This is a genomic window from Aurantimonas sp. E1-2-R+4, from assembly GCF_036549515.1.
GTDB lineage: Bacteria > Pseudomonadota > Alphaproteobacteria > Rhizobiales > Rhizobiaceae > Aurantimonas > Aurantimonas coralicida_A.
This window is the reverse complement of record NZ_JAZHLK010000001.1, coordinates 227,537-285,017: the sequence shown is the minus strand read 5'-3', so window position 1 is coordinate 285,017 and position 57,481 is coordinate 227,537. Positions and strand designations below refer to the sequence as shown.

Genomic DNA, 57,481 nt, shown 5'->3' with positions numbered 1-57,481 from the left:
TCTACGTGATCTGCGTCGTGCTGACCTGGTTTTACTACACCCGGCGGGGCGGCCTCCTGGCCGCAACCGAGCGCGCCGGCCGTTCCTCGCCCGCCATCTCCGCAGTCTGACCTGAAAGGAGAGCAAGATGAGCCATCTTCTCGACCGACTGAATTTCCTCAAGTCCACGCGACAGGACACCTTCGCCGATGGTCACGGCCAGACCACGGTGGAAAGCCGGGACTGGGAGGAAACCTACCGCAACCGTTGGCGGCACGACAAGATCGTGCGCTCGACCCACGGGGTGAACTGCACCGGGTCCTGTTCGTGGAAGATCTACGTCAAGTCCGGGATCGTGACTTGGGAGACCCAGCAGACCGATTATCCGCGGACCCGGCCCGACATGCCCAACCACGAGCCGCGCGGCTGCGCGCGGGGGGCCAGCTACAGCTGGTATCTGTATTCGGCCAATCGGGTGAAGACGCCCTTGGTGCGGGGGCGGCTGATGCGGCTGTGGCGCGAATTGCGCGCCACGATGAGCCCGATCGAGGCGTGGAAGGCGATCCAGGCCGATCCGGCCAAGCGGGGCAGCTACACCAAGACCCGCGGCAAGGGCGGATTCGTTCGCGCCAGCTGGGACGAGGTCACCGAGATCGTCGCGGCGGCCAATGCCTACACCACCAAGATCTACGGACCCGACCGCGTCTTCGGTTTCTCGCCGATCCCCGCGATGTCGATGGTCAGCTACGCGGCGGGCTCGCGCTACCTCAGCCTGATGGGTGGCACCTGCATGTCGTTCTACGACTGGTATTGCGACCTGCCGCCCGCCAGCCCGCAGACCTGGGGTGAGCAGACTGACGTGCCGGAAAGCGCCGACTGGTACAATTCCGGCTTCCTGATCCTTTGGGGATCGAACGTGCCGCAAACCCGCACGCCGGACGCGCATTTCTATACCGAGGCGCGCTATCGGGGCACCAAATCCGCCGTGGTCAGCCCGGATTACAGCGAGGCCGCCAAGTTCGGCGACATCTGGCTAAACCCGCAGGCTGGCACCGACGCCGCGCTGGCAATGGCGTTTGGCCACGTCATCCTGCGTGAATATCATCTCGACCGGCAAGTGCCGTATTTCGAGGATTACACCCGCAAATATTCCGATTTCCCGCTGCTGGTACGGCTGGACAAGAAGGACGGAGGCTACGTTGCGGGCCGGATGCTGCGCGCCGCCGATTTCACCGATGCGCTGGGCGAATCCAACAACCCCGACTGGAAGACGGTCGGGATCGACAGCAACACTGGCGCTGTCGTCGTCCCCAATGGCTCGATCGGCTTCCGCTGGGGGCAAAGCGGGCATTGGAACCTTGAGGAGAACGCGGGCGGAAAGGCGATCGACCTGAAGACGACGTTGGTCCTCGAGGAGGATCGCGACGATGTGGTCGGTGTCGATTTTCCCTATTTCGGCGGCGAGGCAACCGAGCATTTCACCAAATGCGATCACCCCGAGGTGCTGACCCGCAACGTTCCAGTCCGCCGCCTGAAGCTGAAGGATGGCGAGGCGCTGGTGACGACGGTGTTCGACCTGTTCTGCGCCAATTACAGCCTCGACCGTGGGCTGGGCGGCAAACATGTCGCCACTTCTTTCGACGCCGATGTGCCGTTTACGCCGGCCTGGGCCGAGAAGATTACCGGGGTCAAGCGCGACCGGATCGTCGCCGTGGCGCGTGAATTCGCCACCAATGCCGAAAAGACCAACGGCAAGTCGATGGTCATTCTGGGCGCTGGCCTGAACCACTGGTACCATATGGACATGGCCTATCGCGGCATCATCAACATGTTGGTGATGTGTGGTTGCGTCGGTCAGTCGGGTGGCGGCTGGTCGCACTATGTGGGCCAGGAAAAGCTCCGTCCGCAAACCGGCTGGACAGCGCTCGCCTTCGCGCTGGACTGGGCACGCCCACCCCGGCACATGAACTCGACATCGGCCTGGTACGCGCACACCGACCAGTGGCGCTACGAAACCGTCACGGCGGGGGAGATTCTGTCGCCGACCGCACCGGCGGGCAATTGGGCCGAGCGCAGCCTGATCGACTACAACATCCAGGCCGAACGCATGGGCTGGCTGCCCTCTGCGCCGCAACTGAAGACCAACCCGCTGGAGGTTGGCCGCGCCGCCAAGGCATCGGGCAAGACGGCGCCGGAATACGTGGCCGAAGGGCTGAAGTCAGGCGCGCTGGAAATGTCCTGCGAAGACCCGGATGCACCGGAAAACTGGCCGCGCAACCTGTTTGTCTGGCGCTCGAACCTTTTGGGGTCGTCGGGCAAGGGACATGAATATTTCCTGCGCCATCTTCTGGGCACCGATCACGGCGTCCTCGGCAAGGATCTGGGCGAGGAAGGCAGGGTCAAGCCGATCGAGGCCAAGTGGCACGATCAGGCGCCCGAAGGAAAACTCGATCTTCTGGTGACGCTGGATTTCCGCATGTCGACCACATGCGTCTATTCCGACATCGTCCTGCCCACAGCCAGTTGGTACGAAAAGGACGACCTCAACACGTCCGACATGCACCCCTTCATCCACCCGCTGCAGGCGGCCGTGGACCCGGCTTACGAATCGAAATCGGACTGGGAGATCTTCAAGGCCTTGGCCAGGAAGTTCTCCGAAATCGCGCCCGAGGTGTTGGGAGTGGAAACCGACGTGGTCGCGCTGCCGATGCAGCACGACAGCCCCGGCGAGCTGGCCCAATCGGTCGTGGCCGACTGGAAGGCCGGCGAATGCGAGCTGATTCCCGGCAAGACCGCGCCGAACTACATCGCGGTGGAGCGGGATTATCCCAACCTCTACAAGCGCTTTACCGCGGTTGGGCCGTTGATGGAGAAGGTCGGCAACGGCGGCAAGGGCATCGCCTGGGACACCAAGACCGAGGTGCATCACCTTCGCGATCTCAATGGCCGCGTTACCGACGAGGGCGTGACCATGGGCATGGCCAGGATCGACACCGCGATCGATGCTTGCGAGGTCATCCTGATGCTGGCGCCGGAAACCAACGGCGAGGTGGCGGTCAAGGCCTGGGAGGCGCTGGAGAAGATCACCGGGCGCGAACACACCCATCTGGCAAGGCCCAAGCAGGACGAGAAAATCCGCTTCCGAGACATCGCCGCGCAGCCGCGCAAGATCATCTCGTCGCCCACATGGTCCGGGATCGAAAGCGAGGACGTCTGCTACAACGCCGGCTACACCAACGTCCACGAACTGATCCCTTGGCGCACGCTGTCTGGCCGCCAGCAGCTTTACCAGGACCACGAGTGGATGCGCGCCTTTGGCGAAGCCTTCGTGACCTGGCGGCCGCCGGTGGATCTGAAGACCATCGCGCCGGCGATAGGGCAGGCGGGCAACGACAAGCATGTCGTTTTGAACTTCATCACCCCGCACCAGAAATGGGGCATCCATTCGACCTACACCGACAATCTCCTGATGCTGACGCTGAACCGCGGCGGCCCGGTGGTGTGGATATCGGAGGTGGACGCGGCGAAGGCAGGGCTGGTCGACAACGACTGGGTCGAAGTCTTCAACGCGAACGGCGTGCTGACGGCGCGGGCGGTTGTTTCGCAGCGCATCAAGGAAGGCACGCTGTTCATGTATCACGCGCAGGAAAAGATCGTGAATACCCCCGGCAGCCAGATCACCGGCAAGCGCGGCGGTATCCATAACTCGGTCACGCGGACGGTTCTGAAGCCGACGCACATGATCGGCGGCTATGCCCAGTTGAGCTACGGCTTCAACTACTACGGCACCGTCGGGTCGAACCGAGACGAGTTCGTGATCGTGCGCAAGATGGAAAAGGTCGATTGGCTGGATACGCCGGTCGCGTCAGCGGAGGCAGCGGAATGAAAGTTCGCGCGCAAATCGGCATGGTGCTGAATCTCGATAAATGCATCGGGTGTCACACCTGCTCTGTCACTTGCAAGAACGTCTGGACCAGCCGCGACGGCGTCGAATACGCCTGGTTCAACAATGTCGAGACCAAGCCCGGGATCGGCTATCCGAAGGATTGGGAGAACCAGAAACGCTGGAACGGCGGCTGGGAACGCACCAAGGGCGGCAAGCTGCGGCCCAAGCAAGGCGCCAAGTGGCGCATCCTCGCCAATATTTTCGCCAATCCGGACCTGCCCGAGATCGACGATTACTACGAGCCCTTCGATTTCGACTATGACCATTTGAAGTCGGCGCCCGAGATGGAGGCGTTCCCGACCGCGCGGCCGCGCTCGAAGCTGACCGGCGAGCGGATGGAGAAGATCGAATGGGGTCCGAACTGGGAGGAGATCCTCGGCGGCGAGTTCGCCAAGCGATCGAAGGATTACAACTTCGAGGGCATCCAGAAGGAAATCTACGGCCAGTACGAAAATACCTTCATGATGTACCTGCCGCGGCTGTGCGAGCATTGCCTCAACCCGGCTTGTGCCTCGGCCTGCCCCTCGGGCGCGATCTACAAGCGCGAGGAAGACGGCGTGGTGCTGATCGACCAGGAGAAGTGCCGCGGTTGGCGGATGTGCGTGTCGGCCTGTCCCTACAAGAAGATCTATTACAACTGGTCGACGGGGAAGTCGGAGAAGTGCACGCTGTGCTATCCGCGTCTGGAATCCGGCCTTCCAACGGTCTGCTCGGAAACCTGCGTGGGGCGCATCCGCTACATCGGCGTGATGCTCTATGACGCCGACAAGATCGCCGAGGCCGCCTCGGTCGAGAGCGACCAGGATCTTTACGATGCGCAGCTCGGCGTGTTCCTGGACCCGAACGACCCCGAGGTGATCGCCGCGGCAAGGGCCGAGGGCGTGCCCGAGGACTGGATCGTGGCGGCCCGCAAATCGCCGATCTGGAAGATGGCGATGGAATGGAAGATCGCCTTTCCGCTGCACCCCGAATACCGGACCTTGCCGATGGTCTGGTACATTCCGCCGCTCAGCCCGATTCAGAACGCCGCCGAGGCCGGCCAGATCGCCGCGGACGGTGACATGCCCGACGTGAAGTCGCTGCGTATCCCGGTGAAATACCTCGCCAACATGCTGACGGCGGGCGACGAGGCGCCGGTCGTTTCGGCACTGGAGCGCATGCTCGCGATGCGGTCCTACATGCGTTCGAAAACGGTCGACGGCGTGATCAACCTCGGCGTTGCCAAGCGCGTCGGCCTGACCCCGCATCAGATCGACGAGATGTATCAGATCATGGCGATCGCCAATTACGAGGATCGCTTCGTCATTCCCACAACCCACCGCGAGGTGGTCGAGGATGCCTATGATTTGCGTGGCGGCTGCGGCTTTACCGATGGCAACGGCTGCTCGTCGGGGGTGTCGAAGGGCACTCTGTTCGGCGGCCGCAAGCACATAACCCCGGCGGAGGGCTGGTCATGACCCGGACGTTCAAAGCGCTTTCCGCGCTGCTGACGTATCCCTCGAGCGAGCTGCAGGCGGCGATCCCGGACATCCGCGCCGTCCTGACCGAGGAGGCGGTGCTGCCGCCGCCTCGGATCGAGGCCCTGAAGCCCCTGCTGCAGCGTCTCGCCGAGGGCGACATCATCGAATTGCAGGAGGCTTATGTCCTGCTGTTCGACCGCTCGCGAACCCTGTCGCTCAATCTGTTCGAGCATGTCCACGGGGAAAGCCGCGATCGCGGCGGCGCGATGGTGGATCTCCTGGAAACCTACCGGGCAGGGGGCTTTGACCTGGTCGGGCCGGAACTGCCGGATCACCTGCCGGTGCTGCTGGAATTCCTCTCGACCCGGCTCCTGGCGGAGGCGCGCGAGATCCTGGCCGACGCCGGACCGATCCTGGCGGCGCTCGCCGAACGCCTGACCCGGCGCGAGACGCCCTATGCCGCGATATTGGTCGCGCTGGCCGATATGGGCCAGGCAGGGGCCGACACCGGGGTCGCGGCGGCGCTCTTGTCGCAAAAGGACGACGACCCCGAGGATCTGGCGGCGCTCGACGCGGTCTGGGAAGAGGCGCAGGTCACCTTCGCGCCCGATCCCAACGCGGGCTGCCCCGTATCGCGCGACATTCTGGCCGCGATGGACACACCCCTCAACCCGGCGCGAGCCGGGGCAGGCAACTGACGGAGGTCGGAATGAACAACTTCCTGTTTGGAATTTACCCCTACATCGCACTATCGGTCCTGCTGATCGGATCGGTGGTCCGTTACGAGCGTGACCCGTTCACCTGGAAATCGTCGTCCTCGCAGTTGCTGCGACGGCATCAGTTCATCATCGGGTCCGTACTGTTCCATGTCGGCGTCCTGGTCATTTTCGCGGGCCATTTCGTGGGCCTTCTGACCCCGATCTGGATCTTCGACGCGCTCGGCGTCAGCCACGGCGCCAAACAGTTGCTGGCGATCATCTTCGGCGGCATCGCCGGAATCATGGCGCTGGTGGGCGGGACGATCCTTCTGATGCGGCGGCTGAACGACCCGCGTATCCGCGCCAGCTCGACCTTTGCCGACACCGGTATTCTGGTGTTGCTGATGGCGCAGCTGGTGTTGGGGATCGCCACCATATTAGTCTCGCTCCAGCATCTCGACGGCGAGGAGATGACCCGGTTCATGGCCTGGGCCCAGGGCATCTTCACCTTCCGCGCGGGCGCCGCCGATCTCATCGCCGACAGCAGCCTGATCTTCAAGCTGCATATCGTGCTCGGCCTGACGATCTTCCTGCTGTTCCCGTTCACGCGGCTCGTGCACATGCTGTCAGCTCCGGTCCGGTATCTCTGGCGGCCCGGTTATCAGATCGTGCGGACCAGAAAGCGGGCCGTCAATCATCCGGTGGAGCGGACATCATGACATCTCTCTTCAGCGAAGTGGTCGTGAACGGCGAGACGATCCCGACCAAGGTGATCGCGTCCGAGGCGCAGAATCATCCGACGCCCAAATCGAAGCCCGGACAGGCCTGGACCGCCGCCGCGCGGGCCTTGGCGATCCGCGCGCTCCTGCTGCAGGAGGCACGGCGACGCGGGCTTGCCCCCGACCCGCAAGAAGTGGCCGAGGGTCGGGTGGAGACCGACGACGAGGCCCTGATCCGGCAGGTGCTGGACGCCGCGGTCGATCCGGCCGCGCCGCGGGAAGCCGATCTGCGTGCCGCCTATGACGCTTCGCCGGAACGCTGGCGCGCGCCGACGCTCTATGAGGCGGCGCACATCCTGTTCCCGGTCAGACCGGGCGACGCGGCGGCCTTGGCCAAGGCCCGGATCGAAGCAGCTGCCGTGCTGACCGAGGTGCGGCGGGATCCGCGCGCGTTTGATCGTCTGGCCCGCGAGCACAGTGCCTGTTCCTCGCGCGACACTGGTGGAAGGCTGGGACAGCTGATCAGCGGCGACACCGTACCCGAGTTCGAAGCGGCGCTCGATGCGCTCGCCGAAGGCGCGATCGCGCCAGAACCGGTGGCATCGCGTTACGGGCTGCACATCATCCGGTTGGATGCGCGCGCCGAAGGTGCGGTTCTGCCGTTCGAGGCCGTGGCGCCGCGTATCCGCGACATGCTGGAAAAAGTCGCCTGGGCGAAGGCCGCGCGTGATTTCACGGCGGCCTTGGTCGGTGACGCCGAGGTGACCGGCATCGCGCTGGTCGCCGCCTGACAGGCGGCCGGCGGACCCGGGGACGTTGCGTCGCCGGGTCGTCGGAGGACGGCGAGCGGATGCTCAGCCGAAGGGAATAAACGCCACGAGATCGCCGGCCGCGAGGCTGTCGATATCGGCCGGGATGTCGGCCAGCCCGTCGGCGCGCGCCAGTTCGGCCAAGCGGGCAGAGAACTCCGCCGGACCGGGCTTGAGAACCGGCAGGCCGTCAAGGCCCGTGCCCACCCAGCGGACGGGGCGGAACTCGCGGCGCCCGGGTCGGCGGCTGAGGCCCTCGGACAAGCGCGCCATCAGGCGGCGGGGGCGATGCTCGGCGCCGCTCAGTCCCGCGACGATCGTTCGGCCGAAAACATGCCAGCTGACGAAGGCCGCCACAGGGTTGCCCGGCAGACCGAGCACGAGAGCCTGGCCGATACTTGCGATCGTCAGTGGCTTGCCCGGTTTCATCGCGACCTTGCGCAGATGGATCGTGGCCCCGGCCTCGGCCAGCGCGGGCGGCAGATGATCCTCCTCGCCGACCGACGCGCCGCCGGACGTGACGACGAGGTCGGCGCCGCGACTTGCGGCGATCAGCGCCTTGGTGAAGGCCCGGCGATCGTCGCGAATGATGCCGCCATCCGTCAGGTCGAGCCCGGGACCGGCCATCTGAGCGGCCAGCATGGCGCGGTTGACGTTCCAGATCTGGCCCTTGTCCAGGGTCTCGCCCGGCTCGGCCAGTTCGGCGCCGTTGCTGAGCAGCGTTACTCGTAGCCTGCGCCGGACCGACAGATGACCGGCTCCGGCCGCCGCCGCTGCGGCGATGTCGCGCGGTCCCAGTTGGCGGCCGGCGGGCAGCACCTCGATGCCGCGCACCATGTCCTGGCCGCGTCGGCGAATATTCTGTCCCGGAGCCGGCCGTGTCGCGATCACGATCAGGTCGTCCCGCCGCGTCACCGCCTCCTGCATCACGACAGTGTCCGCTCCTTCGGGCAGTGGCGCGCCGGTGAAGATGCGCGCGGCCTGGCCGTGAGGCAGGGGGCCAGCCGTCTGGCCGGCCGCGATCCGGGAGCCGACCGGCAGCATCCAGGGGCCGTCACCGCGCAACCCGTCGGCACGCAGCGCATAGCCATCCATCGCCGATGCGTCGAAGCCCGGCGCATCGGCGGCGGCATGCACGGCCCCGGCCAGCACCCGGCCCGTCGCCGCGCCGAGCGGCAGCGTCTCGCAGTCCGCGACCGGTCGCGCCAGATCCGCCACTATCGCTAACGCCCGATCGACGGAGATCAAATCCGCGGCCGCCTCGCAGCCGCAGTCCGGCTCGCGCCGGACCGAAATCCCCGGCGACCGGGACGTCATCACGCCACCTTTGACAGGCGGGCCGCGCGCACCCAGGCCAACAGGGCCGAGGGGTCGGCGGGGAGGACCTCGGCCATGCCGTCGGTAAAGGCCTCGAAGGCAGGGCGGTTGAGCCCGTTGATGCCGGTGAGGACCGGGACTCCGGCGGCCAGCGCCTCGGCGATCAGGTCCCGAAACCCGTGCCCGTCGGCCTCGTGCTTGCCGAATTTGTTGAGGATCAGCAGATCCGCCCCGGCCGCCAGGCGCGGGCCGACCAGCGCAACCGCCTCTTCGAGCGCCGCCGGGTCGAGGCGGCAGCCGCGCGAGGCGGTCCCCAGATCCTGGCTGATGCGGATCAGGGGGCCGTCGGGCAGCACCCGCACGTCCATGTCGCACTTATGCCGGTCCGGATTGACGCAGTTGGTCTGGACCACCCCGGCCAGCCGCAGGCCTTGCGACAGCAGCGTCTCGGCAACCTCGCTCATGACCGCGTCGAGACGGCCCGGCTCACTGGAGTGTACGGCGGCAATCAGCATCGATTTTCCTTTCGCAGCATAGAATTCGCCCTAGGAGCGGCGGCGTCGCGGTTATTCATCCGGTTCAATGGGTCCACTCCGCGCCGGATTGTCCGAACAGGAAGCCGTTGGCGAAGCGCCGTTCCGGTGCCAAAGCTGCGAGTTCGGCAAGCGCTTCGTCCGGGGCGATCCGGTCGTCGGCCGCTGCCCGAAACAGACGCGCGACTTCCACCATGTCGCCGGTATGGGGCGAAAGCCGCAGCGCGCCGACGCCGGCTTCGGCCAGCGGCGCCAGATCGCCTGCGAGGTTGGCCCAGCGCTCGGAGACCGTCTGGACTCCGTTGATCGCAAGGAAGGGTTGTCCGTCGAGGGTTTCGACCGGCAGCCCGTCCGGGTCTTGCTCGCAGACGAACTGACAGGAGTCTTTGGCCAGGCCGGCAAGGCGGGCATGGTAACAGCGCGCCGAGAGCGCCAGCGGCAGCCGCCCGAACGCCCAGACCTCGATGTCGACGCCAAATCCTGCCCCGGTAGCCGCCAGCGTCGCGACGGACGAGAAGGCGAGCTCGGGGGGCAGGCAGAACGAGATTCCTCCCCGCCTGGCGAGGAAGCCCAGCGTGCCCCTATTGTAGACATTGACCAACGGGCCCACCGTGAAGGGCGTGCCCGGCGCGAGATGGCGCAACGCCGTCAGGTCGTTGACCTCGACCGGCAGGCCGGACTCGACCAATTCAGCCAACATCCTTCGCTCGCGCCGCAGAGTGACCAGCCCGAGCGAGGCGAGAACGACCTCCTTGCCGCCGCGCTGCAGCCGCTCGACCACCTCCGGGATGCGGTTCTGGTAGAAGGGCAGGCGTTTGGAACAGACGACCTCGCCGACCACCACTCGATCGACCGGCGCCTCGTCGGCAATCCGCGCATAAAAGTCAGACCAATCATCCGCCGGCCAGTTGTAGAGAACCGGGCCCAGTGTCAGGCGCATCGTCGCGCTCCCTTGCTCATGGCGCCCATGTTCAGCGCCAGATCTTGCGATAGGCGCCGAGCGTGCTCGCCTGCCCCTCGGTCAGATGCGCCAACTCGCTAACCGGCACCGGTTGCCCGGCGGCGATCGCGTCGGTGGCCCGGCGGAAGCTCTTCACCACCGCCGAGACATAGGCGCGGCTGCGTTGGCGGCCCTCGATCTTCAGCGCCGTCACCCCGGCCTCGGCCAGCCTGGGGATCAGTTCGGCGGCGTCGAGGCTGATCGGGTCCTCGAAGACATGACCGGTATGCCCCCCCGCCGAAAAGCATCCCTTGCACAGCGTCGGGTAGGGGGCCGGCGCATCCTTGGCGACCTTGTGAATGGTGAAGCCGCCGAGGCGCGAGACCAGTTCCTCCTGCTCCTCGCCATAGACGACGTGACTGGCGGGCGAGCAGACGCCATTCATATTGGGCGAACGGCCGGTGGCGTAGGAGGACAGCGAGCAGCGCCCCTCGGCCATCACGCAAAGCCCGCCGAAGACGAAGACTTCGGTCTCGACGTCGATGTCGCGGTTGATCGCGGCGATCTCCTCGACGCTCAGCACCCGGGGCAGCACGACCCGCTTCACGTCGAATGCCTCGGCGTAGAACATGATCGCATCGGCATTGGCGGCCGCCGCCTGCACCGAGAGATGACGCCGGAGCGCCGGCCGGTGTTCGGCGGCATAGGCGAGCAGGCCGAGATCGGCCATGATCACCGCGTCGGCGCCGGCGGACTCGGCGTCGTCGACGGCGCGGTGCCAGAAATCCTCCGCACCGGCGCGGGGAAATGTATTGATCGCGATCAAGAGCTTGGCGCCCGCCTTGTGGGCGTAGGCGGCACCGGCGGCCATCTCGTCACGCGAAAAATTCAGTCCGGGAAAATTGCGGGCATTGGTCTCGTCGGCGAAGCCGCAATAGATCGTGTGCGCACCCGCGTCGACGGCCGCGCGCAACGCCGCGGGCGTACCGGCCGGGCAGACTAGTTCCAGCGCCGGCCCGCTCACGCGTTCATCTCCGGCCGCATCAGCGCGACCCCGGTGATCCGTTCCGCCACCCGCGCCAGCGGACGCAACCGCCGCCCCACCGCGCGACCCGGCGCGCCGAGACTTCCCGCGACCGCCTCGAACAGGTCGATCTCGGCATCGTCGGTCGCGTTGCGCAGTGCCAGCGCGGCCTCGGTGTCGCCCTCCACGGCAATGTCGCGCGAGAAAAACAGCGCGTCGCCGTCATAGGCGCCATGGATCATGCCGAGAAGCGCGGCCAGCGGTCCAGCGATCCGGCAGTCCCAGTGGCACGGGGCCGAACGGCTCAGCGCGTCGATGCTGGGCCGGCTGGGCCTGGGACAGAGCAGAAAGGCAAATGGCAGATCCGTTGGGTCGATCAGAAAGCGCTTTTGTGCATGCGGGCCCAGGCGCGTGAACAGGCCGGGATGATGCTCCGCCATGTCGCGCGCGGCGCGTCCCAGGATGAGAGACAAGGGACCGGGCGGCAGCTGCGCGAGCAACCGCGCGCCCGCGGACGGAAAATGAGGGATCGAATTGGCGCCGTTCATGCCGTTCGAGGTAACCGCGACCGCTCCTCCCGGCATTGATCGAGATCAAGTCCGGCGAACCGATCGGCAGGCTATCAGGGCGGATCGAGAGGAATGATGCCGATCCGCGACCTGCCCCCCTTCGCCAACCTTGGCGAGTTCCTCAGCCACCTTGACCGCTCGGGCGACCTGGCACGGGTGGCGGAACCCGTTTCGCTGGAACACCAGATGACGGCGGTGCATCGCCATGTCTTGCGTGAGGGCGGGGCGGCGCTGCGCTTCGACGCGGCGACGGATGGCCAGGGACGCCTCGCGACAATGCCGGTTATCGCCAATCTGTTCGGCACGCAGCAGCGGGTGGCGGCGGGCCTGGGGCTGACCTCCGACAGAGTGGAGGAGCTGGGCGAGCTCCTTGCCGCACTGCGCGAACCCGCCCCGGTCGAGGGGATGCGCGACGCATTCTCGCGCTGGCCGATGCTGCGCTCAGCGCTGGCGACCCGGCCCCGTCTGGTGAACCGCGCGCCCGTGCAGCATACGGTTCTGGAGGGCAGGGATGTCGATCTCGGCCGCCTGCCGGTGCAGACCTGCTGGCCCGGCGAACCGGCGCCGCTGATCACCTGGCCGCTGGTGATCACCCGTCCACCGGAAACGGAAGCCGGCGACACCACCCAGACCAATATGGGCGTTTATCGGATGCAGGTGCTCGGCCGCGATCGTGCGATCATGCGCTGGCTGGCGCATCGTGGCGGCGCCGCGCACCACCGGGCCTGGGCGGCGCGTGGCGAGGCGATGCCGGTAGCGGTGGCGATCGGCGCCGATCCGGCCACGATGCTGGCCGCCGCCCTGCCGCTGCCCGAGGGAATCGCGGAACTTCGCTTCGCCGGCGTGCTGCGCGGCGAACGCCAGGCGCTGGCCCCGGCGCGCACGGTTCCGCTGATGGTGCCCGCCGAGGCCGAGATCGTACTCGAAGGCTGGGTTTCGCCGACCGAGACGGCGCCGGAAGGTCCCTATGGCGACCACACCGGCTACTACAACGCGGTCGAGCCGTTCCCGGTGATGCGGATCAGCGCCATCACCATGCGCCGCGACCCGCTGTATCTGACCACCTTCACCGGCAGGCCGCCGGACGAGCCGTCGGTGATCGGCGAGGTCTTCAACACGCTGGCGCTGCCCATGATCCGCCGGCAGATTCCCGAAATCGTCGATCTGTGGCTGCCGCCCGCTGCGTGCTCCTATCGCATGGCCGTGATCTCGATTCGCAAGCGCTATCCCGGGCAGGCGCGGCGGGTGATGATGGCGCTGTGGGGAATGCTGGCGCAGTTCTCCTACACCAAGACGATCATCGTCGTGGACGATGACATCGATCCCAGAAGCTGGTCCGACATTTCCTGGGCGCTGGCGACGCGCATGGACCCCTCGCGCGATCTCATGGTGATCGAGCGGACGCCGATCGACTATCTCGACTTCGCCTCGCCCGAGCCGGGTCTCGGCGGCAAGCTGGGGATCGACGCCACCAACAAGATCGGCGCCGAGACCCGGCGCGAATGGGGAAAGGTGCTGGATATGCCGGCTCCGCTGGCCGAAGAGGCGGCGCGATTCTGCGAGCGGCTCGGACTGGTCGGATCGAAGGAGCTGCCGGCATGAGCGCCGCCCCTGTCATTCTGGGCGTCAGCGGCGCCTCCGGCGCGGCGATCGCCCTGCGCCTGGCCGAGCTGTTGAGCGCGGCGGCGGTGTCGGTCGAACTGATCGTCACCCGCGGCGCCGAGCGGACCCTGAACGAGGAAGTCGGCCCCGATGCGCTGGCCCGGCTCGACCGCCTCGCCACCAGACGTCATGCGATCGACGATCTCGGCGCCACTGTCGCCTCCGGCTCCTATCCCGTCGCCGGGATGATCGTGGCGCCTTGCTCGATGCGCAGCCTCGGCGCGATCGCGAATTCTCTGAGCGACAATCTGCTCGTCCGCGCCGCCGACGTGCAGTTGAAGGAGCGGCGCCGGCTGGTGCTGATCGCCCGCGAATCGCCGCTGCATCTCGGCCATTTGCGGGCCATGTGCGCGGTGACCGAGATGGGCGCCATCGTCGCGCCCCCGAGCCCGGCCTTCTATCTGAAACCCGTAACCTCAGACGAGATCATCGACCAGATCGCCCGGCGTGCGGCCGATCTTCTCGGTGTGCTGCCGCCGATGGCGCGACAATGGACCGATGCATGCCGGCCTCCATTGTCCAGACCGGGCGGTGTTTGATCACGTCGTTCGCGAAGAGCGGTCGCCCTGAAAAAGTACTCGATAAGATGGGACTTGCCCCGCTTTGGTGCAGAGCGTTTTCAGTTTTACGCGGCCTGCCTTTCGAATTGCACGAGCTGCCGAATGTAATTATCGAACGGTGTTCGCATAGAAAAAGTGGCTCGGCTTAGGGACTTTACGTCCCAGATTCCGAGCCACCTTCCACCCCATCCGTCAACTCCAATCCCTTGAAAAGGCGGTTATCCGTCCAATCCAAGGGCTCCGATTCTAGACGCTATAATACATGTCGAACTCGACCGGATGCGGCGTCATCTCGAACCGCAGCACTTCGGCCATCTTCAGGTCGATGAACGAACTGATCTGGTCGTCGTCGAAGACGCCGCCGGCTTTCAGGAAGTCGCGATCGGCGTCGAGGCTTTCCATCGCCTCGCGGAGCGAACGGCAGACAGTCGGAATCTCTTTCAGCTCCTCCGGCGGCAGGTCGTACAGGTCCTTGTCCATGGCCGCGCCCGGATGGATCTTGTTCTTGATGCCGTCGAGGCCGGCCATCAGCATGGCCGAGAAGGCGAGATAGGGGTTCGCCGTCGCATCGGGGAAACGCACCTCGACGCGCTTGGCCTTCGGCGACTGGCCGAAGGGGATGCGGCAGGATGCCGAGCGGTTGCGCGCCGAATAGGCCAGCAGCACCGGCGCCTCGTAGCCCGGGACGAGCCGCTTGAACGAATTCGTCGACGGGTTGGTGAAGGCGTTGAGCGCCTTGGCGTGCTTGATGATGCCGCCGATGTAGAACAGCGCGCTTTCCGACAGACCGGCATATTCATTGCCGGCGAAGGTCGGCTTGCCGCCCTTCCAGATCGACTGGTGAACATGCATGCCCGAGCCGTTGTCGCCGAAGACCGGCTTTGGCATGAAGGTCGCCGTCTTGCCGTAGGCGTTCGCCACCTGATGGATGACGTATTTGTAGATCTGCATCTTGTCGGCGTTGCGGGTCAGCGTGTCGAACTTGATACCGAGCTCGTGCTGCGCGGCCGCCACCTCATGGTGATGCTTTTCGACCGAAACGCCCATTTCGGCCATCACCGTCAGCATCTCGGAGCGGATATCCTGGCAGGAATCAATCGGGGGCACAGGGAAATAGCCGCCCTTGACGCGCGGACGGTGACCCAGATTGCCGGTCTCGTAGTCGGTGTCGTCATTCGATGGCAATTCCGTCGAGTCGAGCTTGAACCCAGTGTTATAGGGATCGGCCTTGTAGCGCACGTCGTCGAAGATGAAGAACTCCGCCTCCGGACCGACGAAGATGGTATCGCCGGTTCCGGACTGGGTGAGGTAGGCTTCTGCCTTCTTCGCCGTCGAACGCGGATCGCGGTTGTAGGCCTCGCCGGAGACAGGGTCGAGGATGTCGCAGACGATCGCCATGGTCGACTGGGCGAAGAACGGGTCCATGTAGGCCGTTTCCGGATCCGGCATCAGCACCATGTCGGATTCGTTGATCGCCTTCCAGCCGGCGATCGACGAGCCGTCGAACATCGTGCCTTCGGAGAACAGGTCCTCGTCGACGAGGGTCACATCCATCGTCACATGCTGGGTCTTGCCCTTCGGATCGGTGAAGCGCAGATCGACGAATTTCACGTCGTTGTCCTTGACCTGCTTCAGGATGTCGTTGGCGCTCGTCATGGTTGTCTTTCCTGTTACTGAACGATGTAATTGTTGCGGGAGAGGGCGGGCGTCAGATCGCGTCTGTGCCGGCTTCGCCGGTGCGGATACGGATCGCTTCCTCGATATTGGAGACGAAGATCTTGCCGTCGCCGATGCGTCCTGTCTGGGCCGCCTTGCGAATGGCTTCGACCGCCGCCGCGACGGTTTCGTCGGCGAGCACGATCTCGACCTTCACCTTCGGAAGGAAGTCGACGACATATTCGGCGCCGCGATAAAGCTCGGTGTGCCCCTTCTGGCGCCCGAAACCCTTGGCCTCGGTGACGGTGATCCCCTGAAGTCCGACCTCCTGGAGCGCTTCCTTCACCTCATCCAGCTTGAAAGGCTTGATGATAGCCTCGACCTTCTTCATCGATCGTCCTTTTCGACGTTGCCCTCGTCACGGGCCGCCGGCCCGTCACCTCTGCCGAAAGCAGGAGACGTGCCAAAGACGGCTTAGAACCGTGACCGGTTCGAAATAGTTTCACGAACGCTCTTCCGTGACCGCAATCGGCCCGGTCCGCGCGCTGGAAGACCGAGCAAACGCATCGGTGGAACCGAAGGCGGATGCTTGCGATCATTCTCTCGGCTACACGAGGCCGGTCCTTCTGTCACCTGGAATGCCCAATACGCTGTCACAATGATGAAGGAATAGGCAGGACAATGGTCTTTCAAGATGCATGCGGCACCGCGCTTCTGACGCCCGATGAGATGGCCGAGGCGGATCGCCGGACCATCGCGGCCGGAACGCCCGGCATCGCGCTGATGGAGCGGGCGGCGGAGTCGGTCGCCGTCGCCGTCCATTCGCATTATCCGCGCGCCGAACGGATCGCGCTGCTGGCCGGCCCCGGCAACAATGGCGGCGATGCCTATGCCGCGGCCCGGTTGCTGGGTGAGGCGGGGCGCCGGGTGGAGATATTCGGCCTCGTCGCTGCGACGAAGCTTCACGGAGACGCCGCCATCGCCGCGACGGCTTTCGGCGGAACCACGCATCCGCTCGACAGCTTCGATCCCGCGGCGTTCGATCTGGTCATCGACGGCCTGTTCGGAGCCGGCCTGTCGCGCCCCGTCGAGGGCGGGGCGGCCGGGGTGATCCGCAAGCTGAACGCGGCGCCGACACCGGTCGTCGCCATCGATCTTCCGTCAGGCGTCTCAGGCGCTACCGGCGAGCGCCTGGGCGAAGCGGTTTCGGCCGATCTGACGGTGACCTTCTTCCGGCGCAAGCCGGGCCATTTGCTGGAGCCGGGCCGGAGCCTTTGCGGACCCACCATCGTCGCCGATATCGGCATCCCGGCGACGGTTCTCGACGCCATTGCCCCGATGATCTTCGCCAATGAGCCGGCACTGTGGATGGACGCGCTCAAGCGTCCACCCATAGCCGGTCATAAATACGACCGCGGCCATGCCGTCGTCTTTTCCGGCGGCGCGACGCGAACCGGCGCGGCGCGACTGGCCGCGACGGCGGCGTTGCGCGGCGGTGCCGGACTGGTCACGATCTTTTCACCGGGCGCGGCGCTGATGGCCAATGCCGCGCATCTCACCGCCATCATGCTGAAGCGTTGCGACGACGAGGCGGCGCTCGGAGAACGCCTGGAAGACTCGCGGTTCAACGCCTTTGTGCTCGGGCCGGGCTTCGGTGTCGGCGAGCGAGCGCGGTGTTTCGCCAGCGCGGTGCTGGCGGCGGGGCGGCGACTGGTTCTCGACGCCGACGGCATCACCGCTTTCGCGGACGATCCGGACACCCTGTTCGCAGCCGCCCGGGCCGGGGGGAAGGGGGCTTCGGCGCTCGTGCTGACGCCCCATGATGGCGAGTTCAAGCGGCTGTTTCCCGACATTGCGGATCGACATGCCTCGAAGCTGGAGCGGGCGCGGGTGGCGGCCACACGCGCCGGCGCGATCATTGTCCTGAAAGGGCGTGACACGGTCATCGCCGCGCCGGACGGGCGAGCCGCGATCAATGCGACCGGAACGCCCTGGCTGGCGACAGCGGGGACGGGCGACGTTCTCGCTGGGCTCGTCGCGGCGCAACTCGCGCAAGGCACGCCCAGCTTCGAGGCAGCCTGCGCGGCGGTCTGGATGCATGGGCGGGCCGCCGAACTGTTCGGGCTGGGACTGATTTCGGAGGATTTGCCTGCGATGCTGCCGAAGGTTCATCGCCAACTGGAAGCCCTTGCTTCCAATCCGCGCGCCTGATTTCCACTCGCTCGAGTCGGAGGCGCGGCGCAGCCTGCTCAGCGGTTGCCGAGCCGCTCCATCAACGCCATCGCCGCCTGCGGCGCCCGTACCTTGCCCTCGCGGATGAAGTAGACGAACACCTCGCGCGGCGTCTTCGCGGCATGCGTTTGCGGATCGGCGCGTGGCAGGTCGTCCGGTTCGCCGCCCGTCGCCCAGAGCCGTGCCCGCTCGGCCCAGCGATCGAGTGCATCGGACGGATAGCCGGTCTCGATCTCGGCATTGCCCTTCTGCAGCCGCGCATAGACGAAATCCGATGTCACATCGGCGATCTCGGCATAATCGGCGCTTTCCGCGTAGACGATGGCGGCGCCGGCATCACGGCACAGCGTCAGCGCCTCGGGACACACGAAGCTTTCGTGGCGCAGCTCAACCGCGTGACGCAGCCGGATTCCGTCGATGTCTTTCGGCAACAATTTGAGGAAGGCGCCGAAATCGTCCGGCTCGAAGCGCTTGGTGCCGGCGAGCTGCCACAGGATCGGCCCCAGCTTGTCGCCCAGTTCAACGATGCCCGAGCGCACGAAGCGGTCGATGGATTCGCCGCCCTCGCCCAGCACCTTGCGATTGACCGCATAGCGCGGCGCCTTGAGCGAGAAGACGAAGCCGTCCGGCGTCTCGCTCGCCCATTTGGCGAAGGTCTCGGGCTTTTGCGAACGGTAGAAGGTGCCGTTGACCTCGATCGTTGTCAGCTTCGAGGCGGCATATTCCAGCTGACGCTTTTTCGGCAGACCATCAGGATAGAACGAGCCTTCCCAGGGCGCGAAGGTCCAGCCGCCGATGCCGGCGCGGATAGCCGCTGATTGGGTCATGGCGCACTCCACTTGTTCTTAGCTAAGCGATTAGCTATATTGCAATTCATGGCGACTTTCACGGTTCATCAGGCCAAGACCGAACTCTCCAAACTCATGGCTCGCGCCGAAGCAGGCGAGGAGATTGTCATCGCGCGTCGCGACAAACCTGCGGTCAAGCTGGTTCCCGTCGGCGAAATGCGAAAGAAGGAGCGTATTCCAGGGGCGCTGAAGGGCATGTTCAAGGTTCCGGACAATGTCTTCGACCCCCTTCCGGAGGACGAATTGCAGGCGTGGGACGGTAAATATTCGTTTGAACCCGATAAATGAGATTGCTTCTCGATACGCACACCTTGGCGTGGTGGCTATTGGACCACCCGCGGCTGTCCGCCACAATCCGGAATCTGCTGAAAGATACCGACAACGCGGTCTTCGTGAGCGCGGTCTCCGCCCTCGAGGCAGCGACGAAGTTCCGGCTCGGAAAGTGGCCGGAAGTCGGGCCGATGGCGACAGCCTTCGAAGAAGTGATGCGCGACCAGGATCTGCCGATCATCCCGATTGCCGCGCGCCACGCGGCGCGCGCCGGACTGATGGACGGAGCGCATCGCGATCCGTTCGATCGCATTCTCGCAGCTCAGGCCGAGATCGAAGACCTGGTGCTTGCGACCAATGATCCGCGTTTCACCGATTTCGGAACAAAAACGGTGTGGTAGATGGCCGGGCGAACTACGGGCTTCTTTTGACCGGTTGATCCTCGCACAGGAAATTGAGGTCGCTTACTCGGCTGCCACGCTGCTCACATGCGGGCGCCGCTGAAGCAGACCCTTCAGGAACTGCCCGGTATAGGAGCGCTCGGCCTTGACGATATCCTCCGGTGTGCCGGACGCGACGATCTCGCCGCCGCCGTCGCCGCCCTCAGGCCCGATGTCCACCACCCAGTCGGCCGTCTTGATCACCTCGAGATTATGCTCGATGACGACGACCGTGTTGCCGCGGTCGACGAGGTCGTGCAGCACGGTCAAAAGCTTCGCGACATCGTGGAAGTGCAGTCCCGTCGTCGGCTCGTCCAAAATATAGAGCGTGCGGCCGGTCGCCTTGCGGGACAGCTCCTTGGCGAGCTTCACCCGCTGCGCCTCGCCGCCCGACAGCGTGTTCGCCTGCTGGCCGACCTTGATGTAGCCGAGCCCGACCTCGTTCAGCGTGGCGAGCTTGTCGCGCACCGCCGGCACGGCGGCGAAGAACTCGACGCCTTCCTCGACCGTCATATCGAGAACGTCAGCGATCGACTTCTCCTTGAAGGTGACCTCCAGCGTCTCGCGATTGTAGCGCTTGCCGTGGCAGACGTCGCAGGTGACGTAGACATCCGGCAGGAAGTGCATTTCGATCTTGATGACGCCGTCGCCGTGGCACGCCTCGCAGCGCCCGCCCTTGACGTTGAACGAGAACCGGCCGGGCTGATAGCCGCGGGCCTTGGCCTCTGGAAGCCCGGCGAACCAATCACGGATCGGCGTAAACGCGCCGGTGTAGGTCGCCGGGTTCGAGCGCGGGGTGCGGCCGATCGGCGACTGGTCGATGTCGATGACCTTGTCGAGATGTTCCAGACCCTCGATATGGTCGTGCTCGGCCGGTACGTCACGGGCGTTGGCGATGCGGCGGGCCGCCGCCTTGAACAGTGTCTCGATCAGGAAGGTCGACTTGCCGCCGCCGGAGACGCCGGTGACGCAGGAGAATAGGCCGAGCGGAATCTCGGCGGTGACGTCCTTCAAATTGTTGCCGCGCGCGCCGACCACCTTCAGCCGCTTGCCTTTGACCGGCTTGCGGCGCTTTTCCGGCACCGGCACGCCGAGATCGCCGGACAGATAGCGCCCGGTCAGGGAGTTCGGATGTGCCTTGATCTCGGCGGGCGTGCCCGAGGCGATGATCTCGCCGCCATGGATGCCAGCCGCCGGCCCTATATCGACGACATAATCGGCCGACAGGATCGCGTCCTCGTCATGCTCGACGACGATGACGGTGTTGCCGATATCGCGCAGGTGCTTCAGCGTGACCAGCAACCGCTCATTGTCGCGCTGATGCAGGCCGATCGACGGCTCGTCCAGAACGTAGAGAACGCCGGTGAGCCCCGAACCGATCTGCGAGGCGAGGCGGATGCGCTGGCTTTCGCCGCCGGACAAGGTGCCGGAGGAGCGCGACAGGGTCAGATATTCCAGACCCACATCGTTGAGGAAGCGCAGCCGCTCGCGAATTTCCTTCAAGATCCGCACGGCGATCTGATTGTGCTTGTCGCTGAGCTTGGCCGGCAAGGCCTCGAACCAGTCGCCGGCCGCGCGAATCGACAGCTCGGTCACCTCGCCGATGTGGCATCCGCCGATCTTGACCGCCAGGGCCTCCGGCTTCAGCCGATGGCCACCGCAGGCCGGGCAGGGGGTCGCCGACATGAAGCGCTCGATCTCCTCGCGCATCCAGGCGGAATCGGTCTCCTTCCAGCGGCGCGCGAGATTGGGCACGATGCCCTCGAAGCTCTTGGTCGTCTTGTAGGAGCGCATCCCGTCATTGTAACGAAATTCGATCTTGGTCTTGCCGGTGCCGTTCAGGATCGCACCCTGAGCCTCTTCCGACAGCTCGGACCATTTGTCGGTTTGTTTGAAGCCGAAAGTGCGTCCGAGCGCGTCGAGCGTCTGCGCGTAATAGGGTGAGGTCGATTTCGCCCAGGGCGCGATCGCGCCGCCCTTCAGCGTCACCGCCTCGTTGGGGACGATCAGCTTGGGATCGACGGCGCGCTGCGAGCCGAGACCGTCGCAGCGCGGGCAGGCGCCGAACGGATTGTTGAACGAAAACAGGCGTGGCTCGATCTCCGGGATCGTGAAACCCGACACCGGGCAGGCGAACTTTTCCGAAAACACCAGTTGCCGCGGCTTACCGTTCTCATCGACGCCGTCGGCGAATTCGGCCACCGCCAGCCCTTCGGCGAGACCCAGCGCGGTCTCCAGCGAATCGGCAAGGCGCGCGGATATGTCGCCCCGCACGACAATGCGGTCGACCACGACGTCGATGTCGTGCTTGTATTTCTTGTCGAGGGCCGGCGCGTCGGCGATGTCGTAGAACTCCCCGTCGACGCGGACGCGCTGGAATCCCTTTTTCTGCAGTTCCGCCAGTTCCTTGCGGTATTCGCCTTTGCGGCCACGCACGATCGGGGCCAGCAGATAGAGCCGGGCGCCCTCGTCGAGTTCCAGGACGCGGTCGACCATCTGGCTGACCGTCTGGCTTTCGATCGGCAGGCCGGTGGCGGGCGAATAGGGAACGCCGACGCGCGCGAACAGCAGCCGCAGATAGTCGTAGATTTCGGTGACCGTACCGACGGTCGAACGCGGGTTCTTCGAGGTTGTCTTCTGTTCGATCGAGATCGCCGGCGACAGCCCGTCGATCTGATCGACATCGGGCTTTTGCATCATCTCAAGGAACTGGCGGGCATAGGCCGACAGGCTCTCGACATAGCGCCGCTGCCCTTCGGCATAGATCGTGTCGAACGCCAGCGACGACTTGCCCGAGCCCGACAGGCCGGTCATCACGATCAATGTGTCGCGCGGCAGGTCAAGATCGACGTTCTTGAGATTATGCTCGCGCGCGCCGCGAATGGAGATCGTCTTCAGTTCGGCCATGACGCGTCCGGCGGTCCTTGTGATTGGGAGACCGAGCCTACTTAAGTCGTCCAGGCGACTCTTCCAAGGCGGCCTGTCCTTGACTCGATTCCAATAATGTTCTTTTTTTGTTCCCAACGAATTCGAGCGGCACTGCCAAGTCGGCCCTTTCTTCCGATGGTGGAAATCGCCAAAGGTGACGAGGAAAGACTTTCAGCGGTGGACGAACGCGTCCGCGTCCTTTCGCCCCAAGGCTCGGTTCTATAGGATCGCGCCGGTTTTAAAGCATGGAGTTCGATAATGGCAGGCAGCGTGAACAAGGTGATCCTGGTCGGAAATCTGGGAGCCGATCCGGAGATCCGCCGCCTGAACTCCGGCGACGCGGTGGTGAATCTGCGAATCGCCACCTCGGAAAGCTGGCGGGACAAGAATAGCGGCGAGCGCCGGGAAAAGACCGAGTGGCACAATGTCGTGATCTTCAACGAGAACCTCGTGAAGGTCGCCGAGCAATATCTGAAGAAGGGCGCGAAGGTCTATATCGAGGGCCAGCTCCAGACCCGCAACTGGGAGGACCAGTCGGGGCAGAAGCGCTACACCACGGAAGTCGTGCTGCAACGCTTCCGCGGCGAACTGCAGATGCTCGACAGTCGCGGCGAAGGTGGCGGCGGTGGCAGTTATGACCAGAGCGGGGGCGCGCGCGGCGGCTCCGGTGGCAGCGGAAAATCCGGCAGCGGTGGTTACGACCAGGGCGGCGGTGGTGGCGGCGGATCGTCGCGCGATCTCGACGACGAAATCCCGTTCTGATTCGGAGGACACGGCCGATTCGAACCTTTGTCGCGCTCGGCATCGTCTGGCTGACTGGCAGCGCCGTCGCATCGCTCAGTGTTGCGACGGCGGGCGAGGTGACCGTGGAAGCGGCCCGCGTCACGCCTGAAAACGGCGGTACCTTCGGCTTCGCCGTGACGCTTCGCCACACCGACGAAGGCTGGGACCATTATGCCGACCGCTGGGACGTGGTCGGATCGGACGGGACGGTCTACGGGACCCGGACGCTGCTCCATCCTCACACGGACGAACAACCCTTCACCCGAAGCCAGTCGGGGATCGCGCTTCCGGACGGGGTTCGCGAGGTCGTGGTGCGCGGCCACGACAACATCCATGGCGATGGCCCGGGCAAGAGCGTGATCATCCCCGGACGCTGAAGCGGCGGCGGCCGCGCGAATTTGCCGGTCAGCCGGCGGTGGCGATGCTCTGGCTGGATTGAACCAGGGCCGCGATTCCATCCGCGACGAACTGCACCGCCAATGCCGCCAGGAGCACGCCCAGGAGCCGGGAAATCACCGCGCGGCCGGTGGCGCCGAGCCAGCGGTCGAAATGGTCGGCCACCGCGAGAAAGCCGAAGGTGACGGCAAGGGCTGCGAAGACGACGACGACCAGGCCGATCTGGCCAGCCAAGCTCGGGACCGCACCGGACAACAGGATCACGGCGGAGATCGCGCCCGGTCCCGCCATCAGCGGGATCGCCAGGGGAAAAGCCGCGACGTCGGCGAGATCCGGATCATCCACTGCGCGATTGGCGCTGCGCTCGTGGCGTTCCTTTCGCTTTTCGAAGACCAACTCGAAGCCGATCCAGAACAGGAACAGGCCGCCGGCCACACGGAAGGCCCCAAGTGTGATGCCGAGACCTTCGAGCAGCATGAGACCGGCAAGCCCGAACAGGGTCAGGATCACGAAGGCGATGATGCAGGCCCGGAGCGCGATGCGGCGTCGTTCGACAGCCCCCACGCCGGGTGTCACCGCCAGAAACAGCGGCACGAGCCCGAGCGGATCGAGGATGACGAAGAGCGTGACAAAGCCGCTGAGAAGAAGATCGAACATATTCCAGCCGTCCGGTGATGCTGCATTCTCGGTAGCAGGTGCCGGTCGCCCGTCAACCTCGGCGATTGGCAAAACCGCCCGGCAGACAATTCGACGGGCTGATTCTTTGATTTCGCGCCGCTTTCGGCCCGATGTTGGGACCGTTGTCGCAAGTTTCTTTTGCCGTTCGCGTAAGCGTTTGAAAGATTTGGGGGAATTCGCTCGGCTCGATGGCCGGGGGAATTGCTCTCGACGCGCCATTCGCGCTATAGCCAAGCAATGAATTTCAAGCCCATCGGGACATGATTTTGGCCGAAGACGACGACAACACGACGCCGCCGGAACGCCCCAGCGGTATCGACTCCATTTCGATCATCGAGGAAATGCAGCGCAGCTATCTCGATTACGCCATGAGCGTGATCGTCAGCCGTGCGCTTCCGGACGTGCGCGATGGCTTGAAGCCTGTGCATCGGCGCATCCTCTACGCCATGCACGGGATGGGCCTCAGCTTCAACAAGCCCTATCGCAAGTCGGCCGGTGTCGTCGGTGAGGTGATGGGTAAATACCATCCGCACGGCGATTCCTCGATCTACGACGCCCTCGTGCGAATGGCGCAGGATTGGTCGTTGCGGGTGCCGCTCATCGAGGGGCAGGGCAATTTCGGCTCGATCGACGGCGATCCGCCGGCGGCCATGCGCTATACCGAGACCCGGCTCTACAAGGTCTCTGAAGCGCTGCTCGAGGATATCGACAAGGAGACCGTCGACTTCCAGGACAATTACGACGGCCGCGAGCGCGAGCCGGTCGTCCTTCCGGCGCGTTTCCCGAACCTTCTCGTCAATGGCTCCGGCGGCATCGCCGTCGGCATGGCGACGAACATTCCGCCGCACAATCTCGGCGAGATCGTCGACGGCTGCGTGGCGATGATCGACAATCCGGCGATCGCGCTGGAAGAGCTGATGGAGTTCATCCCCGGTCCGGATTTCCCGACCGGGGCGATCGTTCTCGGACGCGCGGGCATCCTCTCCGCCTATTCTACCGGCCGCGGCTCGATCCTGATGCGCGGCAAGGCTCACATCGAGCCGATGCGCGGCGACCGCGAAGCGATCATCATCACCGAGGTTCCCTATCAGGTGAACAAGGCCTCGATGATCGAGAAGATGGCCGATCTCGTGCGCGACAAGCGCATTGAGGGTATCTCGGACATCCGCGACGAGAGCGACCGCGACGGTTACCGTGTGGTCATCGAACTGAAGCGTGACGCGTCCTCCGACGTCATCCTCAACCAGCTCTACCGCTTCACGCCGCTGCAGACCTCCTTCGGCGCCAATATGGTCGCGCTGAATGGCGGCAAGCCGGAGCAGCTGACGCTGATCGACATGCTGTCGGCCTTCATCGCCTTCCGCGAGGAGGTGGTGAACCGGCGCACCAAGTTCCTGCTGCGCAAGGCGCGCGAGCGGGCCCACGTTCTCGTCGGCCTGGCCATTGCCGTGGCCAATATCGACGAAATCATCAAGCTGATCCGCGCCGCGCCGGACCCGGCGACGGCGCGCGAACAGCTGATGGCCCGCGCATGGGAAGCCAAGGACGTCGCCCCGCTGATCCGGCTGATCGACGATCCGCGCCACCGCATCGCCGAGGACGGCACCTATCGCTTGTCGGAAGCCCAGGCACGGGCGATCCTCGATCTGCGCCTCCAGCGCCTGACCGCGCTCGGCCGGGACGAAATCGGCGACGAGCTCAACAAGATCGGCGAGGAGATCAAGGAGTATCTCGAAATCCTCTCCTCGCGCACCAAGGTCCGCGAGATCATCAAGGCCGAACTCATCGCCGTGCGCGACGAGTTCGCGACGCCGCGCCGCACAGAGCTGACCGAAGGGGCGGCGGACATGGACGACGAGGATCTGATTCCGCGTGAGGACATGGTCGTCACGGTCAGCCATGGCGGCTACATCAAGCGCGTGCCGCTGACCACCTACCGGGCGCAGCGGCGCGGCGGCAAAGGCCGATCCGGCATGTCGCTGAAGAACGACGAGGATTTCGTCACCCGGCTGTTCGTTGCCAACACGCACACGCCGGTCTTGTTCTTCTCATCGCGCGGCATCGTCTACAAGGAAAAGGTCTGGCGGCTGCCGCTGGCGAGCCCGCAGGCGCGTGGCAAGGCGCTGATCAACATGCTTCCGCTGGAAAAGGGCGAGCGCATCACCTCGATCCTGCCGCTACCGAGCGATCCCGAGGCGGCCGCCGAACTCAACGTGATGTTCGCGACGACCCGTGGCACGGTTCGCCGCAACAAGCTGTCCGACTTCGTGCAGGTCAATCGCAACGGCAAGATCGCGATGAAACTGGACGAGGAGGGCGACGAAATCCTGGCCGTCGCCACCTGTTCGGAAGACGACGACGTGTTCATGACGGCGGCCTCCGGCCAATGCATCCGCTTCCCGACGACCGATGTGCGCGTCTTCGCCGGCCGCAATTCGGTCGGCGTCCGCGGCATCGCGCTCGCCAAGGGCGATACCGTCATCTCGATGGCGATCCTGCGTCATGTGGATGCCACCCCGGCCGAGCGGGCCTCCTATCTGAAGATGCGCCGCGCCGTCGAGGGCGAAGCCGCCGCCGAGACCGTGGTCGAGGAGGAGGGCGTCGAGGACGTCGCGATCGACCAGGAGCGCTATGGCTTCCTCAGCGCCAACGAGGAATTCGTGCTGACGCTGAGCGAGTTCGGCTATGGCAAGCGCTCCTCCTCCTACGATTTCCGCACCATCGGGCGCGGCGGCAAGGGCATCCGCGCCACCGATCTGTCGAAAGCGAGCGAGATCGGCAATCTCGTCGCCGGCTTCCCGGTCGAGGACGGCGATCAGATCCTGCTCGTCACTGATCGCGGCCAACTGATCCGGGTGCCGGTCGAAGGCATCCGTATCGCTGGCCGGGCGACGCGCGGCGTCACCATCTTCCGAACGGCTGAAGGTGAGCGTGTCGTTTCGGTGGAACGGATTCCCGATCAGGGCGCCGATGACGCGGAGGAGACGGAAGCGCCACAGGCGGACGATGATATCGGGAGCGATGGCGGCCCCGAAGGCGAGACGTCCTGACGTTTCCTTTTCGACGCGCATCACCGCACAAATACAAAAGCCGTCCGGAGCGATTCCGGACGGCTTTCTGATTTGGTTCTACGATGTCTGCGCCGCGGCGAGGATACGCGCGGCCGGCTCGCTCGGTGAGCGGCGTCTATTGCATGAAGCGGGTCCGGCGGGCAGTCGCCTTGACGCGCACGTTCTGCGACTCGCTATGGAGCGTGATGGCGGTTGCGGAAAGCAGGGTGACTATCATGGCGAGGGCAAGCGCGAAAACCAGCATGTCAATACTCCGTTGTTCGCATTAAAAACCCGGTAGCGGCGAATTTGTTCCATATAAACTCCGCGAGCTGAACGACGGCACAGGAAGTGGTTCACAAACCGTTCATCCGCGTGGGGGTCTCCGCTGGGCCTCTCGCGAATTTTTCTTTGGCAAGGATAGGATATTCGAAGCCATGAAACGCGCGTTTTACCCTGGATCCTTCGACCCGATCACCAACGGTCACCTCGACATTCTGCGTCAGGCGGTGGCGATTTTCGACGAGGTCGTCATCGGCATCGGTGTCCATCCGGGCAAGCAACCGATGTTCAGCTTCGATGAGCGCGCCCGGTTGATCGCCGAATGTGCCGAGACGCAATCCATTACCGGCCACACCGGCCCGATCCGCGTCGTCGCCTTGGATGGGCTCGTGGTTGAGGCCGCGCGTGACGCCGGTGCAGTGGCGTTGGTCCGCGGCCTGCGCGACGGAACCGATCTTGATTACGAGATGCAGATGGCCGGGATGAACGGCGTCATGCGGCCGGAGGTTGCGACAATCTTCTTTCCGGCTTCGCCTGCGACAAGGCCCATAACCGCCACATTGGTCCGCCAAATCGCCATGATGGGCGGGGACGTTACGCCGTTCGTGCCCGGAAACGTCGCGGAAGCGATACGAGGAAAAGTCGCCTGACGCGAACTGCGGGCGCCACAATCTGGGAACCATCTCGCATGAAGTTTTTCGCTACACTCGGCCTGGCCGTGTCGATCGCCGCCGCATCCTTCACGGGTCTCGCGTCAGCGCAGCAGTCAGATCCCGAAAACACTCTGGTCATCACCACCAAGACCGGCGACATCGCGATCGGCCTTCGCCCCGATCTCGCGCCCGAGCACGTCAAACGGCTAAAGGAACTGGCGCGCGAGGGCTTCTACGACGGCGTCGTCTTCCACCGGGTCATCGACGGCTTCATGGCCCAGACGGGCGATCCTGACGGCACTGGCATGGGCGGCTCCGACAAGCCGGACCTCAAGGCCGAGTTCTCCGACGAGACCTTCGACCGCGGCACCGTCGGCATGGCCCGCTCGCAGGATCCCAATTCGGCGAATTCCCAGTTCTTCATCATGCTGGCCGATGGCGATTTCCTCGATGGCCAGTACACGATCGTCGGCGATGTCGTGTCGGGCATGGAGAATGTCGACGCCGTCAAGAAGGGCGACTCGGCTCAGAACGGCACGGTGCAGGACCCCGACAAGATGATCAAGGTCAGCGTTGCCGCCGACGGCAAGTGATCTGAAAGCCGCCGCCGATTGATGGCGGCAAACCTTGTGCCTTGGAGCGAATCCGCTCAAAGAGGCTCCACCGATACGGTCCGGGCTAGATCCGGGCCGTTCCCGTTTTCGAGATACGACAAGCAAGGAGAGCAAGATGGCGCATGATAACCCCGACGATACCCTGGTACTCGAGACGACGAAGGGCCGCGTGGTCATCAAGCTGCGACCCGACCTCGCGCCCGCCCATGTGGCGCGCGTCAAGGAGCTCGCGCGCGAAGGTTTTTACGACGGCGTTGTTTTCCACCGCGTCATCGACGGCTTCATGGCCCAGACCGGCGATCCCACGGGAACCGGTTCCGGCGGCTCCGACAAGCCGGACCTGAAGGCCGAGTTCACGGCCGAGCCGCACAAGCGCGGTACGGTCTCGGCCGCCCGCACCGCCAACCCGAATTCGGCGAACTCCCAGTTCTACATCTGCTTCGACCGGGCCCCGTGGCTCGATCGCCAGTACAGCGTGTGGGGCGAGGTCGTCGAGGGCATGGACAATATCGATCAGATCAAGCGCGGCGAGCCGGTGAGCGATCCCGATTCGATCACTACCATGCGGGTCGCGTCCGACCTCTAGCGCCGAATGCGGAAAACTGGGAACCGGTTTTCCGCTTTTGCGCCGCTCACGTGTATTCCATCCATGTCGTTGCGGACGGCGGGTCTGTTCGATCCGCCGCCGTCATGATTCACAGATCCGGCTGGCCCAGCATGCGCGTCGATCAGTTCGACTTCGAGCTCCCGGAAGACCGCATCGCCTTGCGGCCCGCGTCGCCCCGGGAGAGCGCGCGTTTGCTTGCCGTCGGCGCGGACGGCACGCTCGGCGACCGTCACGTCGGGGATCTGCCGTCGCTGCTCGAACCGGGCGACGTGCTCGTCTTCAACGACACCCGCGTCATCCCGGCCCAGCTCGAAGGCGTGCGCCAGCGGCCGGATGCGCGGGACGGCGAGGGCAGGGCGCGCATTTCTGCGACGCTGCACATGCGCGTCGCGCCGGATCGCTGGCGGGCCTTTCTGCGCCCGGCAAAGCGGGTGCGGGTCGGCGACCATCTCGCCTTCGGCCCTGACGAAACCGACGGCCTTTCCGGCACGCTCGATGCGGCCGTCGAGGACAGGGGCGACGACGGTGAGGCAACCTTGCACTTCGACCGCTCCGGTCCGGCGCTGGACCAGGCGATCGCAGTGGTCGGGCACATTCCCTTGCCGCCCTACATTGCGTCCAAGCGGCCGGACGATGAGCGCGACCGGGCCGACTACCAGACCATCTACGCCCGCGAGGACGGAGCCGTGGCGGCGCCGACCGCCGGCCTGCATTTCACGCCCGCGTTGCTCGACCAACTGTCGAAACGTGGCATTGGAACCGAATATCTGACGCTCCATGTCGGGGCAGGCACGTTTCTGCCGGTCAAGGCGGAAGATACGGCAGAGCACCGGATGCACGCCGAGATCGGTCGGATCGGCGCGGCGACGGCGCAGCGTCTGAATGCCGCGCGCCAGGCCGGTGGACGCTTGGTCGCTGTCGGCACCACGTCGCTGCGGCTTCTGGAAAGCGCGGCGCGCGACGATGGCATCATCGAACCCTTCGCCGGCTCGACCGACATCTTCATCACCCCCGGCTATCGCTTCAAGGCTGTCGACAGACTGATGACCAACTTCCACCTGCCGCGCTCGACCCTGTTCATGCTGGTCTCGGCCTTTTCGGGCTTCGCGACCATGCAGGCGGCCTATGCCCACGCCATCAAATCGGGCTACCGGTTCTATTCCTATGGCGATGCCTGCCTGCTGGATCGGGTGCCGGCATGAGCGAATCCTTTCAGTTCCGGCTGCTCGCCACCGACGGCAAGGCGCGGCGCGGCAAAATCACCATGCCGCGCGGCACGGTGCGCACGCCGGCCTTCATGCCGGTCGGGACCGCCGGCACGGTCAAGGCGATGTATCTGGATCAGGTGCGCGAGCTCGGCTCCGACATCATCCTCGGCAATGTCTATCACCTGATGCTGCGGCCCGGCGCCGAGCGCGTCGCCCGGCTCGGCGGCCTGCACGCATTCGCCCGCTGGCCGCATCCGATCCTGACCGATTCCGGCGGCTTCCAGGTGATGTCGCTGGCAAAACTGCGCAAGCTCGACGAGACCGGCGTGCGTTTCCGCTCCCATGTCGACGGCTCTGAATACGCGCTGACGCCCGAGCGGGCGATCGAAATCCAGGGGCTACTCGGCAGCGACATCCAGATGCAGCTCGACGAATGCATTCGCCTGCCGGCGGAGCGGGCCGAAATCGAGCGGGCGATGGAGCTGTCGCTGCGCTGGGCTGAACGCTCCGCCACCGCCTTCGGCGACCAGCCCGGCAAGGCCATGTTCGGCATCGTGCAAGGCGGCGACGCCATCGACTTGCGGATTCGCTCGGCCGAGCGTCTGGCGGCCATGGACCTGAAGGGCTACGCCGTCGGCGGTCTCGCGGTCGGCGAGCCGCAGGCGGTGATGCTCAAGACGCTCGACGAGACGCTTCCCGTCATGCCGGCGGAAAAACCCCGCTATCTGATGGGCGTCGGCACGCCGGACGACATCCTGCGGTCGGTGGCGCGCGGTATCGACATGTTCGACTGCGTCATGCCGACGCGCTCGGGCCGGCATGGGCTCGCCTTTACCCGCTTCGGCAAGGTGAACCTCAAGAACGCCCGCCACGCTGAGGACCCGCGCCCGCTCGACGAGGCCTCGGACTGCCCGGCCTCGCGCGACTATTCGCGCGCCTATCTGCACCATCTGGTGCGCTCGAACGAAGCGCTCGCCTCGATGCTTCTGACCTGGAACAACCTTGCCTACTACCAGTCGCTGATGGCCGGCATCCGGGACGCGATTGAAGCCGGGCGGTTCGCCGACTTCGCCGCGGCGACCGAGGCCGATTGGGCGCGGGGCGACATTCCGGCGCGCGCCTGAGCCGTTCAGGCGGCGAGATCGTCGCCCTTGCGGATCGCGCAGCCGGTGATCTTCATCGACCCGTCCGCCGCCTGGCGATCCAGCTCTGCCCGTTCTGGTCGGTGAGATAGACCTCCTGACGGAAGCCCACGCCCTCGGCCTTCAGTGCGCCGAAGACGGTGTTGCTGGACCGGTAGACCGGGTCATAGCCCGACCGGACCATGCCCATGAAGATTTGCGGCGAGGGAAACATCGCCTGAATATTCGGTGCGGCATAGGAATAGGCGCTCGCGCCGTCGTCGGAACGAAAGGCCTCGAGCTGGCCGGATATCGCGGCCCGCACATCTGACGCATCGCCCGCGCGGGCAGGGAAGGCGAGAACCATCGCCGTCAGCGCCACCGTCGCCATCAGCATGACCAGACGACTCGCCATCGCTTACTCCTTTCGCGTCACACGAAAAGGATCGAACGGAACCGTCGCGGCGGCAACCGTCGACGCTCAATTCCGCGTGATGGCGCATGCCACGTTGCTCGCAAGGCCCAGCGGGCGCCGGTTTCAGCCGTCGTTCGCCGAATTCAGGTCTTCGGGCCGCCGGCCTTCGTCGGGATGGGCGACATGGGCCACGACCTTGCGGTGGCTGGTGCTGGCAAGCGTGACGATGTCGAGCTCCACCCGCACGCCGAGATCGGCGGCGGCGTTCACCGCGTCGGTCAGCGCTGCCGCGGATTCCATCACATCGTCGATTGCCGCCTGCATCGTGCCTGTGACGTGCGATTCAAGAATTTCTTTTGTCATGGGATTAAAATGGAAATCGAAGGGCGTTTGGACAAGGACGGTTGCGTCGCATCGTCGCCGATAAGGGCGAATCCGTACGAACGGACATCGCACCGCGTGTTCAAGACCTAGAGGCCATGCTCAAATGAGGCCGGTGCGCGAGGCGATGTAGCGGTTGGGAGCCGCTACACCGCCCACCTTCCCGACGAGGTTGTGCCCACCGTGAGAAGCACTTCTTCCCTAACGGAATTTCCGAAATGGCGCAATCTGTGTCGAATGGTCCGCTGCGAAACGTCGACTTGCTGAATGCCCGTCTGGTGACGGGCAAAATATAGCGGCATCGCCGGTTAACGGTGATCGGTTATGCCCGATCAGTCCTGCCGACGCCCCTCCTGCATCTCTTGGCCCCGCAGAACCAAACTGAAATATTGCTCCCAACTCGATCGCAGGGACAACAGATTGTCGGTCAGCGCGGCCGAAACTCCAGCCAACTCTTCCAATGTATTGACGCTCGCGTCGAACCGCTCGGTGAGATTTCCCGTCACATCGCCATTCTTGGTGCTCTCCATGAGCAGCGCGAGCGCCTTCCCGTCGGCAATTGCCTCCTCGGCGGTCTTGGCCAATGTCTCGAGCAGCGCGCCGCGTTCCGCTTCCAGCGTTTCCAACAGAGGACGCTGCTGCGCGATGGCGCGGGACATGTTCCGCCATTCGCGCGCGCGCTCGTCGAGGTCGTCCCGCACACCGAGAAACCCGCCTGCGATTCGACGCGGTAGCGCCACCGGCGTCGCCTCTTTCGGATTGGCGCGGACTGAAGAATTCTTCGGTGACTGCGACACAGCCTTGCCGAATTCGTCGCTCAACTCTCTTTCAAGAGTGTCGGCGATATCGTTCGATGAATTGTCGGTATTGTCTTTGGCCATTTCGAAACTCCGATCTCATCTGCCTAAATAGGCAACGGCTCACGGACCAATCCACTGAATTATCGCGCCGTGGTTAATCGCAAGCACTCGGCCGTCCGGAAAATTCGGTCCCGATGGCGATAGACCGAGGCGTGAATTCGACAAGCAATGCCGCCCACCGCCGCAGGCTATCAGCACTGCCGCGCACGTTGCACCCCTGCGGGAAGAACGCGGCGAGCGTTCGAACAAAAGCCATATCGATCCGGCGTCAAGACGACGGTAGCTTTCGGCTTGCCTGCTTCATGCGAGACAATTCGGGATATCGGCTGGAACAGTAAAGTGTGCAGGCCATCGACAACCCGTTCGGCACGCGGTTGTCACCCATGTCTTAGGTACGCTCTGTTACCCATGTCTCCGGGCCGGACAGGGGGGGCTGGTGAGCGCGCAGGGACTCGAACCCTGGACCTACAGATTAAAAGTCCGTTGCTCTACCAACTGAGCTACGCGCTCGAACCGCCGGGGCGCGAGCGACCCGGCGAGAACGGGCGGAACATAGAAAGGCGGCATATGCCGGTCAACCGGAAATCGCCGCCCCCGGTGACGGATTTGCGATTTGCCGTGCGGCGCTCGGGCAATTAAGACCCGGCCGACGGTCCGCGTCCCAGATCGTCGCCCTCAAAATGCGGTTTCGCGCCCAGTGAAGCCGGTGTCGGGCGACCCGCGAATCGGATCAATGCGATAGAACCGAGGCATGCCTTGCTCGCCGAACTTTCCTACCCGACAGCTATCTTCGCGGGAGCACTCTCGTTCCTGTCGCCCTGCGTCTTGCCGCTTGTGCCGCCCTATCTGTGCTACATGGCGGGCGTCTCCGCCGACGAGTTACGCGCCGGGCCACAGCTCGGCTCGGCTCGCTATACGCGGCTGATCGTGACCTCGCTCGTCTTCGTGCTTGGCTTTTCGACGGTGTTCGTGGCGCTCGGCGCCGGCGCCAGCACGATCGGACAGGTTCTTCGGCAAAATCTCGATTGGCTCGGCATTGTCGCCGGCGTCGCGATCATCATCATGGGACTGAATTTTCTTGGAGTCTTCCGGCTGTCCTTCCTGTCGAAGGAAGCCCGGCTGACCGCGCCCGACAAGCCGCGCAGTGTCGTCGGTGCCTATCTGATGGGGCTGGCCTTCGCCTTCGGCTGGACGCCGTGCATCGGGCCGGTGCTCGGGGCAATTCTCGGCCTGGCCGGCGCCAAGGGCACGGTCGGGGAGGGGGCGCTGATGCTCACCTTCTACTCGGCCGGGCTCGGCATTCCGTTCATCCTCGCGGCGGCCTTCTCCGGAGCCTTCTTCCGCTGGATGAACGGCTTCAAGGCGCATCTCGCCACGGTGGAGAAGGTGATGGGAGGCCTTTTGGTCGTTACCGGCCTCCTGTTCCTGACCGGCAGCATGCAGACGATGTCGTTCTGGCTGCTGGAGAATTTCCCGGTGTTCCAGACCATCGGCTGATCGCGGCGGCCGACACATCCTTTTTCGGCCAGCCTGTGCTATGGCCTCGCCGTCTTGATGTGATTTTTGCGAGTTGCCGATGGCGAGAAGCTGCCTGTCGATCATTCTGGCTGCCGGCGAAGGCACCCGAATGAAATCGTCCCAATCCAAGGTGCTGCACGCGGTGGCGGGGCTGGAGATGATCCGGCACGTCGCCCGTGCGGCACGAGATGCCGGCTCGAACCGCGTCGCCGTCGTCGTTGGGCGTGACGGCGAGACCGTCGCGGCGGCCGTGCGCCAGGATATCGCCGAGGTCGCGACCTATCCGCAGACCGAGCGGCTGGGCACGGCCCACGCGGTGTTGGCCGCGCGCGACGCTATCGCCGAAGGTCGCGACGATGTCCTCGTCTTGTTCGGCGATACGCCGCTGATCCGACCGGAAACCCTGACGCGAGCCCGAGCCGTACTCGCCGAAGGGGCGGAAATTTGCGTCGTCGGATTTCGGCCCACCGATCCGACCGGCTACGGCCGGCTGATCGAAGAGGGCGGCGAACTTGTCGCGATCCGCGAAGAGAAGGACGCCAGCGACGCCGAACGCGCCGTCGACTTCTGCAATGCCGGCGTCATGGCGTTCGCCGGCGAACGCGCGCTCGCCATGCTCGACGCGATCGGCAACGACAACGCCAAGGGCGAATATTACCTGACCGATCTGGTCGAGATCGCTCGCCGCGCCGGCCGCAGCGTCAAGGCCATCGAAGCCGATGCCGACGAGGTGCTCGGCGTCAACTCGCGGCTGGAACTCGCCGCCGTCGAAGCGCTCTGGCAGGCTGCGCGGCGACGCCAGGCGATGCTCGACGGGGTGACGCTGATGGATCCGGCGAGCGTGTTCTTTGCCCATGACACGGACATCGCCGCCGACGCCTTCGTGGAGCCGAATGTCGTCTTCGGCCCAGGCGTGACCGTGGCCGCCGGCGCCGTGATCCACGCCTTCTCCCATATCGAGGGCGCGACGGTGGGCGAGGGGGCCTCGATCGGACCGTTCGCGCGCTTGCGGCCCGGCACGCGGCTCGCGGAAAACACCAAGGTCGGCAATTTCTGCGAGGTGAAGAACGCCCAGTTCGCCGCCGGCGCCAAGGTCAATCATCTCAGCTATGTGGGCGATGCGACCGTGGGTGCGAAAGCCAATATCGGCGCGGGCACGATCACCTGCAATTACGACGGCGCGCTGAAGCATCTGACCGAAATCGGCAAAGGCGCCTTCATCGGATCGAACTCCGCGCTCGTCGCACCGGTGCGGGTGGGCGACGGCGCCTATGTCGGGACGGGAAGCGTGGTGACGGACGATGTGCCGGACGGAGCACTGGCGATCGCACGCGGACGGCAGGTGACCAAGCCCGATCGCGGCCGCCAGATCACCGAACGCAATGCGGCGGCGAAAGCCGCCAAAAGCGCCAAACAGCCCGACCCGGCGTAATCTCGCGACACCAAACGTGAATCCCGGCAAGCGGCCGTGGACGCTAGAATCTCGTCCATCTCGTCCATCTCGTCGTCCCGCCGCTTCGTTCGAGCGACATATCCAAGGACCATCCCATGTGCGGAATCATCGGCATTATCAGTCGCGAACCAGTCGCGGATCGTCTCGTCGACGCGTTGAAGCGCCTGGAATACCGGGGCTATGACTCGGCCGGCGTCGCGACGCTCGAAGCAGGGGTGCTCACCCGCCGCCGGGCCGAGGGCAAGTTGGTCAACCTGGCCAAGCGTCTCGACGACGCGCCGCTCAACGGCACGATCGGCATCGGCCACACCCGCTGGGCGACCCATGGCGCGGCGACCGAGCCAAATGCCCATCCGCATGCGACCGAGGCGCTCGCCGTCGTCCACAACGGCATTATCGAGAACTACCGCGACCTCAAGGCCGAGCTCGAAGCCGAGGGCGTGACCTTCGAAAGCCAGACCGACACCGAGACGATCGCCCACCTGGTGACGCGCGAGCTCAAACGCGGCCTGTCGCCCAAGGATGCCGTCCATGCCGTGCTGGGGCGGCTGGAAGGCGCCTTCTCGCTTGGCTTCCTGTTCAACGGCGAAGAAGATCTCTTGATCGGCGCCCGCCGCGGCAGCCCGCTTGCGGTTGGCGAAGGCGAGGGCGAGATGTTCCTTGGTTCCGACGCGATAGCGCTGTCGCCCTTCACCGACACGGTCCGTTATCTGGAAGAGGGCGATTTCGTCGTCCTGACCCATGACGGGGTGGATATCTTCGACGCGCATGCCAGGCCGGTGACCCGCGAGATCCGGCGCTCTGTCGGCAAGGCGTTCTATGTCGACAAGGGCAATCACCGGCATTTCATGCAGAAGGAAATCTACGAACAGCCGGAGGTGCTGTCTCACACCCTCGGCGCTTTCGTCGATATGACGACCGGGCGAACGCGGATTCCGAACGGACAGGCGCTCGATTTCGCCAAGGTCGACCGGATGGCGCTGTCGGCCTGCGGCACCGGATACTACGCGGCACTGGTCGGCCGTTACTACTTCGAGCGTTATGCTCGGATTCCCTGCGATCTCGATGTCGCGTCGGAATTTCGCTACCGCGAAAGCCCGCTCGGCGACGTCGATCTGGCGTTGTTCGTCTCGCAGTCCGGCGAGACCGCGGACACGCTCGCCTCGCTACGCTACGCCAAGGCCGAGGGGCTGCAAATCGCCTCGGTGGTCAATGTGCAGGAATCGACCATCGCGCGTGAATCCGATTTCGTGCTGCCGACGCTGGCCGGCCCCGAGATCGGCGTCGCGTCGACCAAGGCCTTCACCTGCCAACTGATGGCGCTCGCCGCGCTGGCGATCAAGGCGGGCGTCGACCGGGGGGTGATTTCGCCCGACCGCGAACTTGAACTCACCCGTATTCTGGCCGAAGCGCCGCGGCTGACCAACGAGGCGATCCAGCTCGAAGACCGGATCGAGGTGCTGTCGCGGAACATGGCGACAAAGCGGCACGCACTGTTCCTCGGACGGGGCTTCTCCTTCCCGCTGGCAATGGAAGGTGCGCTGAAGCTCAAGGAGATCAGCTACATCCACGCCGAAGGCTACGCGGCCGGCGAATTGAAGCACGGGCCGATCGCCTTGATCGACGAGACCATGCCGGTCGTCGTCATCGCACCCCACGACCGGAGTTTCGAAAAGACGGTCTCCAACATGCAGGAGGTCGCGGCGCGCGGCGGCGAGATCATCCTGATCACCGACGTCAAAGGCGCGGCCAGCGGCGCGGTGGAGGGCGCTGAGATGATCGTCCTGCCGGACATGCCGGAAATCCTGACCCCGATCGTCTACGCGATCCCCTTGCAATTGCTCGCCTATCACACCGCCATCCAGATGGGCACGGATGTCGACCAGCCGCGCAATCTGGCGAAGTCGGTCACCGTCGAATAAGCCGAGCCGTCGTCTTCGCAATTGCGGCAATCATCTTGCAATTGCAGTGTCGGATCGCGATGTTTCAATCGCTTGGCGTCTGCGGCGCCTTTGCAGGGCGCCGTACTGGCGCTAGGGATTATTGGCGATAATGGCTCGTCTGCGTAATTATTTCCTGACCGGGTTCATCGTCTGCGCGCCGCTGGCGATCACGGCTTGGATCACTTGGTCGTTCATGGGCTGGGTCGATGGCTGGGTGAAGCCCTATATCCCGGTCCAATATCTTCCCGATTCCTATCTGCCCTTTGCCGTCCCGGGTTTCGGCCTGATCGTGGCGCTGGTGCTGATCACCTTGGTTGGCTTCCTGACCGCCAATTTCATCGGCCGGACGGTGGTCCGATGGGGCGAGCACCTGCTCAGCCGAACGCCGTTGGTGCGCTCCGTCTACACGGCGCTCAAGCAGATTTTCGAGACGGTCCTCGCCGACCGGTCGTCGTCGTTTAAGACAGCGGCACTGATGGAATATCCGCGCAAGGGCGTGTGGTGTCTCGTCTTCGTGGCGACGACCGCCCGCGGCGAGATCGCGACGGTGCTTTCCGACCAGGGCGAGGAAATGCTCGCCGTCTTCCTGCCGCCGACACCCAACCCCACGTCGGGCTTCCTGCTCTTCGTGCCGCGGGAGGACGTGCGGGTGCTCGATATGAGCATCGAGGCGGCGTTGCGGCTGGTCATTTCGGCAGGGCTGGTGTCGCCGGATGAGGTGGTGCGCCAGGACAAGCCGGTCAGCATGGCGAAAGCCTCGCGCGTGGTCGCCGCGCGCGAGAAGCGGACCGAGCGGCCGATCGAGCCGGCCGAGTAGCGCCACCGATGCTCTAACCGGAGCGCAGCAGCCGCACCGCCTCGTCCTTGCCGAACAGATAGAGGAGCGTGCGGAGCGCTTCGCCGCGCTCGGATTTCAGATCGCCGTCGGTCGCGAGGATCAACCGCGCATCATCGCGGGCTATCTCCATCAGATGGGCGTGATGTTCCATCGAGGCGATTCGGAAGAACGGCATGCCCGACTGCTGGGTCCCGAGGAGATCGCCTTCGCCGCGCAGCTTCAGATCCTCCTCGGCGATGCGGAAGCCGTCCTCGGTTTCCCGCATGACCGCGATGCGGGCCGCCGCCGTCTCGCCGAGCGGCGCGCGATATAAAAGCACGCAGGACGAGGCCTTCTCACCGCGTCCAACCCGGCCGCGCAGCTGGTGCAGTTGCGACAGGCCGAAGCGCTCGGCGTGTTCGATGACGATGATCGAGGCGTCCGGCACGTCGACCCCGACTTCGATCACCGTCGTCGCAACGACGAGTTTCGTGCGCCCGGCCTTGAAGGCGGCCATCGCGGCGTCCTTCTCCTCACCGCTCATCCGGCCGTGGACGAGCCCGACCATGTCCCCGAACAGACCCTTGAGCTGGCGAAACCGCTCCTCGGCCGCCATCAGGTCGCTCTTTTCCGATTCCTCGACCAGCGGACAGACCCAATAAAGCCGGTCGCCAGCCGCCATCGCCCGGCCGGCGCGATCGACGATCTCGTCGAGCCGCTCCATCGGTACGGCGACGGTGGTGATCGGTTTGCGCCCGGCGGGTTTGCCTTCAAGCCGCGAGACATCCATGTCGCCGAAGGCGGCAAGGACGAGGGTGCGCGGGATCGGCGTCGCGGTCATCACCAGCAGATCGGCCGCGCGTCCCTTGGCGGTCAGGCTCAGCCGTTGGTGAACGCCGAAGCGATGCTGCTCGTCGACGACGACGAGGCCGAGATCGCGGTACTCGACCCCCTCCTGAAACAGCGCGTGGGTTCCGACGACGATCTGCGCCTCGCCCGAGCCGATGGCTTCGAGTTTGGCGGCCCGCGCCTTGCCGGTATCGCGGCCGGTGAGGAGGATGATCTTTAGCCCGACCGCCTCGCAGAGCTTCGAGAGGCTATCGAAATGCTGGCGCGCCAGAATTTCGGTCGGGGCAAGCAGCGCCGATTGCGCCCCGGCCTCGGCCGCCGTTGCCATCGCCATCAGCGCGACTACCGTCTTGCCTGCGCCAACATCGCCCTGCAGCAGGCGCAGCATCCGGTCCTCGTCCGCCATATCAGCGAGGATCTCGGCGATGACACCTTGCTGGGCTGCCGTGAGAACGAAGGGAAGCGCCGCCCGAAGCCGCGCCGCAAGGGCGCCGGAGCCGGTGAGCGGGCGGCCGCGCGCCTTCTTCATGCGTTGCCGCGACAGCGCGAGAGCCAATTGGCTGGCCAGGAACTCGTCATAGGCGAGCCGGCTGAAGGCGGCGCCCTCGGGCGCCAGATCGCGTTCGTCGGACGGATCGTGCAGGCGCTTCAGCGCGGCTCCGAAGTCCGGGAAGCCGTGCTTGGCGACGATCGACGGATCGATCCACTCCCGGATCGTCGGCAGGCGCTCCACTGCCTGGCCTATCGCCTTGCGCAGGATCTTGGGCGAGAGCCCGGCGGTCATCGGATAGACCGGTTCGACCAGGGATAGTGATTCGGCTTCGTCAACCGACGCTACGAAGTCGGGATGGACCATCGACGGGCGGCCGTTGAACCACTCCACCCGGCCGGACACGATCATCGTCTCGCCGATTGGTAGGAGCTTTTCTAGCCAGCCGGATTGACCGCGGAAATAGGTGAGGGCGATCTCGCCGGTCGCGTCCTGGGCGAACACCTTGTATGGCGCCGATTTCGCCGCCCGTCCGGGCGTCTGGTGGCGGTCGATGCGAACCGTCAGCGTCACGATCCCGCCCTCCGGTGCGGTCGCGATTTCGGCGCGCTTGCGCCGGTCGATCAGGCCGGTCGGAAGGTGGAACAGGAGGTCGCGGACGCGCACGGTCTCGCCGGTTCCGACCAGCAGCGTCTGGAACTGGTTTGCGACCTTGGGTCCCACGCCTTCCAGCGTCGTCACGGGGGCAAACAGCGGGTCGAGGATCGAAGGGCGCATCGAGGGCGAGGTTTAGTCGGATATGGGCCGATGGCAAGGCTGACAGGGCCGGTCCAGCCCTATATAGAAGCCTTACTCACACGACAGGTTCGATATGACTGGTATGCAGCGCTCTTCGAGCGATCTCGACGTCCGCCGCCGCAAGGCGTTGTTCCGGTCCTGGCATCGGGGCATCCGCGAGATGGATCTGGTGCTCGGCCGTTTCGCCGACGCCGAGATCGACCGTCTGACCGACGCCGAGCTCCACGACTACGAGCAATTGATGGAAGCGCCCGACCGCGATCTTTTTCAGTGGCTGACCGGGGAAACGGCAACGCCGGCGAATTTCGACACCAGCGTGTTCCGGCGGATTCGGGACTTCCACGTGGTGGAGGAGGAGCCTCGGCCATGAGTCTGCCTGAGCCGTTGAAAAGAGCGCTGACGAAAGGCGCGGGCCTTGAGATCGGCAACGTCCTCGACGGCTACGAGGCGTTTCTTCTCGCCGATATCGCGCGCCTACGCGGCACGAAGAAGCCGGTGGTCTACGTCATGCGCGACGGCAACCGGATTGGCGAACTCGAGGACGCGCTCAAATTCGTGGCGCCCGAGCTGCCGGTGCTGACGCTGCCTGGCTGGGATTGCCTGCCCTACGACCGGGTCGGACCCTCGGGCGAGGTGGCGGCGCGCCGCCTATCGGCGATGGCCGCGCTCGGGGCGTTGCGCCGCGAACCGCACCGCGCGCTGATTCTCACGACGGCGAACGCGCTGTTGCAGAAGATGCCGCCGGCCGCTGTTCTCGGCGAGGAAACGATCGCGGCCAAGGCCGGCAACCGCATCGCCATGGAAGACATCGTGCGCGCCCTCCAGCGCGGCGGTTTCGATCGGGTCGCCACCGTGCGCGAGCGCGGCGAATTCGCGGTGCGCGGCGGCATTCTCGATCTCTTCGCGCCGGGCGAGGAGGAGCCGGTGCGCCTCGACTTCTTCGGCGATACGCTGGAGACGATCCGCGGCTTCGACCCCGCGACCCAGCGCACGACCCGGCAATTGCAGAGCTTCGAACTCACGCCGGTCTCCGAGATCACCTTGCGCGAGGAGACGGTCAGCCGCTTCCGTACCAATTACGTCAAGCGCTTCGGCGCCGCACAGCGCAACGACGCGCTCTACAGCTCGATCAGCGAGGGCAAGCGTTTCTCCGGGATGGAGCACTGGTTACCGCTGTTCTACGAAAAGCTCGACACGCTGTTCGACTATTGCCACGGCTTTCCGATGGTTCTCGACCACCTGGCGCTCGAAGCGGTCGGCGAGCGACGCGAGACGATTGGCGATCATTACGAGTCACGCAAACGCAATGCCGGCGAGGCCAGCGGGGAGTCCATTCCCTACCATCCGGTCGATCCGGACGATCTTTATCTGTCGGAGGACGAACTGGCGGGCGGTCTGGCCAGTGCTGACCCGATCCGCCTGTCGGCCTATGGCGCGAGCGACGCCGCCAATCATGTCGTCTTCAATCTCGAGATCAGCCGAGGCCGCAATTTCGCGGCCGAGCGCGCAAGCGGCGACGTCAACGTCTTTCAGGCGGCGGTCGACCATATTGGCCGGCTGCGCGCCGACGGCAAACGCGTGCTGCTAGCGGCCTGGAGCGAGGGCTCGCGAGAGCGCCTCAGCCAGGTCGTCGAGGAACACGGGCTCGAAGGCCTGAAGCCCGTCGACAACCTCAAGAAGCTGAACGAAGCCCCCAAGAACCTCGTCGTGACCGCCGTCCTCGGCATTGAGGCGGGCTTCGAGACCCCCCATCTCGCCGTCGTCGGCGAACAGGACATTCTCGGCGACCGACTGGTGCGGCGGGGCCGCAAAAAGCGCGCCAAGAATTTCATCGCCGAGGTCTCCGGTCTCGACGAGGGCGATATCGTCGTCCATGTCGATCACGGCATCGGCCGCTTCGTCGGCCTGAAGACCATCGAGGCGGCGGGCGCGCCGCACGATTGCCTGGAACTGCGCTATGCCGGCGAGGACCGGCTGTTCCTGCCGGTAGAGAATATCGAGCTGTTGTCGCGCTATGGCGGCGAGGGCTCGGAGGCAATGCTCGACAAGCTTGGCGGCGGCGCCTGGCAGGCCCGTAAGGCCAAGCTGAAGAAGCGCTTGCTCGACATGGCGGACGGGCTGATCCGCATCGCCGCCGCGCGGCAGATGCGCGGCGCGCCGAAGCTGCTACCGCCGGAAGGGCTCACTGACGAATTCGCCGCCCGGTTCCCTTATGAGGAAACCGAGGACCAAATGAACGCCATCGACGCGGTGGCCGACGATCTGGCGCTCGGGCGGCCGATGGACCGGCTGATCTGCGGCGACGTCGGCTTCGGCAAGACCGAGGTGGCGATGCGCTCGGCGTTCATCGCGGCGATGAACGGCCTGCAGGTCGCCGTCGTCGTGCCGACCACTTTGCTGGCCCGCCAGCACTACAAGACCTTCGCGGAGCGCTTCCGCGGCCTGCCGCTGAATGTCGCACAGGCCTCGCGGCTGGTGACGTCGAAGGAACTCGCAGCGACCAAGAAGGGCGTCACCGAAGGCACCGTCGACATCGTCGTCGGCACCCACGCGCTGCTCGGCAAGGCCATCAGCTTCAAGAATCTGGGGCTGCTGATCATCGACGAGGAGCAGCATTTCGGCGTCAAGCACAAGGAGCGGCTCAAGGAGTTGAAATCCGACGTCCACGTGCTGACGCTGTCGGCGACGCCGATCCCGCGCACCTTGCAACTGGCACTGACCGGCGTTCGCGAACTGTCGCTGATCACCACGGCGCCGGTTGACCGCATGGCGGTCCGCACCTTCGTGTCGCCCTTCGATCCGCTGGTGGTGCGCGAGACCTTGCTGCGCGAGCGCTATCGCGGCGGGCAGAGCTTCTATGTCTGTCCGCGCGTCTCCGATCTGGCCGACGTAAAGGCGTTTCTCGATTCGGACGTGCCGGAGCTGAAGGTGGCGACCGCCCACGGCCAGATGGCGGCGGGTGAACTCGACGACATCATGAACGCCTTTTACGAGGGGCAATACGACGTGCTGCTGTCGACGACGATCGTCGAATCCGGTCTCGACATCCCGTCGGCCAACACGATGATCGTCCATCGGGCCGACATGTTCGGCCTGTCGCAGCTTTACCAGCTTCGCGGTCGTGTCGGCCGCTCCAAGGTGCGCGCCTACGCGTTGCTCACCATTCCGGCGAACAAGACGCCGACCAAGGGCGCCGACCGGCGGCTCAAAGTGCTGCAATCGCTCGATACGCTCGGCGCGGGCTTCCAGCTGGCCTCCCACGACCTCGACCAGCGCGGCGCCGGCAATCTGCTCGGCGACGAGCAGTCCGGCCACGTCAAGGAGGTTGGCTTCGAACTCTACCAGCAGATGCTGGAAGAGGCGGTCGCGGAGATGAAGGGCGAAGAGCTGGAGAGCGATGGCCAGTGGTCGCCGCAGATCGCGCTGGGCACCGCGGTGATGATCCCGGAGGGCTACGTGCCCGATCTGCAGCTTCGCATGACGCTCTACCGGCGGCTGGCGGACCTCTCCGACGCGCGCGAGATCGACGCCTTCGGCGCCGAGCTCATCGATCGCTTCGGGCCGTTACCGGCCGAAGTCGAACATCTCCTCAAGGTGGTGTTCATCAAGTCCCTGTGCCGCAAGGCCAATATCGAGAAGCTCGACGCCGGGCCGAAGGGCATCGTCATCACCTTCCGGGAGAAGACCTTCCCCAACCCCGGCGCGCTCGTCCGCTACATCGCCGAGCAGGGCGCGTCGGCGAAGATCCGCGCCGATCAGTCGGTCGTCCTCATCCGCGACTGGCCGACGGCGGACAAGCGGCTCAACGGCGCGGCGACGGTGGCGACCCAACTGGCGCGCTTCGCGGACGAGGTACAGAAAAAGGCTGCGTGACGGAAAGGCGGAAAGGGCCGTATCCCCCTGATGCCCCTTCCACAATTTGGCCGTCTGGGCGGGCGAAGGCGCACGGATGATCAAATATCGTCTCTCGCTTTCCCGGTCCGCCGTCAGGCAGCGTCTTTTCGCCGCGATCGCTGTGTCCCTTGCGATCGCTTCCAGCGCGCATGCCCAGGATGTCGAAGCTGACCAACGCATCGATGCCGATCTCGCAACGCTGGTCGCGATCGAGGACCGCTTGAACGCCGCTGACATTTGCCAGCCGCTCCAGTTCGATCTGCGCACGGTTTCATCGCTCGTCGGCTTGCCGATTCCCGCCTTCATTCCGATCGACACCAATCTCCGTTGGGACCAGAGCCGCCACCGGGTGACGCGTTTCGCATCGACGCCGACCGATGTCGTCCTGGATTTCCGGATGGGGTGCCAACCGAGCACCAATGGCGCGGTTCTCGACTATGTCGGCCTGTCGCCCGACAAGGTCCGGCTCGACGACGCAGTGTCCTGCAAGGGCGAGCGGATGGCGAACGGCGACCTCGATACGCTGGTCTGCACGGTGGAGGGCAAGGTCGGAAAGCTTCTCGCCAACACCATCATCGGCCTGTCCGACAAGGTCGGACGGCTCTTGCCGATGCAGTTGGCCGTAGTGGTTTCGGCCACCCTAGCACAGACGACAGTGCCGGATACCCGGACCGACGCGCCACCCGGTGCCAGCGACCCGGTCGATACCGGCGTGTCGCCGGACGCCGATACCGCGAAGCAGACGCCGACGGCGTCTCAAACGTCAGGCCAAGAGCCATGGCGGCCGCTCGTCGCCCCAGGGCGCGCTATTTTGCGTCCGGCGCCTTCCAGAACGTCGGCAGCTGATAGCCATAAAGCGGCGTCGTTTCGGGGTGCTCAATGAACTTCCAGCGGGCCAGCCACTGCTCCGGCAGGTGGAACAGCGGCACGACATAGTGGCCCGAAATCAGCACCCGGTCATAGGCGCGCACCGCGTCGACGAAGGCCTCGCGGCTACGTGCCGAGACGATCTCGTTAATCAGCTTGTCGAGGGCCGGGTCGGCGACGCCGGCGAAATTAAACGTTCCGTTGGCGTCCTTCGAGATCGATCCCCAGCGATAGACCTGCTCGGCGCCTGGCGACAGCGAGGCGCTGTAGGTCGCGATGATCATGTCGAAGTCGTAGGCTGACTTGCGCGCCTGATACTGGGCGTCGTCGACCTGCCGGATCGTCGTCTGGACGCCGATTCGGTCGAGGGTCCGCTTATAGGCGAGGCCGATCCGCTCCTGTTCCGGCGATTGCACCAGAATCTCGAACGACAGCGGCTTGCCGTCGGGACTGACGAGCGAGCGCCCCTCGAAGCGGTAGCCGGCTTCCTGGAAAGCCTTGGCCGCCGCCTGCAGCACCTTGCGATCGCTGCCGCTGCCATCGGTCGCCGGGGGCGCATAGGTCCCATCCATGACATCCGGATCAATCTGATTGGCATAGTCCGCAAGCAGCGCCTTTTCGGCCTCGGATGCCGGATTGCCGGCACTGGACAGCTCGGAATTCTGGAAGAAGCTCCCCGTCCGTTTGTAGGCGTCGTAATAAAGATTGCGGTTGGCCCATTCGAAGTCGAACAGCATCGACAGCGCCTTCCGGACCGCTCGATCCTCGAAAACCGGCCGGCGGGTGTTGAACACGAAGGCGAGCATGTTCGACGGTGCGCCGGAGGTGAAGGTCTCCTTGACGACGTCGCCGTTCGTCACCGCGGGAAAATCATAGGCCGTGCGCCAATGGTTCGGATCGCCCTCGATATAGACGTAGGACAGCCCCTTCTTGAACGCCTCGAACTGGGCGTTGGAATCGCGAAAATACTCGATGACGATGGTGTCGTAGTTGTCGACGCCTTGCTTGATGGGCAGGTCGCGGCCCCAATAATCCGGGTTCTTCTTGTAGGTGATGCGCTGGCCGGGCTCGACCTTGTCGATCAGATACGGCCCCGAGCCGGTCACCGGCTCCAATGTCGTCCGCTCAAACGTGTCGCGATCGAAGGCGTGCTCGGGAAGCACCGGCAGCCCTGAAATGAGGAGAGGAGTTTCGCGGTCGGCGGTCGCGTCGAAGGTGAAGCGAACGCCGTTTGCGCCAGCCTTCTCGATCTTGACCGCCGGCCGCAGCCAGTTGGCGTACATCGGCCGGCCATGCTCGCGCAGCATCTCGACCGTGAACAGCACGTCCTCCGGCCGGACGGGCTCGCCATCGGAAAATTTCGCCGCCGGATTGAGCTGGAATTCCACGAAGCTGCGCTCGGCGTCGGTCTCGACGGTTTCGGCAAGCAGCCCGTACATGGTGAAGGGTTCGTCCGCCGAGCGCTGCATCATAGGCTCGAAGACCAGATTGCCGAATTCCTTGTCGAACCAGATGCCCCGCGCCGTGGTCAGCGCGCCGCGCACGATCACCGGGTTGAGATTGTCGAAGGTCCCGAAGACGCCGTAACGCATCGTGCCGCCCTGTGGCGCGTCCGGGTTCACAAAGGGCAGACGCTCGAAATTCGCGAGCAGGGCCGGCTCACCCTGCATGGCGATCGCATGCTGAGGCTCGGCCGTACCGGGCACGGTGAACGCCGCGAGAAGAGCCACGACGACAGGCGCCAGGATGCTCGCGCGGCGCTTGGCTGAAAAAAGGATCTGCATGCGGATGGACGAGCTCCCGATGGTTGTCTGCGTTTCGCGATTCTAACGGCAAAGCCCTGTCTTGCCTACCGCGACAACGGCGGGCGCAGCGCAACCGAGGCCTTCAAACGGCCGCATTTGCGAAACAGGGCGTGGGCCGCTAAGGAACACTGTTTCCCGATTTTGTTTATGCCGAGAGGATTTGAGGCCTGTGACGCACCGTTTGTCGAACGCTTCCACCACGATGCTCGCCGCCGGGCTGGTCGGACTTGCGACGCTTGCCGTCGGCGTTTCAGGGGCGATCGCCCAGGACGCCAAGCCCGCCGCCGGCCAAGCGCGGGCTGCCAACCCCGCACAAGCCCAGGCGATTCCCGCCGAATGGTTCAAGGTCTGCTCGACCCAGGGTGAAAACGAAATCTGCAACACCCAATACACGATGATCGCCGATACGCGGCAGTTGATCACCGCGGTCAACCTGATCAACGTCAAGGGCAAGGTGAACCAGAAGGTCATCCAGGCCGTGGTCCCGACCGGACGGGTCATTCCCGCTGGCGTTCAGATGAAGGTCGACGACGAAAAGCCGCAGACCCTGAACTACTCGGTCTGCTTCGCCGACCGCTGCATCGCCGAGGCTGAACTGACCGACGCCCTGGTCGCTTCGATGAAACGCGGCAAGCAGATGACGGTGACGTCGATCAACTTCCAGCGCCAGGCCAATCCGATCCCGATCAGCCTGTCCGGATTCACCCAGGCCTTCGACGGGGCTCCCAAGGCTGAGCCGGAGCTGGCCCAGCGCCAGAAGGAGCTGAACGAGGCCTTGCAGAAGCAAGCCGACGAGCGGCGCAAGAAGTTCGAGGATGCCCAGAAGGCGGCCAAGGACAACACCGGCGAGGCCAAGCCCGCCGCGCAATAAGCAAGGCCTGGCTCGGCGGGACCATTTTCCGAAGGATCAAACGGCGGCGTCAGCCGCCGTTTGCTTGTCCGCGCGCGGCACGCCGTCTTGCGACTGCGGCAGGTTCAATTGCGGTGGGCACCTTTCAGTTGGTACGAACCATCGATGGGGCCATCGAAGATCTCGCCGATCTGGGGATGGCGAACCGGGACCCCGGTCTCGTCGGGCAGGAGGTTTTGCTCCGAGACATAGGCGATATATTCGCTCTCCGCGTTCTCGGCGAAGAGATGATAGAATGGCTGGTCCTTGCGCGGACGCACGTCCTCTGGGATCGAGTTATACCATTCTTCGGTGTTATCGAACTCTGGATCCACGTCGAAAATGACACCGCGGAACGGATACATGCGATGGCAGACGACTTGTCCAATGAAGAAGCGGGCAGTTTGCATCAAATTCACGACTCCCTTAAGGGACCGGCAATAGCCAATCTCGAAGCGACAACGCAAGCGCGTCTGTCGCCGCCGCCGACGAACCGCACACCGATGACGCGTTTCCTCACACTCCGGACTGCCCGTTGATCGCGATCGTCGGCCTGATCTCGCCGTTCTTCGGCCTGATCGCGCTCGGATTCGCCACCGGTCGGATCGTCCGCCATCCGGTCGACGGGCTCGCCTGGCTCAATGTCTTCATCATCTATATCGCGCTGCCGGCGCTGTTCTTCCAGCTTTTGTCGAAAACCCCGGTCGAAAAGCTCGCCAGCGGCGGCTTTATCGTCGCGACGACGCTGGCAACTTTCGTCATCTTCGCCCTGGGCTTCGCGGTGGCGTTGGCGAGAACGCGGGGCGACATTCCCGTTGCGACGATTCAGGGGCTCGCCGGAGCCTACGGCAATATCGGCTATATGGGTCCGGGACTGGCCCTTGTCGCCATCGGCCCGGAAGCCGCGGTTCCGGTGGCGCTGATCTTTTGTTTCGACAACACCCTGCATTTCACCATGGCGCCGCTGATGATGGCGCTGGGCGGCGATCGCAAGGGATCACCGGCGAAGATCGCGCTCGGCGTAGTGGTCAAGATCGTCACACATCCGTTCATCATCGCGACCGCCCTCGGGGTCGCCGCCGCCATCGTCGGGGCCACGCCGCCGGAGCCTGTGGACCGCTTCCTCCAGCTTCTCGCCAACGCGGCGGCGCCCTGCGCGCTATTCGCGATGGGGGTGACGCTGGCGCTGCGGCCATTGAAACGGGTGCCGGTGGAACTTGGCTATATCGTGCCGATCAAGCTCGTGCTGCATCCGCTTGCCGTGTGGCTGCTGCTGGGATTGTTCGGCAACTTCGATCCGGTCTGGGTGAAGAGCGCGATCCTGCTCGCCAGCCTGCCGACGGCGACCAACGTCTTCGTCATCGCGCAGCAATACGGCGTGTGGGTGGAGCGCGCCTCGGCCTCGGTCCTGGTGACGACGGTGTTCTCCGTCGCCTCGGTCACGCTGTTGCTCTTCCTGATTTCCTCAGGGATCGTTCCGGCCGATCCCTTCGCGTAGTGATCGGGAAACTCCGGCGAGGCCCGCGCCGGGCGACAAACCCTCCCGCATGGCGAACTGGCGCAGAAGCGGAACGCTCCGCATAGCGGCCAACCCGGCGGTCCGCGCGAGCTGCGTGGGCAGGAAGTCGGCGAGAAGCGAGCGGTTGAGAAGATCGACCCCGACGGTGCGCGAGCGGACGTCGGCCCGGCGGGCCGCTTCGTAACGCGACAGCGCCCCTCGCTGACCGGGATCATCGCGGCTTTCGGTGGCGAAACGGACGATCGCCTCGCAATCCCTCAAGCCGAGATTGAGCCCTTGCGCCCCGATCGGCGGAAACGCATGGCCCGCTTCTCCGACGAGAGCGAGGCGTTCGCCGGTCATCCGGTCGACCGATGCCCCGGACAGCGGAAAGCGCTGGATGGGCTCCTCGATTTCCACTGAACCGAGAATTGAATGCATCTTGTCCTCGACCATGCGCGCGAGACGGTTCGGCTTCAGGTCAACGTACAGCTCGGCGAGTTCGGGCTGCTCGACCCACACGAGGGATGAACGCCGGCCGGGCAGCGGCACCTGCGTGAACGGGCCGGCCCGCGTGTGGAATTCCGTCGAGACGGAATGATGATCGAGGCGATGGCGAAAGTTGAAGACGATGGCGCTCTGCGGATAAGTCCATTGCCGGACGCCGATTCCGGCCGCCTCGCGCATTGGCGAGTGTCGTCCGTCCGCCGCAACGACCAGATCGACGCAATAGGACCCGCCATCCTCGAGCGTCACCACGGCCCGGTCGCCTTCGATCTTGAAGCCCCGTGCGGCCGTCTCCCGAACCTCCAGCTTCGGCGCCTCCGCAACGCCCTCGCTGAGCGCCGCCTGGAGATCGGCGTTGAGAACATTGTAGCCGAATGAGGCCAGGCCGATTTCGCTGGCGCGGAACTCCACGACCGGCGCGCGAAACAGGCGTTTGGTGTCGTCGATGAGCCGCATCACCGCCAAGGGCGCCGCTTTTGCGCCGAGCCGATCCATTACGCCCAGACTGGACAAAAAGGCGACAGAATCGCCCAAAAGCGCGGTGCTGCGCCCATCCGGCGTCGACTTCGGCGCGATCAGCACGGTGTCGAAGCCGGCGGCGGCAAAAGCCAGCGCGGTGGCGGTTCCCGCCAACCCGCCCCCGACGACGGCGATCTCTCTACGCTCTGTGGCCACTTGCACAATCTCCCGCCGTTTGTCCGGTGAAATGGTCGGAAACCGCGAGCGGTGTCGCTCGTTTCGCTTGGAATCCCGACATACGCCGGTTACAGCGGATGGCAATGGTCGTTGGCCGAGGGGCGGCGAAAAGCGACAGCGCAGCGTGGGGATTCATGGCAGACGCAGTCACCGCCTTCGATAAATGGCGCGCCTTCGGCGTGCATCTTTTGACCGCCAGCGGTGCCTTCCTCGCGTTCATGTCGGTCATTGCAGCGGCGGAGCAGCGCTGGGTGGCGATGTTCGGCTGGTTGGGATTCGCGCTGTTCGTCGACGGTATCGATGGCCCACTGGCCCGCCGGATCGAGATCAAGCGGGTTTTACCAAACTGGTCGGGGGATCTCCTCGATTCGATCATCGACTATGCGACCTTCGTGATGATTCCGGCCGTCGCGCTCTATCTATCGGGCATGATCGGCCGGCCATGGTCGTTCGTCGCCGCGGCGCTGATCGTCATCTCGAGCGCGATCTATTATGCCGATCTCCGCATGAAGACGAAGGACAATTTCTTTCGCGGATTTCCGGTCGCCTGGAACATGGTCGTCTTCACGTTTTTCGCCATTCAGCCGAACGAGTGGACCGCATTCGCATTCGTGGTCTTCTGCTCCGCGGCGACGTTCCTGCCGATCAAGTTCCTGCATCCGGTGCGCGTCGAGCGGTTGCGTCCTGTCAATCTCGGCGTTTTCGCGATCTGGTCCGTTCTGGGGCTCGCCGCGCTGTTTTCCGACTTCGCGCCGCTGTGGTGGATCAAATGGGGACTTGTCGCCTCCGGCCTCTATCTGTTCGCCATCGGTGGCGTCCTCCAGATGGTCGACCGCATGCGGGGCGTTTCGCACGATTAGCGCGGAATGAGGACGAGTGGGAACCGGTTTTCCGCCCGCATTCCGCGCTGACTTTATGGACTCGATGGCGACGAAACCGGATCGAAGGTTTCGATTTCATCGTGATCTGGGAATAACGGGAGTGAAAGCATGAGCAAGGCAATTGTCGTTCACGAAGTGGGTGGCCCGGAGGTCCTGAAGTGGGAGGATCACGATCCGGGTCGGCCGGGTCCCGGCCAGATCCTGGTCGATCAGAAGGCAGCCGGCCTCAACTTCATCGACGTCTATTTCCGCACCGGCGTCTACAAGTCACCGACGATGCCCTTCGTTCTCGGCAAGGAGGGTGCGGGCGTCGTCTCCGAAGTCGGGGAGGGGGTCGACCGCTTCCAGGTGGGTGACCGCGTCGCCTATAACGGCGTCACCGGCAGCTATGCCGAGCGGCTCGTGACCGAGGCGGACAAGGCCGTGAAGCTGCCCGACTCGATCGACTTCAAGACCGCCGCGGCGATCATGCTGAAGGGCATGACGGCGGAGTATCTTCTGCGGCGGACCTTCAAGGTAGGGCCGGACACGGTCCTTCTGTTCCACGCCGCAGCCGGCGGCGTCGGCCTGATCGCCGGACAATGGGCCAAGCATCTCGGCGCGACCGTCATCGGAACCGCCGGCACGCCGGAAAAATGCAAGCTGGCCCGCGAGAACGGCTGCGACCATGTGATCAACTACCGCGAGGAGGATTTCGTCGAGCGGGTGAGTTATATCACCGACGGACGGAAATGCGACGTCGTCTACGATTCGGTCGGCAAGGACACCTTTCCGGGCAGCCTCGATTGCCTGAAGAATCGCGGCCTGTGGGTCGCCTTCGGCCAGTCCTCAGGCAAGCTGCCCGATATCGACCTCGGCATTCTCAACCAGAAGGGCTCGCTCTACGCGACCCGGCCGAGCCTGTTCGGCTACAACACCAATCGCGAGGAACTCGACGCCTCGGCCAAGGCACTGTTCGACGTCATCGAATCGGGCGCCGTGAAGATCACCATCGGTCAGACCTATCCGGTTTCGGAAGCGGCCCAGGCGCACCGCGATCTCGAGGCGCGGAAAACCACCGGCGCGACCGTCTTGACGATCTAGCTGTTTGCTTCCGGACCGAGGACGCCGTCGCGTGGGAATTGCGGCGGCGCTACTTCGGTGCAAACGCCTTGCATACGACGCAACGGGGGTCGCCAAAACTGAATCCCCGCGCGCTGGAGCGATCCGATGTTCGACCTCATCGTCACCAACGCCAATTTGCCCGATGGCCGCACCGGGATCGACATCGCGGTCCGCGACGGCCGGATCGCCGCCGTCGAACGCGGCATCGGTGCTGAAGCCGCCGAGACGATCGATGCCTCCAATCGCTTGATCTCGCCACCCTTCGTCGATCCGCATTTCCACATGGACGCGACACTGTCGCTGGGTCTGCCCCGGATGAACCAATCCGGAACGCTGCTGGAAGGCATCGCGCTGTGGGGCGAGTTGAAGCCGCTCCTGACCCGCGGGGCTCTGGTCGAGCGGGCGCTGTGCTACTGCGATCTCGCCGTTGCGCAAGGCCTGCTCGCGATCCGCAGCCACGTCGACGTCAGCGATCCGCGCCTCGTCACCGTCGAAGCGCTGCTTGAGGTCAGGGACCGGGTAAAACCCTATCTCGACCTGCAACTCGTGGCGTTTCCGCAGGATGGCTATCTGCGCGCTCCCGGCGCCGCCGACGCGCTCGCCCGCGCTCTGGACATGGGCGTCGATATCGTCGGCGGCATCCCGCATTTCGAGCGAACGATGACGGAGGGGGCCGCCTCGGTCGCCGCGCTCTGCCGGATCGCCGCCGAGCGAGGCCTTCCCGTCGACATGCATTGCGACGAATCCGACGACCCCCTGTCTCGCCATGTCGAGACCCTGGCGGCCGAAACCATCCGGCACGGGCTTCAGGGCCGGGTCGCCGGCTCGCATCTCACGTCCATGCATTCGATGGACAATTATTACGTCTCGAAGCTGATCCCCTTGATCTACGAAGCCGGAATGCATGTCATTCCGAACCCGCTGATCAACATCACGCTGCAGGGCCGCCATGACAGCTATCCCAGGCGCCGTGGCATGACCCGCGTGCCGGAACTGATGGCCGCCGGGATCAATGTCGCCTTCGGCCATGACTGCGTGATGGACCCCTGGTACGCGCTCGGCTCCGGCGACATGCTCGAGGTCGCGCACATGGCCATCCACGTCGGCCAGATGACCTCGCGCGAGGCGATGCGCGCCTGCTTCGACGCGGTCACCGTCAATTCCGCTCGGGTCATGGGGCTCGACGGTTATGGCCTCGCTGTCGGCAACCACGCCGATTTCCTCGTCCTGCAGGCGGCGGACCCGATCGAGGCCATCCGCCTCAAGGCGCATCGACTGGCGGTGGTGCGAAGAGGGCGGATACTCGCCCGATCGGAACCACGGGTGAGCCGATTGTTCCTCGACGGCCGCGATGCGATTGTCGATGCCGCCGCCTACGCGCCGCAAGCCGGACGCGATTCCGATTGATCACTTGATAAGCGACGATCGAAGCCCGGCAGATAGGCATGGCGGGTCGGCACTACGTCCGTTGCGATGAGTCCCGACCGTGGGGAGGTGGCGCGCCGAAGTCCGGACTTGCAAAGAGATAGTTTAACTATAAAATATCTTGTGCGACGACCCGTTCGACCCGACAGGAGAGAGCCCATGCGTATCACCGTGATCGGTGGCGGTCCTGGGGGCCTCTATTTCGCCCTCCTGACCAAGAAGCAGCAGCCGGACTGGTCGGTCGAAATCTACGAGCAGAACCGCGCCGACGACACGTTTGGCTTCGGTGTCGTGTTCTCCGACGAGACGCTGCACGAGTTCCTGTCGCGCGACCGCGAATCCTTCGATCGCATCCGCACTGAATTCGCCTATTGGGACGACGTCGCAATCCACAAGCAGGGCACCGAGATGCGCTGCGCCGGCAACGGCTTTGCCGGCATCTCACGGATGAAGCTTCTCGCCATTTTGCAGCAGCGCTGCCGGGAGGAGGGGGTGGACCTGCACTTTTCCGCGGCGGTCCGACCGGAGGAGATCGCCACCCGCTTCGCCGATTCCGACATCGTCGTCGCCGCCGATGGCGTGAACTCGCGCATTCGCGAGCATTTTCGTGAGGCCTTCCAGCCCGAGGTGACGATCAAGTCGAACCGCTTCTGCTGGATGGGCTCGACCCGGCCGATGGACGAGTTCAACTATTTCTTCCGCGAAACCGAGCACGGCATCGTCTGCGCCCATTGCTACCAGTACGAGCCGGGTCGCTCGACCTGGGTGTTCGAGATGGATGAGGCCTGCTTTCAGGGCCTCGGCTTCTCGGAGACCGACGAGGAGGATTCACGCGCCAGGCTCGAAGCGCTGTACGAGGAAGAGCTGGAGGGGCACGGTCTGCTGCTCAACCGCTCGCAATGGCGCCGGTTTCCCCGCATTTTTTGCCATCGCTGGTCGCACGGGAACATCGTGCTTCTGGGCGATGCCAAGGCCTCGGCGCATTTTTCCATCGGCTCGGGCACCAAGCTCGCCATGGAATGCGCGATCTCGCTATCCCACGCGGTCGTCGAACACGGCGAGACGAGCGTCGAAGACGCCTTTGCGGCCTATGACGCGGAGCGGCGCACGCCCTGCCAGATCATCCAGCACAATGCCGACGTCTCGCTGGCCTGGTTCGAGCATATGAACCGCTCCTGGGAGATGAGCCCCGAGCAGTTTTCGATGGTCGTCATGTGCCGGGCGAAGTCGATCACCTACGACAATCTGATCGTCCGCGATCCGCGCTTCGTCGAGCAGGTCGATACCGCCTATTACGACCAACTCTATCGCGAGACCGGCGACGATTACCGCGACAGCCGGCCGACGCCGATGTTCACCAAATTCCGCCTCCGCGACATGGAGGTTCAGAACCGCGTGGCGATGTCGCCGATGGCGCAATATTCGGCCGACGCGGATGGCAATCCGACCGACTGGCACTTCGTCCACTACACCTCGCACGCGCTCGGCGCGCCGGGCCTTGTCTTTACCGAGATGACCTGTCCGTCGGCCGACGCGCGGATTACCCCAGGCTGCACCGGGCTGTGGACCGATCGCCACGAGGCCGAGTGGAAGCGGATCGTCGACTTTGTCCACACTAACACCGCGACCAGGATGGTGATGCAGCTCGGCCATGCCGGCCGCAAGGGCTCGACCCAGCTCGGCTGGGAGAAGATGGACCGGCCGCTGGCGGACGCGGCGAAGAACTGGCAAATCTATTCGGCCTCGCCGATTCCCTATTTCGAGGGTGTCAGCCAGGTTCCGGCGGAACTCGACCGCGACACGATGGACCGGATTAGGGACGAATTCGTCCAGGCGACGGAGCGGGCGGAGCGGGCCGGCTTCGACATGGTCGAGCTTCATTGCGCCCATGGCTACCTGCTTGCCTCATTCCTCTCGCCGCTGACCAACACGCGCGACGACAAGTATGGCGGGGCGATCGAGAACCGGCTGCGCTATCCGTTGGAGGTGTTCGAGGCGATGCGCGCGGTGTGGCCCGCGAAGAAGCCGATGTCGGTGCGCATCTCGGCGACCGACTGGCAAGAGGGGGGTATCGACGAAGCCGACAGCGTCGCAATCTCCAAAGCCTTCGCCGAGGTCGGCTGCGACCTCATCGACGTTTCAGCCGGGCAGACGGTCGCCGACCAGACTCCGATCTATGGCCGGATGTTCCAGGTGCAGTTCGCCGAGGCGATCCGCAACGTGGCGAAGCTGGCGGTGATGGTCGTCGGCGCGATCACCGAGCCGGCGCAGGTCAACACCATCCTGCACACGCGGCGCGCCGATCTCGTCGCGCTCGGCCGTCCGCATCTGTGGAACCCGTATTTCACCCGCGAGGCCGCCGCCTGGTACGACGCGCGCAACCAGCACTGGCCGAAGCAGTATCTTGCC

50 protein-coding genes and 1 tRNA gene (2 of these 51 cut by a window edge) are annotated in these 57,481 nt (G+C 64.7%); 32 read left to right on the top strand and 19 right to left on the bottom strand.

Annotated elements, in window-relative coordinates; translation table 11 throughout:
* The 6 genes in view from VQ045_RS01335 to VQ045_RS01310 are tightly spaced (at most 23 nt apart) and all read left to right on the top strand, a layout consistent with a single transcriptional unit that may run on beyond the window.
* Positions 1-110: the 3' portion of a nitrate/nitrite transporter gene (locus VQ045_RS01335; protein WP_327622108.1), read on the top strand. Its footprint begins 2,620 nt before the window's first position; only the last 110 of its 2,730 coding nucleotides appear in the window; the start codon falls outside the window, past its left edge; it ends in the stop codon at positions 108-110.
* Positions 111-127: 17 nt separating this feature from the next.
* A complete protein-coding gene (locus VQ045_RS01330) occupies positions 128-3,865 on the top strand; it encodes a nitrate reductase subunit alpha (RefSeq protein ID WP_331828893.1) in 3,738 nt (1,245 codons plus the stop codon).
* Positions 3,862-5,382 carry a nitrate reductase subunit beta gene (narH, locus tag VQ045_RS01325; RefSeq protein ID WP_331828892.1) on the top strand — a complete coding sequence of 507 codons (1,521 nt, stop codon included), beginning with the start codon at positions 3,862-3,864 and terminating at the stop codon, positions 5,380-5,382. Before VQ045_RS01330 ends, narH begins: the two co-directional genes overlap by 4 nt.
* On the top strand, positions 5,379-6,083 hold the full coding sequence (gene narJ, locus VQ045_RS01320; protein WP_331828891.1) for a nitrate reductase molybdenum cofactor assembly chaperone: 705 nt from the start codon (positions 5,379-5,381) through the stop codon (positions 6,081-6,083). The genes narH and narJ overlap by 4 nt, the downstream gene beginning before the upstream one ends.
* An 11-nt stretch (positions 6,084-6,094) precedes the next feature.
* On the top strand, positions 6,095-6,802 hold the full coding sequence (gene narI / locus VQ045_RS01315) for a respiratory nitrate reductase subunit gamma (protein ID WP_331828890.1): 708 nt from the start codon (positions 6,095-6,097) through the stop codon (positions 6,800-6,802).
* A gap of 23 nt (positions 6,803-6,825) precedes the next feature.
* Positions 6,826-7,593: a peptidylprolyl isomerase gene (locus VQ045_RS01310; protein ID WP_331828889.1), complete on the top strand. Its 768-nt coding sequence runs from the start codon at positions 6,826-6,828 to the stop codon at positions 7,591-7,593.
* A 63-nt stretch (positions 7,594-7,656) separates the two neighbouring features.
* On the opposite strand, the gene VQ045_RS01305 is transcribed toward VQ045_RS01310, so the two are convergent.
* The 5 genes from VQ045_RS01305 to ubiT form a co-directional block, all read right to left on the bottom strand.
* Positions 7,657-8,928: a molybdopterin molybdotransferase MoeA gene (locus VQ045_RS01305; RefSeq protein WP_331828888.1), complete on the bottom strand. Its 1,272-nt coding sequence runs from the start codon at positions 8,926-8,928 to the stop codon at positions 7,657-7,659.
* Positions 8,928-9,443: a DUF2478 domain-containing protein gene (locus VQ045_RS01300; protein WP_327622115.1), complete on the bottom strand. Its 516-nt coding sequence runs from the start codon at positions 9,441-9,443 to the stop codon at positions 8,928-8,930. The genes VQ045_RS01305 and VQ045_RS01300 overlap by 1 nt, the downstream gene beginning before the upstream one ends.
* Before the next feature lie 64 nt (positions 9,444-9,507).
* Entirely contained in the window at positions 9,508-10,401 is an 894-nt protein-coding gene (ubiV, locus tag VQ045_RS01295) for a ubiquinone anaerobic biosynthesis protein UbiV (protein WP_327622116.1), read from the bottom strand.
* Positions 10,402-10,432: 31 nt separating this feature from the next.
* The gene (gene ubiU / locus VQ045_RS01290; protein WP_327622268.1) at positions 10,433-11,410 is read right to left on the bottom strand and encodes a ubiquinone anaerobic biosynthesis protein UbiU; all 978 of its coding nucleotides are present in this window, start codon (positions 11,408-11,410) and stop codon (positions 10,433-10,435) included.
* Between the two features lie 11 nt (positions 11,411-11,421).
* Positions 11,422-11,973: a ubiquinone anaerobic biosynthesis accessory factor UbiT gene (gene ubiT / locus VQ045_RS01285; protein ID WP_331828887.1), complete on the bottom strand. Its 552-nt coding sequence runs from the start codon at positions 11,971-11,973 to the stop codon at positions 11,422-11,424.
* A gap of 96 nt (positions 11,974-12,069) precedes the next feature.
* On the opposite strand from ubiT, the gene VQ045_RS01280 reads away from it, so the two are divergent.
* Together VQ045_RS01280 and VQ045_RS01275 are read left to right on the top strand one after the other, a co-directional pair.
* The gene (locus VQ045_RS01280) at positions 12,070-13,596 is read left to right on the top strand and encodes a UbiD family decarboxylase (RefSeq protein ID WP_331828886.1); all 1,527 of its coding nucleotides are present in this window, start codon (positions 12,070-12,072) and stop codon (positions 13,594-13,596) included.
* Entirely contained in the window at positions 13,593-14,195 is a 603-nt protein-coding gene (locus VQ045_RS01275; protein WP_331828885.1) for a UbiX family flavin prenyltransferase, read from the top strand. The genes VQ045_RS01280 and VQ045_RS01275 overlap by 4 nt, the downstream gene beginning before the upstream one ends.
* A 267-nt stretch (positions 14,196-14,462) precedes the next feature.
* On the opposite strand, the gene glnA is transcribed toward VQ045_RS01275, so the two are convergent.
* Both glnA and VQ045_RS01265 read right to left on the bottom strand, forming a co-directional pair.
* Positions 14,463-15,872, bottom strand: a complete 1,410-nt coding sequence (gene glnA, locus VQ045_RS01270; RefSeq protein ID WP_327622120.1) for a type I glutamate--ammonia ligase — start codon at positions 15,870-15,872, stop codon at positions 14,463-14,465.
* Between the two features lie 52 nt (positions 15,873-15,924).
* Complete coding sequence (locus VQ045_RS01265) at positions 15,925-16,263, bottom strand: P-II family nitrogen regulator (protein WP_024350649.1); 339 nt, start codon at positions 16,261-16,263, stop codon at positions 15,925-15,927.
* A 290-nt stretch (positions 16,264-16,553) separates the two neighbouring features.
* Here VQ045_RS01265 and VQ045_RS01260 point away from each other — a divergent pair, with 290 nt between their 5' ends.
* A complete protein-coding gene (locus VQ045_RS01260) occupies positions 16,554-18,083 on the top strand; it encodes an NAD(P)H-hydrate dehydratase (protein ID WP_331828884.1) in 1,530 nt (509 codons plus the stop codon).
* A 38-nt stretch (positions 18,084-18,121) separates the two neighbouring features.
* Here the strand turns inward: VQ045_RS01260 and VQ045_RS01255 are convergent, their stop codons facing one another.
* On the bottom strand, positions 18,122-18,931 hold the full coding sequence (locus VQ045_RS01255; protein WP_331828883.1) for a DUF72 domain-containing protein: 810 nt from the start codon (positions 18,929-18,931) through the stop codon (positions 18,122-18,124).
* A 48-nt stretch (positions 18,932-18,979) separates the two neighbouring features.
* Here VQ045_RS01255 and VQ045_RS01250 point away from each other — a divergent pair, with 48 nt between their 5' ends.
* Entirely contained in the window at positions 18,980-19,240 is a 261-nt protein-coding gene (locus VQ045_RS01250; RefSeq protein WP_327622269.1) for a type II toxin-antitoxin system Phd/YefM family antitoxin, read from the top strand.
* A complete protein-coding gene (locus VQ045_RS01245; RefSeq protein WP_327622123.1) occupies positions 19,237-19,623 on the top strand; it encodes a type II toxin-antitoxin system VapC family toxin in 387 nt (128 codons plus the stop codon). The genes VQ045_RS01250 and VQ045_RS01245 overlap by 4 nt, the downstream gene beginning before the upstream one ends.
* A gap of 63 nt (positions 19,624-19,686) precedes the next feature.
* Here VQ045_RS01245 and uvrA read toward each other — a convergent pair whose 3' ends face one another.
* On the bottom strand, positions 19,687-22,569 hold the full coding sequence (gene uvrA, locus VQ045_RS01240; protein WP_331828882.1) for an excinuclease ABC subunit UvrA: 2,883 nt from the start codon (positions 22,567-22,569) through the stop codon (positions 19,687-19,689).
* 279 nt (positions 22,570-22,848) lie between these two features.
* Here uvrA and VQ045_RS01235 point away from each other — a divergent pair, with 279 nt between their 5' ends.
* A complete protein-coding gene (locus tag VQ045_RS01235) occupies positions 22,849-23,352 on the top strand; it encodes a single-stranded DNA-binding protein (protein ID WP_331828881.1) in 504 nt (167 codons plus the stop codon).
* Between the two features lie 98 nt (positions 23,353-23,450).
* Positions 23,451-23,750, top strand: a complete 300-nt coding sequence (locus VQ045_RS01230) for a hypothetical protein (protein ID WP_331828880.1) — start codon at positions 23,451-23,453, stop codon at positions 23,748-23,750.
* Positions 23,751-23,778: 28 nt separating this feature from the next.
* On the opposite strand, the gene VQ045_RS01225 is transcribed toward VQ045_RS01230, so the two are convergent.
* Positions 23,779-24,426 (bottom strand): MarC family protein, encoded by a 648-nt coding sequence (locus tag VQ045_RS01225; RefSeq protein ID WP_331828879.1) that lies wholly within the window; start codon positions 24,424-24,426, stop codon positions 23,779-23,781.
* 287 nt (positions 24,427-24,713) lie between these two features.
* On the opposite strand from VQ045_RS01225, the gene gyrA reads away from it, so the two are divergent.
* Entirely contained in the window at positions 24,714-27,497 is a 2,784-nt protein-coding gene (gene gyrA / locus VQ045_RS01220) for a DNA gyrase subunit A (protein WP_331828878.1), read from the top strand.
* Positions 27,498-27,633: 136 nt separating this feature from the next.
* Here gyrA and VQ045_RS01215 read toward each other — a convergent pair whose 3' ends face one another.
* Complete coding sequence (locus VQ045_RS01215; protein ID WP_327622129.1) at positions 27,634-27,762, bottom strand: hypothetical protein; 129 nt, start codon at positions 27,760-27,762, stop codon at positions 27,634-27,636.
* 172 nt (positions 27,763-27,934) lie between these two features.
* Between VQ045_RS01215 and coaD the strand changes: the two genes are divergently transcribed.
* The 5 genes from coaD (at position 27,935) to tgt (ending at position 31,985) form a co-directional block, all read left to right on the top strand.
* Positions 27,935-28,429: a pantetheine-phosphate adenylyltransferase gene (gene coaD, locus VQ045_RS01210; RefSeq protein ID WP_331828877.1), complete on the top strand. Its 495-nt coding sequence runs from the start codon at positions 27,935-27,937 to the stop codon at positions 28,427-28,429.
* Positions 28,430-28,467: 38 nt separating this feature from the next.
* Entirely contained in the window at positions 28,468-29,025 is a 558-nt protein-coding gene (locus VQ045_RS01205) for a peptidylprolyl isomerase (protein WP_331828876.1), read from the top strand.
* A 136-nt stretch (positions 29,026-29,161) separates the two neighbouring features.
* Positions 29,162-29,632 carry a peptidylprolyl isomerase gene (locus tag VQ045_RS01200; protein WP_327646134.1) on the top strand — a complete coding sequence of 157 codons (471 nt, stop codon included), beginning with the start codon at positions 29,162-29,164 and terminating at the stop codon, positions 29,630-29,632.
* A 131-nt stretch (positions 29,633-29,763) separates the two neighbouring features.
* A complete protein-coding gene (queA, locus tag VQ045_RS01195; protein WP_331828875.1) occupies positions 29,764-30,855 on the top strand; it encodes a tRNA preQ1(34) S-adenosylmethionine ribosyltransferase-isomerase QueA in 1,092 nt (363 codons plus the stop codon).
* Complete coding sequence (gene tgt, locus VQ045_RS01190) at positions 30,852-31,985, top strand: tRNA guanosine(34) transglycosylase Tgt (protein ID WP_331828874.1); 1,134 nt, start codon at positions 30,852-30,854, stop codon at positions 31,983-31,985. The genes queA and tgt overlap by 4 nt, the downstream gene beginning before the upstream one ends.
* Positions 31,986-32,037: 52 nt before the next feature.
* Here the strand turns inward: tgt and VQ045_RS01185 are convergent, their stop codons facing one another.
* The 4 genes from VQ045_RS01185 to VQ045_RS01170 form a co-directional block, all read right to left on the bottom strand.
* Positions 32,038-32,397 carry a DUF4864 domain-containing protein gene (locus tag VQ045_RS01185; protein ID WP_331828873.1) on the bottom strand — a complete coding sequence of 120 codons (360 nt, stop codon included), beginning with the start codon at positions 32,395-32,397 and terminating at the stop codon, positions 32,038-32,040.
* 123 nt (positions 32,398-32,520) lie between these two features.
* A complete protein-coding gene (locus tag VQ045_RS01180; RefSeq protein ID WP_331828872.1) occupies positions 32,521-32,760 on the bottom strand; it encodes a hypothetical protein in 240 nt (79 codons plus the stop codon).
* 350 nt (positions 32,761-33,110) lie between these two features.
* A complete protein-coding gene (locus VQ045_RS01175) occupies positions 33,111-33,659 on the bottom strand; it encodes a hypothetical protein (RefSeq protein WP_331828871.1) in 549 nt (182 codons plus the stop codon).
* 413 nt (positions 33,660-34,072) lie between these two features.
* Positions 34,073-34,148 (bottom strand) — tRNA-Lys (locus VQ045_RS01170).
* A gap of 246 nt (positions 34,149-34,394) precedes the next feature.
* On the opposite strand from VQ045_RS01170, the gene VQ045_RS01165 reads away from it, so the two are divergent.
* The 4 genes from VQ045_RS01165 (at position 34,395) to VQ045_RS01150 (ending at position 39,369) form a co-directional block, all read left to right on the top strand.
* A complete protein-coding gene (locus VQ045_RS01165; RefSeq protein ID WP_331828870.1) occupies positions 34,395-35,135 on the top strand; it encodes a cytochrome c biogenesis CcdA family protein in 741 nt (246 codons plus the stop codon).
* Positions 35,136-35,214: 79 nt separating this feature from the next.
* Entirely contained in the window at positions 35,215-36,588 is a 1,374-nt protein-coding gene (gene glmU, locus VQ045_RS01160) for a bifunctional UDP-N-acetylglucosamine diphosphorylase/glucosamine-1-phosphate N-acetyltransferase GlmU (protein WP_331828869.1), read from the top strand.
* A 116-nt stretch (positions 36,589-36,704) separates the two neighbouring features.
* Positions 36,705-38,531, top strand: a complete 1,827-nt coding sequence (glmS, locus tag VQ045_RS01155; RefSeq protein WP_327622140.1) for a glutamine--fructose-6-phosphate transaminase (isomerizing) — start codon at positions 36,705-36,707, stop codon at positions 38,529-38,531.
* Positions 38,532-38,661: 130 nt separating this feature from the next.
* Positions 38,662-39,369 carry a DUF502 domain-containing protein gene (locus VQ045_RS01150; protein ID WP_327622141.1) on the top strand — a complete coding sequence of 236 codons (708 nt, stop codon included), beginning with the start codon at positions 38,662-38,664 and terminating at the stop codon, positions 39,367-39,369.
* A 13-nt stretch (positions 39,370-39,382) separates the two neighbouring features.
* Here the strand turns inward: VQ045_RS01150 and recG are convergent, their stop codons facing one another.
* A complete protein-coding gene (recG, locus tag VQ045_RS01145) occupies positions 39,383-41,485 on the bottom strand; it encodes an ATP-dependent DNA helicase RecG (protein WP_327622142.1) in 2,103 nt (700 codons plus the stop codon).
* Positions 41,486-41,579: 94 nt separating this feature from the next.
* Here recG and VQ045_RS01140 point away from each other — a divergent pair, with 94 nt between their 5' ends.
* From VQ045_RS01140 to VQ045_RS01130, 3 genes are all read left to right on the top strand, one after another.
* On the top strand, positions 41,580-41,876 hold the full coding sequence (locus VQ045_RS01140) for an FAD assembly factor SdhE (RefSeq protein WP_327622143.1): 297 nt from the start codon (positions 41,580-41,582) through the stop codon (positions 41,874-41,876).
* A complete protein-coding gene (mfd, locus tag VQ045_RS01135; protein ID WP_331828868.1) occupies positions 41,873-45,379 on the top strand; it encodes a transcription-repair coupling factor in 3,507 nt (1,168 codons plus the stop codon). The genes VQ045_RS01140 and mfd overlap by 4 nt, the downstream gene beginning before the upstream one ends.
* 76 nt (positions 45,380-45,455) lie before the next feature.
* A complete protein-coding gene (locus VQ045_RS01130) occupies positions 45,456-46,283 on the top strand; it encodes a hypothetical protein (RefSeq protein ID WP_327622145.1) in 828 nt (275 codons plus the stop codon).
* Here VQ045_RS01130 and VQ045_RS01125 read toward each other — a convergent pair.
* The gene (locus VQ045_RS01125; RefSeq protein WP_331828867.1) at positions 46,207-48,051 is read right to left on the bottom strand and encodes an extracellular solute-binding protein; all 1,845 of its coding nucleotides are present in this window, start codon (positions 48,049-48,051) and stop codon (positions 46,207-46,209) included. The two genes, VQ045_RS01130 and VQ045_RS01125, sit on opposite strands and share 77 nt — an antisense overlap.
* Before the next feature lie 223 nt (positions 48,052-48,274).
* On the opposite strand from VQ045_RS01125, the gene VQ045_RS01120 reads away from it, so the two are divergent.
* Positions 48,275-48,943, top strand: a complete 669-nt coding sequence (locus VQ045_RS01120; protein WP_327622271.1) for an invasion associated locus B family protein — start codon at positions 48,275-48,277, stop codon at positions 48,941-48,943.
* A 104-nt stretch (positions 48,944-49,047) separates the two neighbouring features.
* On the opposite strand, the gene hspQ is transcribed toward VQ045_RS01120, so the two are convergent.
* Complete coding sequence (gene hspQ / locus VQ045_RS01115) at positions 49,048-49,371, bottom strand: heat shock protein HspQ (RefSeq protein WP_327622147.1); 324 nt, start codon at positions 49,369-49,371, stop codon at positions 49,048-49,050.
* 125 nt (positions 49,372-49,496) lie between these two features.
* Between hspQ and VQ045_RS01110 the strand changes: the two genes are divergently transcribed.
* A complete protein-coding gene (locus VQ045_RS01110) occupies positions 49,497-50,459 on the top strand; it encodes an AEC family transporter (protein WP_331828866.1) in 963 nt (320 codons plus the stop codon).
* On the opposite strand, the gene VQ045_RS01105 is transcribed toward VQ045_RS01110, so the two are convergent.
* Positions 50,427-51,641 carry a UbiH/UbiF family hydroxylase gene (locus tag VQ045_RS01105; protein ID WP_331828865.1) on the bottom strand — a complete coding sequence of 405 codons (1,215 nt, stop codon included), beginning with the start codon at positions 51,639-51,641 and terminating at the stop codon, positions 50,427-50,429. The genes VQ045_RS01110 and VQ045_RS01105 overlap by 33 nt on opposite strands.
* Before the next feature lie 155 nt (positions 51,642-51,796).
* On the opposite strand from VQ045_RS01105, the gene pcsA reads away from it, so the two are divergent.
* The 4 genes from pcsA to VQ045_RS01085 all read left to right on the top strand — a co-directional run.
* Positions 51,797-52,522: a phosphatidylcholine synthase gene (gene pcsA, locus VQ045_RS01100; protein ID WP_331828864.1), complete on the top strand. Its 726-nt coding sequence runs from the start codon at positions 51,797-51,799 to the stop codon at positions 52,520-52,522.
* Positions 52,523-52,651: 129 nt separating this feature from the next.
* A complete protein-coding gene (locus VQ045_RS01095) occupies positions 52,652-53,626 on the top strand; it encodes a quinone oxidoreductase family protein (protein ID WP_331828863.1) in 975 nt (324 codons plus the stop codon).
* A gap of 126 nt (positions 53,627-53,752) precedes the next feature.
* Positions 53,753-55,054 carry an amidohydrolase family protein gene (locus VQ045_RS01090; protein WP_331828862.1) on the top strand — a complete coding sequence of 434 codons (1,302 nt, stop codon included), beginning with the start codon at positions 53,753-53,755 and terminating at the stop codon, positions 55,052-55,054.
* 177 nt (positions 55,055-55,231) lie between these two features.
* Positions 55,232-57,481, top strand: partial view of an oxidoreductase gene (locus tag VQ045_RS01085; RefSeq protein ID WP_331828861.1) — the 5' portion only. It continues 135 nt past the right edge of the window; the window shows 2,250 of its 2,385 coding nt (coding positions 1-2,250); the start codon lies at positions 55,232-55,234; its stop codon lies off the right edge, out of view.

Coding starts and splice junctions, on each gene's coding strand:
- VQ045_RS01255 (WP_331828883.1), bottom strand. CDS start 18,931: ATGACCCAATCAGCGGCTATCCGCGCCGGCATCGGCGGCTGGACCTTC.
- VQ045_RS01175 (WP_331828871.1), bottom strand. CDS start 33,659: ATGGCCAAAGACAATACCGACAATTCATCGAACGATATCGCCGACACT.
- VQ045_RS01260 (WP_331828884.1), top strand. CDS start 16,554: ATGGTCTTTCAAGATGCATGCGGCACCGCGCTTCTGACGCCCGATGAG.
- VQ045_RS01180 (WP_331828872.1), bottom strand. CDS start 32,760: ATGACAAAAGAAATTCTTGAATCGCACGTCACAGGCACGATGCAGGCG.
- VQ045_RS01265 (WP_024350649.1), bottom strand. CDS start 16,263: ATGAAGAAGGTCGAGGCTATCATCAAGCCTTTCAAGCTGGATGAGGTG.
- VQ045_RS01330 (WP_331828893.1), top strand. CDS start 128: ATGAGCCATCTTCTCGACCGACTGAATTTCCTCAAGTCCACGCGACAG.
- ubiV (WP_327622116.1), bottom strand. CDS start 10,401: ATGCGCCTGACACTGGGCCCGGTTCTCTACAACTGGCCGGCGGATGAT.
- VQ045_RS01120 (WP_327622271.1), top strand. CDS start 48,275: ATGCTCGCCGCCGGGCTGGTCGGACTTGCGACGCTTGCCGTCGGCGTT.
- tgt (WP_331828874.1), top strand. CDS start 30,852: ATGAGCGAATCCTTTCAGTTCCGGCTGCTCGCCACCGACGGCAAGGCG.
- VQ045_RS01125 (WP_331828867.1), bottom strand. CDS start 48,051: ATGCAGATCCTTTTTTCAGCCAAGCGCCGCGCGAGCATCCTGGCGCCT.
- VQ045_RS01235 (WP_331828881.1), top strand. CDS start 22,849: ATGGCAGGCAGCGTGAACAAGGTGATCCTGGTCGGAAATCTGGGAGCC.
- VQ045_RS01200 (WP_327646134.1), top strand. CDS start 29,162: ATGGCGCATGATAACCCCGACGATACCCTGGTACTCGAGACGACGAAG.
- VQ045_RS01215 (WP_327622129.1), bottom strand. CDS start 27,762: ATGCTGGTTTTCGCGCTTGCCCTCGCCATGATAGTCACCCTGCTTTCC.
- VQ045_RS01245 (WP_327622123.1), top strand. CDS start 19,237: ATGAGATTGCTTCTCGATACGCACACCTTGGCGTGGTGGCTATTGGAC.
- VQ045_RS01095 (WP_331828863.1), top strand. CDS start 52,652: ATGAGCAAGGCAATTGTCGTTCACGAAGTGGGTGGCCCGGAGGTCCTG.
- recG (WP_327622142.1), bottom strand. CDS start 41,485: ATGCGCCCTTCGATCCTCGACCCGCTGTTTGCCCCCGTGACGACGCTG.
- VQ045_RS01150 (WP_327622141.1), top strand. CDS start 38,662: ATGGCTCGTCTGCGTAATTATTTCCTGACCGGGTTCATCGTCTGCGCG.
- glmS (WP_327622140.1), top strand. CDS start 36,705: ATGTGCGGAATCATCGGCATTATCAGTCGCGAACCAGTCGCGGATCGT.
- uvrA (WP_331828882.1), bottom strand. CDS start 22,569: ATGGCCGAACTGAAGACGATCTCCATTCGCGGCGCGCGCGAGCATAAT.
- VQ045_RS01305 (WP_331828888.1), bottom strand. CDS start 8,928: ATGACGTCCCGGTCGCCGGGGATTTCGGTCCGGCGCGAGCCGGACTGC.
- pcsA (WP_331828864.1), top strand. CDS start 51,797: ATGGCAGACGCAGTCACCGCCTTCGATAAATGGCGCGCCTTCGGCGTG.
- coaD (WP_331828877.1), top strand. CDS start 27,935: ATGAAACGCGCGTTTTACCCTGGATCCTTCGACCCGATCACCAACGGT.
- VQ045_RS01225 (WP_331828879.1), bottom strand. CDS start 24,426: ATGTTCGATCTTCTTCTCAGCGGCTTTGTCACGCTCTTCGTCATCCTC.
- VQ045_RS01090 (WP_331828862.1), top strand. CDS start 53,753: ATGTTCGACCTCATCGTCACCAACGCCAATTTGCCCGATGGCCGCACC.
- glmU (WP_331828869.1), top strand. CDS start 35,215: ATGGCGAGAAGCTGCCTGTCGATCATTCTGGCTGCCGGCGAAGGCACC.
- VQ045_RS01205 (WP_331828876.1), top strand. CDS start 28,468: ATGAAGTTTTTCGCTACACTCGGCCTGGCCGTGTCGATCGCCGCCGCA.
- narH (WP_331828892.1), top strand. CDS start 3,862: ATGAAAGTTCGCGCGCAAATCGGCATGGTGCTGAATCTCGATAAATGC.
- VQ045_RS01300 (WP_327622115.1), bottom strand. CDS start 9,443: ATGCTGATTGCCGCCGTACACTCCAGTGAGCCGGGCCGTCTCGACGCG.
- mfd (WP_331828868.1), top strand. CDS start 41,873: ATGAGTCTGCCTGAGCCGTTGAAAAGAGCGCTGACGAAAGGCGCGGGC.
- VQ045_RS01275 (WP_331828885.1), top strand. CDS start 13,593: ATGAGCGCCGCCCCTGTCATTCTGGGCGTCAGCGGCGCCTCCGGCGCG.
- VQ045_RS01140 (WP_327622143.1), top strand. CDS start 41,580: ATGACTGGTATGCAGCGCTCTTCGAGCGATCTCGACGTCCGCCGCCGC.
- narJ (WP_331828891.1), top strand. CDS start 5,379: ATGACCCGGACGTTCAAAGCGCTTTCCGCGCTGCTGACGTATCCCTCG.
- VQ045_RS01185 (WP_331828873.1), bottom strand. CDS start 32,397: ATGGCGAGTCGTCTGGTCATGCTGATGGCGACGGTGGCGCTGACGGCG.
- VQ045_RS01130 (WP_327622145.1), top strand. CDS start 45,456: ATGATCAAATATCGTCTCTCGCTTTCCCGGTCCGCCGTCAGGCAGCGT.
- ubiT (WP_331828887.1), bottom strand. CDS start 11,973: ATGAACGGCGCCAATTCGATCCCTCATTTTCCGTCCGCGGGCGCGCGG.
- glnA (WP_327622120.1), bottom strand. CDS start 15,872: ATGACGAGCGCCAACGACATCCTGAAGCAGGTCAAGGACAACGACGTG.
- VQ045_RS01250 (WP_327622269.1), top strand. CDS start 18,980: ATGGCGACTTTCACGGTTCATCAGGCCAAGACCGAACTCTCCAAACTC.
- queA (WP_331828875.1), top strand. CDS start 29,764: ATGCGCGTCGATCAGTTCGACTTCGAGCTCCCGGAAGACCGCATCGCC.
- narI (WP_331828890.1), top strand. CDS start 6,095: ATGAACAACTTCCTGTTTGGAATTTACCCCTACATCGCACTATCGGTC.
- VQ045_RS01280 (WP_331828886.1), top strand. CDS start 12,070: ATGCCGATCCGCGACCTGCCCCCCTTCGCCAACCTTGGCGAGTTCCTC.
- hspQ (WP_327622147.1), bottom strand. CDS start 49,371: ATGCAAACTGCCCGCTTCTTCATTGGACAAGTCGTCTGCCATCGCATG.